This window comes from Rhodanobacter sp. B05, from assembly GCF_002001085.1.
Classification (GTDB): domain Bacteria; phylum Pseudomonadota; class Gammaproteobacteria; order Xanthomonadales; family Rhodanobacteraceae; genus Rhodanobacter.
In genome coordinates, this window is sequence record NZ_MUNU01000004.1 from 56,483 (window position 1) to 112,739 (window position 56,257).

General features: G+C 66.5%; 51 protein-coding genes (2 of these 51 cut by a window edge). 28 read left to right on the forward strand and 23 right to left on the reverse strand.

All coding sequences use genetic code 11. From position 1 onward, the window contains the following. The 3 genes in view from B0E47_RS00970 to hda are tightly spaced (each overlapping or abutting the next) and all read left to right on the forward strand, a layout consistent with a single transcriptional unit that may run on beyond the window. Positions 1-77 carry the end of a DUF2066 domain-containing protein gene (locus B0E47_RS00970; protein WP_077511583.1) on the forward strand. Its footprint begins 919 nt before the window's first position, so 77 of the gene's 996 nt are visible here — the last part of the coding sequence; the start codon falls outside the window, past its left edge; its stop codon occupies positions 75-77. Next, the gene (locus B0E47_RS00975; protein ID WP_077511585.1) at positions 74-1,243 is read left to right on the forward strand and encodes an AI-2E family transporter; all 1,170 of its coding nucleotides are present in this window, start codon (positions 74-76) and stop codon (positions 1,241-1,243) included. The genes B0E47_RS00970 and B0E47_RS00975 overlap by 4 nt, the downstream gene beginning before the upstream one ends. Further along, positions 1,240-1,947 (forward strand): DnaA regulatory inactivator Hda, encoded by a 708-nt coding sequence (hda, locus tag B0E47_RS00980; protein ID WP_077511587.1) that lies wholly within the window; start codon positions 1,240-1,242, stop codon positions 1,945-1,947. The genes B0E47_RS00975 and hda overlap by 4 nt, the downstream gene beginning before the upstream one ends. Positions 1,948-1,985: 38 nt before the next feature. On the opposite strand, the gene B0E47_RS00985 is transcribed toward hda, so the two are convergent. Continuing rightward, the gene (locus B0E47_RS00985) at positions 1,986-2,693 is read right to left on the reverse strand and encodes an RNA polymerase sigma factor (protein WP_077511589.1); all 708 of its coding nucleotides are present in this window, start codon (positions 2,691-2,693) and stop codon (positions 1,986-1,988) included. Between the two features lie 55 nt (positions 2,694-2,748). After that, a complete protein-coding gene (folE, locus tag B0E47_RS00990; RefSeq protein WP_077511717.1) occupies positions 2,749-3,375 on the reverse strand; it encodes a GTP cyclohydrolase I FolE in 627 nt (208 codons plus the stop codon). 149 nt (positions 3,376-3,524) lie between these two features. On the opposite strand from folE, the gene B0E47_RS00995 reads away from it, so the two are divergent. After that, entirely contained in the window at positions 3,525-4,061 is a 537-nt protein-coding gene (locus tag B0E47_RS00995; RefSeq protein WP_077511591.1) for a DUF4142 domain-containing protein, read from the forward strand. 10 nt (positions 4,062-4,071) lie between these two features. Beyond that, complete coding sequence (locus B0E47_RS01000) at positions 4,072-4,404, forward strand: cupredoxin domain-containing protein (protein WP_077511593.1); 333 nt, start codon at positions 4,072-4,074, stop codon at positions 4,402-4,404. A gap of 156 nt (positions 4,405-4,560) precedes the next feature. Here the strand turns inward: B0E47_RS01000 and B0E47_RS01005 are convergent, their stop codons facing one another. Continuing rightward, positions 4,561-5,364, reverse strand: a complete 804-nt coding sequence (locus tag B0E47_RS01005; protein ID WP_077511595.1) for an inositol monophosphatase family protein — start codon at positions 5,362-5,364, stop codon at positions 4,561-4,563. A gap of 113 nt (positions 5,365-5,477) precedes the next feature. On the opposite strand from B0E47_RS01005, the gene B0E47_RS01010 reads away from it, so the two are divergent. Then, positions 5,478-6,239 (forward strand): RNA methyltransferase, encoded by a 762-nt coding sequence (locus B0E47_RS01010; RefSeq protein ID WP_077511597.1) that lies wholly within the window; start codon positions 5,478-5,480, stop codon positions 6,237-6,239. Positions 6,240-6,329: 90 nt separating this feature from the next. Here B0E47_RS01010 and B0E47_RS01015 read toward each other — a convergent pair whose 3' ends face one another. Further along, positions 6,330-7,658, reverse strand: a complete 1,329-nt coding sequence (locus tag B0E47_RS01015) for a hemolysin family protein (protein ID WP_077511599.1) — start codon at positions 7,656-7,658, stop codon at positions 6,330-6,332. A gap of 136 nt (positions 7,659-7,794) precedes the next feature. On the opposite strand from B0E47_RS01015, the gene B0E47_RS01020 reads away from it, so the two are divergent. Both B0E47_RS01020 and B0E47_RS01025 read left to right on the forward strand, forming a co-directional pair. Then, positions 7,795-8,424: a pit accessory protein gene (locus B0E47_RS01020; protein ID WP_077511601.1), complete on the forward strand. Its 630-nt coding sequence runs from the start codon at positions 7,795-7,797 to the stop codon at positions 8,422-8,424. 87 nt (positions 8,425-8,511) lie between these two features. Next, positions 8,512-9,624, forward strand: coding sequence for an inorganic phosphate transporter (locus B0E47_RS01025; protein WP_077511603.1), 1,113 nt, complete (start codon positions 8,512-8,514; stop codon positions 9,622-9,624). 27 nt (positions 9,625-9,651) lie between these two features. Here B0E47_RS01025 and B0E47_RS01030 read toward each other — a convergent pair whose 3' ends face one another. Then, positions 9,652-10,056, reverse strand: a complete 405-nt coding sequence (locus B0E47_RS01030) for a hypothetical protein (protein WP_077511605.1) — start codon at positions 10,054-10,056, stop codon at positions 9,652-9,654. Positions 10,057-10,131: 75 nt separating this feature from the next. Here B0E47_RS01030 and B0E47_RS01035 point away from each other — a divergent pair, with 75 nt between their 5' ends. Then, the gene (locus tag B0E47_RS01035; protein ID WP_077511607.1) at positions 10,132-10,473 is read left to right on the forward strand and encodes an MGMT family protein; all 342 of its coding nucleotides are present in this window, start codon (positions 10,132-10,134) and stop codon (positions 10,471-10,473) included. Between the two features lie 9 nt (positions 10,474-10,482). On the opposite strand, the gene phaZ is transcribed toward B0E47_RS01035, so the two are convergent. The 3 genes from phaZ to B0E47_RS01050 all read right to left on the reverse strand — a co-directional run bounded on the left by phaZ (position 10,483) and on the right by B0E47_RS01050 (position 13,374). Beyond that, a complete protein-coding gene (gene phaZ / locus B0E47_RS01040) occupies positions 10,483-11,781 on the reverse strand; it encodes a polyhydroxyalkanoate depolymerase (RefSeq protein WP_077511609.1) in 1,299 nt (432 codons plus the stop codon). A 295-nt stretch (positions 11,782-12,076) separates the two neighbouring features. Beyond that, positions 12,077-12,826 carry a methyltransferase domain-containing protein gene (locus B0E47_RS01045; protein WP_077511611.1) on the reverse strand — a complete coding sequence of 250 codons (750 nt, stop codon included), beginning with the start codon at positions 12,824-12,826 and terminating at the stop codon, positions 12,077-12,079. A 41-nt stretch (positions 12,827-12,867) separates the two neighbouring features. Continuing rightward, the gene (locus B0E47_RS01050; protein ID WP_077511721.1) at positions 12,868-13,374 is read right to left on the reverse strand and encodes an RDD family protein; all 507 of its coding nucleotides are present in this window, start codon (positions 13,372-13,374) and stop codon (positions 12,868-12,870) included. A 32-nt stretch (positions 13,375-13,406) separates the two neighbouring features. Between B0E47_RS01050 and xerD the strand changes: the two genes are divergently transcribed. The 3 genes from xerD (at position 13,407) to B0E47_RS01065 (ending at position 15,662) form a co-directional block, all read left to right on the forward strand. Continuing rightward, on the forward strand, positions 13,407-14,342 hold the full coding sequence (xerD, locus tag B0E47_RS01055; RefSeq protein ID WP_139351290.1) for a site-specific tyrosine recombinase XerD: 936 nt from the start codon (positions 13,407-13,409) through the stop codon (positions 14,340-14,342). Between the two features lie 193 nt (positions 14,343-14,535). Beyond that, positions 14,536-14,955 (forward strand): VOC family protein, encoded by a 420-nt coding sequence (locus B0E47_RS01060; RefSeq protein WP_077511613.1) that lies wholly within the window; start codon positions 14,536-14,538, stop codon positions 14,953-14,955. Between the two features lie 59 nt (positions 14,956-15,014). Further along, positions 15,015-15,662 carry a YceI family protein gene (locus B0E47_RS01065; RefSeq protein WP_077511615.1) on the forward strand — a complete coding sequence of 216 codons (648 nt, stop codon included), beginning with the start codon at positions 15,015-15,017 and terminating at the stop codon, positions 15,660-15,662. A gap of 34 nt (positions 15,663-15,696) precedes the next feature. On the opposite strand, the gene B0E47_RS01070 is transcribed toward B0E47_RS01065, so the two are convergent. The 5 genes from B0E47_RS01070 to B0E47_RS01090 form a co-directional block, all read right to left on the reverse strand. Continuing rightward, complete coding sequence (locus B0E47_RS01070) at positions 15,697-16,299, reverse strand: hypothetical protein (RefSeq protein WP_077511617.1); 603 nt, start codon at positions 16,297-16,299, stop codon at positions 15,697-15,699. A gap of 54 nt (positions 16,300-16,353) precedes the next feature. After that, positions 16,354-16,935, reverse strand: coding sequence for a DUF3501 family protein (locus B0E47_RS01075; protein WP_077511619.1), 582 nt, complete (start codon positions 16,933-16,935; stop codon positions 16,354-16,356). Between the two features lie 159 nt (positions 16,936-17,094). After that, on the reverse strand, positions 17,095-18,489 hold the full coding sequence (locus B0E47_RS01080) for a heterodisulfide reductase-related iron-sulfur binding cluster (RefSeq protein WP_254422758.1): 1,395 nt from the start codon (positions 18,487-18,489) through the stop codon (positions 17,095-17,097). A gap of 136 nt (positions 18,490-18,625) precedes the next feature. Next, positions 18,626-19,045, reverse strand: coding sequence for a rubrerythrin family protein (locus B0E47_RS01085; protein ID WP_077511623.1), 420 nt, complete (start codon positions 19,043-19,045; stop codon positions 18,626-18,628). Between the two features lie 131 nt (positions 19,046-19,176). Further along, positions 19,177-20,145 (reverse strand): LysR substrate-binding domain-containing protein, encoded by a 969-nt coding sequence (locus tag B0E47_RS01090; RefSeq protein WP_077511625.1) that lies wholly within the window; start codon positions 20,143-20,145, stop codon positions 19,177-19,179. A gap of 299 nt (positions 20,146-20,444) precedes the next feature. On the opposite strand from B0E47_RS01090, the gene B0E47_RS01095 reads away from it, so the two are divergent. The 4 genes from B0E47_RS01095 to prmC all read left to right on the forward strand — a co-directional run bounded on the left by B0E47_RS01095 (position 20,445) and on the right by prmC (position 28,541). Next, positions 20,445-23,147 (forward strand): M1 family metallopeptidase, encoded by a 2,703-nt coding sequence (locus B0E47_RS01095; RefSeq protein WP_077511627.1) that lies wholly within the window; start codon positions 20,445-20,447, stop codon positions 23,145-23,147. A 64-nt stretch (positions 23,148-23,211) separates the two neighbouring features. After that, entirely contained in the window at positions 23,212-23,400 is a 189-nt protein-coding gene (locus B0E47_RS16960) for a hypothetical protein (RefSeq protein ID WP_168170986.1), read from the forward strand. Positions 23,401-23,626: 226 nt separating this feature from the next. Next, positions 23,627-27,721, forward strand: coding sequence for a hypothetical protein (locus tag B0E47_RS01100; protein ID WP_077511723.1), 4,095 nt, complete (start codon positions 23,627-23,629; stop codon positions 27,719-27,721). After that, positions 27,714-28,541, forward strand: coding sequence for a peptide chain release factor N(5)-glutamine methyltransferase (gene prmC / locus B0E47_RS01105; protein WP_077511629.1), 828 nt, complete (start codon positions 27,714-27,716; stop codon positions 28,539-28,541). The genes B0E47_RS01100 and prmC overlap by 8 nt, the downstream gene beginning before the upstream one ends. Positions 28,542-28,654: 113 nt before the next feature. Here the strand turns inward: prmC and B0E47_RS01110 are convergent, their stop codons facing one another. Then, positions 28,655-30,256 carry an electron transfer flavoprotein-ubiquinone oxidoreductase gene (locus tag B0E47_RS01110; protein WP_077511632.1) on the reverse strand — a complete coding sequence of 534 codons (1,602 nt, stop codon included), beginning with the start codon at positions 30,254-30,256 and terminating at the stop codon, positions 28,655-28,657. A 172-nt stretch (positions 30,257-30,428) separates the two neighbouring features. Here B0E47_RS01110 and B0E47_RS01115 point away from each other — a divergent pair, with 172 nt between their 5' ends. The 7 genes from B0E47_RS01115 (at position 30,429) to B0E47_RS01150 (ending at position 39,029) form a co-directional block, all read left to right on the forward strand. Then, positions 30,429-31,829 carry an amidase gene (locus B0E47_RS01115; RefSeq protein WP_077511634.1) on the forward strand — a complete coding sequence of 467 codons (1,401 nt, stop codon included), beginning with the start codon at positions 30,429-30,431 and terminating at the stop codon, positions 31,827-31,829. Positions 31,830-32,028: 199 nt separating this feature from the next. Then, the gene (cysD, locus tag B0E47_RS01120) at positions 32,029-32,946 is read left to right on the forward strand and encodes a sulfate adenylyltransferase subunit CysD (protein WP_077511636.1); all 918 of its coding nucleotides are present in this window, start codon (positions 32,029-32,031) and stop codon (positions 32,944-32,946) included. Then, positions 32,946-34,838 (forward strand): sulfate adenylyltransferase subunit CysN, encoded by a 1,893-nt coding sequence (gene cysN, locus B0E47_RS01125; RefSeq protein WP_077511638.1) that lies wholly within the window; start codon positions 32,946-32,948, stop codon positions 34,836-34,838. Before cysD ends, cysN begins: the two co-directional genes overlap by 1 nt. A 78-nt stretch (positions 34,839-34,916) precedes the next feature. After that, positions 34,917-36,017, forward strand: a complete 1,101-nt coding sequence (gene gcvT / locus B0E47_RS01130) for a glycine cleavage system aminomethyltransferase GcvT (protein ID WP_077511640.1) — start codon at positions 34,917-34,919, stop codon at positions 36,015-36,017. Between the two features lie 86 nt (positions 36,018-36,103). After that, positions 36,104-36,499: a glycine cleavage system protein GcvH gene (gene gcvH, locus B0E47_RS01135; protein ID WP_077511642.1), complete on the forward strand. Its 396-nt coding sequence runs from the start codon at positions 36,104-36,106 to the stop codon at positions 36,497-36,499. Positions 36,500-37,149: 650 nt separating this feature from the next. Then, positions 37,150-37,671, forward strand: coding sequence for a met regulon transcriptional regulator MetJ (metJ, locus tag B0E47_RS17320; RefSeq protein ID WP_077511646.1), 522 nt, complete (start codon positions 37,150-37,152; stop codon positions 37,669-37,671). A gap of 329 nt (positions 37,672-38,000) precedes the next feature. Continuing rightward, on the forward strand, positions 38,001-39,029 hold the full coding sequence (locus B0E47_RS01150; protein ID WP_077511648.1) for an energy transducer TonB: 1,029 nt from the start codon (positions 38,001-38,003) through the stop codon (positions 39,027-39,029). A gap of 88 nt (positions 39,030-39,117) precedes the next feature. On the opposite strand, the gene B0E47_RS01155 is transcribed toward B0E47_RS01150, so the two are convergent. Beyond that, positions 39,118-40,404 (reverse strand): serine hydrolase domain-containing protein, encoded by a 1,287-nt coding sequence (locus tag B0E47_RS01155; RefSeq protein ID WP_077511650.1) that lies wholly within the window; start codon positions 40,402-40,404, stop codon positions 39,118-39,120. Between the two features lie 55 nt (positions 40,405-40,459). On the opposite strand from B0E47_RS01155, the gene B0E47_RS01160 reads away from it, so the two are divergent. Both B0E47_RS01160 and B0E47_RS01165 read left to right on the forward strand, forming a co-directional pair. Beyond that, positions 40,460-41,047, forward strand: coding sequence for a LemA family protein (locus B0E47_RS01160; RefSeq protein ID WP_077511725.1), 588 nt, complete (start codon positions 40,460-40,462; stop codon positions 41,045-41,047). 55 nt (positions 41,048-41,102) lie between these two features. Further along, positions 41,103-43,019, forward strand: a complete 1,917-nt coding sequence (locus B0E47_RS01165; protein ID WP_077511652.1) for a M48 family metallopeptidase — start codon at positions 41,103-41,105, stop codon at positions 43,017-43,019. 77 nt (positions 43,020-43,096) lie between these two features. On the opposite strand, the gene B0E47_RS01170 is transcribed toward B0E47_RS01165, so the two are convergent. Further along, entirely contained in the window at positions 43,097-44,692 is a 1,596-nt protein-coding gene (locus B0E47_RS01170; protein ID WP_077511727.1) for a choline dehydrogenase, read from the reverse strand. Between the two features lie 70 nt (positions 44,693-44,762). Here B0E47_RS01170 and B0E47_RS01175 point away from each other — a divergent pair, with 70 nt between their 5' ends. Beyond that, a complete protein-coding gene (locus B0E47_RS01175; protein ID WP_256363527.1) occupies positions 44,763-46,073 on the forward strand; it encodes an MFS transporter in 1,311 nt (436 codons plus the stop codon). Between the two features lie 27 nt (positions 46,074-46,100). On the opposite strand, the gene B0E47_RS01180 is transcribed toward B0E47_RS01175, so the two are convergent. Then, the gene (locus tag B0E47_RS01180; protein ID WP_077511655.1) at positions 46,101-46,529 is read right to left on the reverse strand and encodes a CBS domain-containing protein; all 429 of its coding nucleotides are present in this window, start codon (positions 46,527-46,529) and stop codon (positions 46,101-46,103) included. A gap of 171 nt (positions 46,530-46,700) precedes the next feature. Further along, on the reverse strand, positions 46,701-47,441 hold the full coding sequence (mtgA, locus tag B0E47_RS01185) for a monofunctional biosynthetic peptidoglycan transglycosylase (RefSeq protein WP_077511731.1): 741 nt from the start codon (positions 47,439-47,441) through the stop codon (positions 46,701-46,703). 96 nt (positions 47,442-47,537) lie between these two features. On the opposite strand from mtgA, the gene B0E47_RS01190 reads away from it, so the two are divergent. Then, positions 47,538-48,437 (forward strand): Hsp33 family molecular chaperone HslO, encoded by a 900-nt coding sequence (locus B0E47_RS01190; RefSeq protein ID WP_077511657.1) that lies wholly within the window; start codon positions 47,538-47,540, stop codon positions 48,435-48,437. 6 nt (positions 48,438-48,443) lie between these two features. On the opposite strand, the gene B0E47_RS01195 is transcribed toward B0E47_RS01190, so the two are convergent. Beyond that, positions 48,444-51,347: an EAL domain-containing protein gene (locus B0E47_RS01195; protein ID WP_077511658.1), complete on the reverse strand. Its 2,904-nt coding sequence runs from the start codon at positions 51,345-51,347 to the stop codon at positions 48,444-48,446. 245 nt (positions 51,348-51,592) lie between these two features. Here B0E47_RS01195 and B0E47_RS01200 point away from each other — a divergent pair, with 245 nt between their 5' ends. Beyond that, on the forward strand, positions 51,593-52,504 hold the full coding sequence (locus B0E47_RS01200; RefSeq protein ID WP_077511660.1) for a hypothetical protein: 912 nt from the start codon (positions 51,593-51,595) through the stop codon (positions 52,502-52,504). Positions 52,505-52,599: 95 nt separating this feature from the next. Here the strand turns inward: B0E47_RS01200 and B0E47_RS01205 are convergent, their stop codons facing one another. From B0E47_RS01205 to B0E47_RS01220, 4 genes are all read right to left on the reverse strand, one after another. Beyond that, complete coding sequence (locus B0E47_RS01205) at positions 52,600-53,502, reverse strand: DUF4097 family beta strand repeat-containing protein (protein ID WP_077511662.1); 903 nt, start codon at positions 53,500-53,502, stop codon at positions 52,600-52,602. A gap of 19 nt (positions 53,503-53,521) precedes the next feature. Further along, the gene (locus B0E47_RS01210; RefSeq protein ID WP_077511665.1) at positions 53,522-53,956 is read right to left on the reverse strand and encodes a hypothetical protein; all 435 of its coding nucleotides are present in this window, start codon (positions 53,954-53,956) and stop codon (positions 53,522-53,524) included. Then, on the reverse strand, positions 53,953-54,498 hold the full coding sequence (locus B0E47_RS01215; protein WP_077511667.1) for a sigma-70 family RNA polymerase sigma factor: 546 nt from the start codon (positions 54,496-54,498) through the stop codon (positions 53,953-53,955). The genes B0E47_RS01210 and B0E47_RS01215 overlap by 4 nt, the downstream gene beginning before the upstream one ends. Positions 54,499-54,628: 130 nt before the next feature. Next, positions 54,629-56,257 carry the 3' portion of a phosphoenolpyruvate carboxykinase (GTP) gene (locus B0E47_RS01220; protein ID WP_077511669.1) on the reverse strand. It continues 159 nt past the right edge of the window, so 1,629 of the gene's 1,788 nt are visible here — the last part of the coding sequence; the start codon falls outside the window, past its right edge; it ends in the stop codon at positions 54,629-54,631.

Below are 56,257 nucleotides of genomic sequence, written 5' to 3' on the forward strand. Positions count from 1 at the left end.
GCCGCCTGCTGTTGCAGGGCGAGCCGCATGCCGGCGCCGACGCCAACCTGCGCTGGTTGCACGGAAGTTCGCCATGAACCCGACCCGCGACGCGTCGCGTCGCTGGCAACTGCTGGCGATCGCGGCGGTCATCGTCTACCTGATCTGGCTGCTGGCGCCGGTCCTGATGCCGTTCGCGGTCGCCGCCATGCTGGCCTATCTCGGCGATCCGCTGGCCGACCGGCTGGAGCGGCTGGGACTGAGCCGGACGTGGGCGGCCACGATCGTCTTCGTGGTGCTGCTGGTCGTCGTGGTCGGCGTGCTGCTGCTGCTGATACCGCTGATCGCGCGCCAGGTCGAGAACCTGGTCAACAACCTGCCGCGTTACGGCGACTGGGCGCAGAACGTGGCCTGGCCCTGGCTGCAGGCGCGGTTGCATCTGGACCCGCACACCTTCGACAGCGATCGCCTGTTGCAGCTGATCAAGACCCACATCGGCTCGATCGGCGACGTCGCCACCACGGTGCTGGGCAAGGTGTCGCGCTCCGGCGTGGGCATTGCCGTGTGGCTGACCAACCTGGTGCTGATCCCGGTGGTGGCGTTCTACCTGCTGCGCGACTGGGACCGGCTGGTAGCCACCATCGACGGCATGCTGCCGCGCTCGCTGCAGCCGACCATCGCGCACCTGGCGCGCGAGTCGGACAAGATCCTCGGCGCCTTCGTGCGTGGCCAGTTGCTGGTGATGCTGGCGCTGGGCGTGTTCTACGCCGCCGGCCTGGGGCTGACCGGACTCTCGGTCGGGCTGCTGATCGGCATGGTCGCCGGCCTGCTCAGTTTCGTGCCGTACCTGGGTTTCATCATCGGCTTCGTGGCGGCGATGATCGCCGTGCTGGTGCAGTTCGGTGACTGGACCCATGTGCTGCTGGTCTGCGGCGTGTTCGCGGTGGGCCAGCTGCTGGAAGGATATGTGCTGGTGCCCAAGCTGGTCGGCGACAAGATCGGTCTGCATCCGGTGGCGGTGATTTTCGCGGTGCTGGCCGGCGGTTATCTGTTCGGCTTCCTCGGCGTGCTGCTGGCGCTGCCGGCGGCCTCGGTGATCGTGGTGCTGTTGCGTTATCTGATCGAGCGCTATCGCATGAGCGAGCTGTACAACGAAAGCGGACCGGACGACCCGGTGATTGCCGAAGTCGAGGTCGACGTGCACAGGGACGGCGAGGTCGAGACTTCGGTCGAGCCCGCACCGGACGACCGCGCCGCCCCATGATCCCGCAACTGCCGCTCGCACTGCGCTGGCCGCGTCGCCAGCGTTTCGAACATTTCCATGCCGGCGCCAACGCCGCCGCACTCGCCGCCGTGCAGGCGCTTGCCAGCGAACGCGGCGCGCCATGGGTGTACCTGCACGGTGCCGGCGGCAGCGGCCGCAGCCATCTGCTGCTGGCGGCCTGCCAGGCGGCCAGCGCGGTCGGTCGGCGCGCGCAATACCTGCCGCTGGCCACGATGAGCGATCACGTGGCCGCGTTGCGTGGCGTCGCCGGCAGCGAACTGCTGGCGCTGGACGATCTCGGCGCCATCGCCGGTAACCGCGAGGCCGAACACGCGCTGTTCGACCTCTACAACCGCACCAGGGCGGACGGCAACGCGCTGCTGTTCGCGGCCGATGTCACGCCCGCGCAACTGGGCATCGAATTGCCCGACCTGCGCTCGCGGCTCGGCGCCTGCACGCAGTTCGCACTGAAACCGCTGGATGACGACGAGCGCCGTGCGGTGCTGAAGGCGCAGGCGGCATCGCGTGGCATCGAGCTGGACGACAGCGTGCTGGACTGGCTGTTCGCGCGCCATGCGCGCGATCTCGGCGCCTTGCTGGATCTGCTGGAGCGGCTGGATCAGGCGTCGCTGGCGGCGCAGCGACGGATCACGATCCCCTTCCTGCGTGGTGTGCTGCGGGAGGATGGGCAGGAGAGTCCGTGAGCGGATGAATGCCGCGCCCGTGGCGGGAACCCGTGATGTCAGGCGTCGGTCGCCTCGGCCTCCAGTCGCGCCATCACTGCTTCGGTGACGCGGGCGCAGCGCTGGCCCATGAACGGGAATGCCTCGCCCATGGTGCCGGCCAGTCGGTCATGCAGCGATGAACGCAACAGGCGGCGCGCGCGGTGCAGGCGGGTCTTCACCGTTTCCGGCTTGATGCCGAGCTGGCTGGCGGTCTCTTCCACGCTGCATTCTTCGACCTCGCGCAGCATGTAGACGACGCGGAAGCCCGGCGGCAATTCGTCGATGGCGTGTTCGAGCAGGTGGCGGATCTGCGTGCGCGCGGCGAAGGCGGCGGGATCCTCGCTGCCGAATTTCGAAGGGAAGCGGATGATCTGGTGCGTGTCGTCAGGTGCCACGTCGACCTGCTCCAGCCCGACCATGGTGTGGCGCTTGCGCAAGCGGCCGCGGGCCTCGTTCAGCACGATGGTGGTCAGCCAGGTCGACAGGCTCGAATCGCCGCGGAATGAATCCAGCTTGTCATAGGCACGCATATACGACTCCTGCAACACGTCTTCCGCCTCGGAGTCCTCGCCGATCACGGCGCGCGCGACCCGGAACAGGCGCTGGTTGCAGCGTTGCATGATGTGGCGGAACGCCTCGCGCTCGCCGCTGCGAACGAGCGCCACCAGCGCGTGGTCGTCCAGCGCGGTGTAGTCGACGGATGCAACATGGGCATGGCCTTGCATGATTTTCTCCTTTTACACCCGATACGATGCATCTGCATGCCCGGAGGTTCCCGGCTCAACCCGCGAGAGTGGCCAGGATTTCCGCCCGGCGTGGTTCCTGCGCGAATTCGCCCAGCAGGCGCCGGGTCTGCATGGACACGCCATGCAGGCGCACCCCGCGTGACGACAGGCACTCGTGGCTGGCCTGCACGATCACCGCCACGCCGCGCGGTTGCAACACCTGGGCCAGAGTGTCGGCGATCTCCGTGGTCAGCCGCTCCTGGATCTGCAGGCGTCGACCGAATGCCTCGACCAGCCGCGCCAGCTTGGAAATGCCGACCACGCGCCGGCGCGGCAGGTAGGCGATGTGCACCAGGCCGCGGATCGGCGCCATGTGGTGCTCGCATGTCGATTGCAGCGGGATGTCACGCAGGATCACGGCGTCGTCATAGCCGCCGACTTCGCCGAACGTGCGCTTGAGCAGGCTGGCCGGATCCTGCCGATACCCGCCAAACCACTCCTCGTAGGCACGCACCACGCGCGCCGGCGTGGCCAGCAGGCCCTCGCGTGCGGGGTCGTCGCCGGCCCAGCGGATCAGCGTGCGCACGGCGGCTTCCGCTTCGGCGCGGGAGGGCTGGGGATTCTCACGGGTGACCACGGGCGCGGTCGGCGTGAGGTCGAGGGTCTGGTCGGATTCGAGCATGGGCGTGGCTTCGTGGGTGGTGACAGCCATGCGATGCAGACACCGTCGCCGCGGTTCCCGTGACCGGGCGGGAACCTGCGTGCCGGTACTGCATCAGATGGGTACCGGCGCCTGTCGTGCGCCTTCCTCCACGCAAGGAAACCTCCATCATGAACAAGCCGCTGTTTGCCCTCGCCCTCGGTCTTGCCTTCGTCGCAGCCTCGGTGACCGGCGCCAACGCCGCCACGCCGGCGCCCGCCATCAACGACGCGCAGATCGCGCATATTGCCTACACCGCCGGCGCCATCGACGTCACCGCCGCAAAGCAGGCGCTGCAGAAATCGCACAACCCGCAGGTGCGCGCGTTCGCCGAGGAAATGGCACGCGATCATGCCGCGGTGAACGACCAGGCGCTGGCGCTGGTGAAGAAGCTGGGCGTGACGCCGCAGGACAACCCGACCAGCCAGTCGCTGGCGAGCGCCGCCGCCGCCGAGCAGACGAAACTCGCCGCGCTCAGTGGCGCGGCGTACGACAAGGCCTATGCGGCGAACGAAGTCGCCTTTCACAAGACCGTCAATGGTGCGTTGAGCGGCACGCTGATTCCGGCGGCGCAGAACCCGGAGCTGAAGTCGCTGCTGGAAACCGGCCTGAAGCTGTTCCAGTCGCACCAGATGCATGCCGAGCATCTTGCGCAAGGCCTGAAGTAAGGAGCACGCCATGTTGCGCATCATGATCATGCTCGCCGGCCTCCTGCTGCTGTTCGCCGGGGCGATGCCCGCCACGGCGACCGGCACCGCGCAGGCGCCGCGCGTGCATGTGATCGTGGTCGACAAGATGGCATTCGGTCCGATGCCTGCCGGTGTTCGCGCCGGCGACATCATCGAATGGGTCAACCACGACATCTTCGAACACAGCGCCACCGCCCGCGACGGCAGCTTCGACGTCGACCTCAAGCCCGGCGCCAGCGTGCGCACCACGGCAAAGCCCGGCACCGTCGCGTTCTTCTGCAAGTTCCACCCCACGATGCAGGCGACCCTGGTGGTGAAGTAGCAGATTCGCCGTACGCACATGCGGTAGCGATCCAGCCTGCACTTGGTGCAGGTTGGATCGCGATTGGTGGGTGGAGTGGGCCGGTTGGAGAGGCGTGTTCGTGGGGCAGCGAAGGTGATTACGGGCACCCTCGTTGGTCTCAGCTGGTCAGGTCGCTCAAGCTTTGAGCAACCCCGGCGTCGCCTGCTGTCCGATCGCGTCCACCATCGCCTTGGCCACGTTGAGGTTGCCGGCGACGATGTTGCCGCTGGCGGGGATGCCGTCGCGGCCGGCGAAGTCGCAGTAGCGGCCGCCGGCTTCGTGCACCAGCAACACGCCGGCGGCCATGTCCCACGGTTTCAGGCCGATCTCGAAGTAGCCGTCGTAGCGGCCGGCGGCGACGTAGGCCAGATCCAGCGCGGCGGAGCCGGAGCGGCGGATGTCTTCGGCCTGGCCGAGGATGGCTCGAGTCATGTCGAGCTGGGCGGTGAGGTGTTCGCGCTGGCGGAACGGGAAACCGGTGGCGATCATCGCGCCGCCGAGGTTCTCGCGCTTGCCCACGCGCATGCGGCGGTCGTTGATATAGGCGCCGTCGCCCTTGCTGGCGGTGTATAGCTCGTCGCGCAGCGGGTCGAACACCACCGCGTGGATCGGCACGCCCTTGTCCAGCAGCGCGATCGACACGCTGAAGTGCGGGATGCCGCGCAGGTAGTTGTGGGTACCGTCGAGCGGGTCGATCACCCAGGTCAGCGGGCCCTTGCCGGTCTGGCCGCTTTCCTCGGCGAGGATCGCGTGGTCGGGGTAGGCGCGGCGCAGTTCCTTGATGATTTCCGCCTCGGCCAGCTTGTCGACCTCGGAGACGAAGTCCATCTGCTGCTTCTCGACGACGTGCAGGCCGTCGATTCGGTTCATGTAGCGCAGGATCACATTGCCTGCGGAACGCGCGGCGCGCGCCGCGATCGTGACGTGTGGTCTGGCCATGGTTTCGACTTTGGAAGAGAGCGGGGTTGCGGCCGGCGATTCTAGCAGAGGCGGACCCGGACCGCCCCGCGTCCGTTATTCTTGTGCGCTCCGCCCGCCATGCCACAGCACGAATGACCGACTTTCAGGACCTCGCCGCGCGCTTCCGTTTCGTGCTGGCGCGCACCTCCCATCCGGGCAATATCGGCAGTGCCGCGCGGGCGATCCGCACGATGGGTTTCAATCGGCTGGAGCTGGTGCTGCCCGCGCGGTTTCCCGACCGCGAGGCGAATGCGCTGGCCGCCGGCGCCGACGAGGTGCTGGTCAATGCCGGCGTGCATGCCGAACTGGTCGACGGCCTGGCGGGTTGCAACTTCGTGCTGGGCCTGTCGGCGCGTCGGCGCGGCGTGACCCTGCCGGAGTTGAGTCCGCGCGAGGCGGCGCGGCAGGCACTGGCCGCGGCGGCCCGCGGCGAGCAGGTGGCGCTGCTGTTCGGCAACGAGCGCAGCGGTCTGGAAAACGAGGAGCTGGCGCGCTGCCACGCGATGGTGCGGATTCCCAGCGTGGACGATTTCAGTTCGCTCAACCTGTCGCAGGCGGTGCAGGTGATGGCCTACGAGTTGCGCATGGCCATGCTCGGCGACGAGCTGCCGGCAGCGCCGCCCGAACACGACGAGCCGCCTGCCGACGCAACGCAGATGGAGCAGTTCTACCGACACCTGGCGCAGGCGCTGGACGACATCGAGTTCCACAAGGGGCGCGAGCCGACCACGATCATGCTGCGCCTGCGCAAGCTGTTCCAGCGCGCCCAGCCGGACGAACGCGAGCTGCGCGTGCTGCACGGCATCCTGGCCGATGCGCAGCGCATGGCGGGGTTGGCGAAGAGCGAGAAGTGAGTGGAGAGGAATGAGGAGTGAGGAGTGAGAGAAGGCCGATGCCGGGCCGGTTGTTGCTTTCTCTCACTCCTCTCCACTCACTCCTGTTCCTCAGCCCGTTTCCTCGTCGCCGGTGGTGTCGTTCGCCGATGGCGCGGGAGTGACCAGCAGCTTGTCGATGCGTGCGCCGTCGAGGTCCACCACCTCGAAACGGATGCCGCGCCAGGCGAACACCTCGCCGGTCTGCGGCACGTGGCCAAGCGCGGTCATCACCATGCCGGCGGCGGTGCGGTATTCGTGTTCGTCCTCGCCGGGCAGTTCGCCGACCTGCAGCAGTTCGCGCAGGTCGTCGGTGGGCAGGCTGCCGTCGATCAGCCAGCTGCCATCGGCGCGCTGCAGGATCGGACCCTCCTCGTTGCCGCCGTGGCCGATCTGGCTGGCGCCGACCACCGCCGCCAGCAGGTCGTTGACGGTGACCACGCCCTCGATGTCGCCGTATTCGTCGACCACCAGGGCCAGCGGCGTCTCGGCATCGCGAAACTCCTCCAGCAGATCCAGCGCGCGCGCCGCGGCCGGCACGAACAGCGGCTTGGAGAGGTGGCCGAACAGCTCGGGACTGCCGGCAGCAAAGCTGTGCAGCATCAGCTTGACTTCGACCACGCCGACCACATCGCTCTCGTCGCCGCGATAGACCGGATAGCGCGAATACGGCGTCTGCCGCATCACCTCGATGTTTTCCTCGCGCGGTGCGGCCATGTCCAGCCACGCGATGCGCATGCGCGGGGTCATCACGCTGTCGACGGTGCGGTCGCCCAGGCGCAGCACGCGGTTGACCATGTTGTGCTCGTCCTGGTCGAGCACGCCCTGTTCGGCGCTTTCGGCCACCAGCAGGCGGATCTCGTCCTCGGTGACCACGCCACGACCTTGCGGGTTGATCCGCAACAGCCGCAGCAGCAGGTTGCTGGACATGTTCAGCAGCCACACGAACGGCGCGGCGAGCCGCGACAGCAGCAGCATCGGGATCGCCACATAGGAGGACAACTTCTCCGGCGCCGACAGTGCCAGCCGCTTGGGCACCAGCTCGCCGATCACCACCTGCAGGAACGAGATCAGGATGAAGCCGAGCACGATGCCGATGATTCGCGCGTAGGGCAGCAGCCAGGCCAGCTGTTCGCCTTGCAGGGCCTCGGCGATGTGGCCGCCCAGCGCGTCTCCGGCCACGGCGCCGGTGATCAGCATCACCATGGTGATGCCGACCTGCACGGTGGACAGGAAATACTCGGGCGCTTCGGCATGGCGCAGCGCCAGCGCAGCCTTGCGGCTGGTCCTGGCCATCTGCTTGAGCCGGCTCTTGCGCGAAACCACCAGCGCCATCTCCGACAGCGCAAAGAAGCCGTTGCACAACGAAAGCACGAGGACGAGCGCGATTTCGGTCAGCATCGCGGCGATGATGGCGGAGGGTGCATGGCCACAGTGTAAGGGCAGTCGGGCCCGCACTTCACCCCGGGCCGGGTGCGGCTGGGTACGGCCGTCCTGTAACATTCCGGTCATCCCGTTCACTCAGGCATGCCGAACCATGTTTTCCCTGCAGACGATTTTCGGCAAAGGCGACAAGTTCTACGGCCTGCTGGAACAGAGCGCCGCCACCGCCTGCGAGAGCGCCCAGGCGCTGCACGACCTGCTGACCAAGCCGGACCAGGGCGCGGTGATGGCCTCCTTCGCGGCAACCCGGGCGCGCGAGAAGGAGCTGGCCGCGCAGATCAGCGAGGGCCTGGTGAATACCTTCGTCACCGCGCTCGACCGCGAGGATATCGAGGCGCTCAATTCCTCGCTGTACAAGATTCCCAAGACCATCGAGAAGTTCGCCGAGCGCTACGAGATCGTCGCCTCGCGCCTGCTCGGCGTGGACTTCGCCCAGCGCGCCCTGGTGCTGCAGCGTTCCAGCGAAGTGGTCGCCGAGATGATCGGCGAGCTGCGCCGCGGCCTGCGCATCGATCCGGTCAAGAAACTGCAGGATCGGCTGCAGGCGCTGGAATCGGAAGGCGACCGCATGCTGCTGGCGCCTTACCGCACCTTGTACGTCGAGGGCAACGACGCGATGCGCGCGATGCTGGCCAAGGACCTGTTCGAGCTGATCGAGAAGGCCATCGACAAGTGCCGCGACGTCGGCAACATCGTCTATTCGATCGTGCTGAAAAACTCCTGAGGGCGTCACCGTGACCGAGCGCAATCCGCTTCGCGAAGTGCCGCCGATGTCGCCTTGCAGCAATCGCGTTCCCGTGGGGAGCGCCGCATGAGCGTGGTCATCGCGGTGGTGGTGATCGCGCTGCTGTTCACCTACATCAACGGCTTCCACGACACCGCCAACTCGATCGCCACCGTGGTGGCGACGAAGGTGCTCACGCCCGGGCAGGCCGTGTTGATGGCCGCCGGCACCAACCTCATCGGTGCCTTCCTCGGTACCGCGGTGGCGGCCACCATCGCTTCCGGGCTGATCAATGCCGGGGTGGTCGAGATGAGCTCCCAGCTGCTGATCTGCGCCCTGCTGGCGGCGATCGTGTGGAACCTGATCACCTGGTGGCTGGGCCTGCCGTCGAGCTCCAGTCACGCCCTGGTCGGCTCGCTGGTGGGAGCGGCGATTGCCGCCTCGGGCAACGATTTCGGCTCGGTGATCTGGGAGCAGGGCAGCTGGCTCAAGGGCCATGGCGTGATTCCCAAGGTGGTCGTTCCGATGGTGCTGTCGCCGCTGGCCGGGTTCATCATCAGCTTCATCCTGATGGGCTCGCTGTATGCGCTGCTGGCCTGGTTCGCGAACCGGCAAGGCTGGTCGCGCCGGTTCGGGCGCACGCCGTTCGTCAACTTCTTCTTCGGCAAGGCGCAGATCATCTCGGCCAGCGCGATGGGCGTGGCGCACGGCATGAACGACGCGCAGAAGAGCATGGGCATCATCGCGCTGGCGCTGGCCGGCGCCACCGCGGCGCACCAGTTCGATCACCTGCCGGCGGTCTTCGGTTTCCTGCGCATCGACGAGAACCCGGCCGGCGGCTTCGTCATCCCGGTATGGGTCAAGGTGGTATCGGCGCTGACCATGGCGGCCGGCACCGCCGGTGGCGGCTGGCGCATCATCAAGACGCTGGGCCACAAGATGGTCAAGCTGCATCCGATCAACGGGTTCGCCGCCGAAACGAGTTCCGCGCTGGTGATCCTCACCGCCTCGGTATTCGGCATCCCGGTGTCGACCACCCACAACGTGTCGGCTTCGATCATGGGCGTGGGTGCGGCCAAGCGCTTCAACGCGATCCGCTGGTCGGTGGTCGAGCGCATGGTGTGGGCATGGATCCTGACCCTGCCGGTCACCGCCTTGCTGGCCTACGGGTTCGTGGTGGGGTTCCGGCTGCTTTTCTGAGACTGGCGCCGTTCGGGTTCCGTGGCGCTACAGCGAGTCGTCGCCGCTGGCGATCACCTGTTCCAGCTGGTCGCCCAGCGAGCCCAGCTCGTGGATCACCCGTTCCAGCTCCGGCGCATCGAGGAATTCGTACAGGCGGTTTTCGCACAGGTGCAGGTAGGGCGAGCCGTCGAGGTCGGCCACCGCCAGGAAGCCGGTGCGCTGCTGCCAGTTGAAGCGCAGGCAGCGTTGTGGATCGGTACCGGCGAGCGGGCCGATCGGGGTGGACACGCGCAGGTAGCGGCGCCCGGCGTCGCCTTCCAGCTCGGCCAGGTAGATGCCCTGGTGACGATCCTGCCCGAGCTTCAGGTCGAAGCTGATCAGGTAGGGATCGTTGTGATGCAGCTGGTGCCGGCTGCCGATGTGGGAGCGCACGGCTTCGAAGTGGCGCATGGTGCCGTTTCCGTTGGGAGAACCCGAGGTTACTCTGTCACGGATGACATTCCGAGTCGCCCCGCCGGAGTACCCATGAAGGATCGCAACGCCCGCATCTACGCCGCCATCGCCGCGATCCCGCCGGGTCGTGTGGCCAGTTACGGCGCCATCGCCGCCCGCGCGGGCCTGCCCGGCCGGGCGCGGCTGGTGGGGCGTCTGCTCGGCGAGGTGCCGGACGGGATGGTGCTGCCGTGGTTCCGCGTGCTGCGCGCCAGCGGCTACATCGCGATGCCGCCGGGCAGCCGCGGCTTTCGCGAACAGTGCCGGCGGCTGCGTGCCGAAGGCGTCGAGGTACGCAACGGCCGGGTGCCGCTGTCGCGGTTCGGCCTGGACGGCAACCTCGACCACGCGCTGTGGGGACTGCCGGATCGGTAAGACGCCGGCTCAGGCCACCGCCGGCGCATCCCCGGCTCTGCGCACCAGCGTCGCGGCCTTGGCCGGCTGGTCGAACTGGCGGATGAAGTCGCGCACCTGCGGATAAACCGTTTCGCGCCAGCGTCGACCGCTGAAGATGCCGTAATGGCCGGCCCCCTCGATCACCCGGTGCGCGCGTCGTTTCGCCGGGATGCTGCTGCACAGGTCGTGCGCCGCCTCGGTCTGGCCAAGGCCGGAGATGTCGTCCAGTTCGCCTTCGATGGTCAGCAGGGCGCTGCGCCGGATCGCGCCCGGGTCCACCCGTTCGCCGGCCACGTCCCACAGCCCGCGGGGCAACAGGAACTGCTGGAACACCTTCTCGATCGTGTCCAGGTAGAACCGCGCCGGCATGTCCAGCACGGCGTTGTATTCGTCGTAGAACTTGCGGTGCGCCTCGGCGTCTTCCTGGTCGCCGCGCAGCAGGTCCTGGTAGAAGTCCCAGTGCGAACTCATGTGCCGGCCCGGGTTCATCGCGATGAACCCGGCGTGCTGCAGGAAACCGGGATAGACCTCGCGCCCGCGGCCCGGGTAGTTCGGCGGCACCGTGTGGATCACGTTGCCCTTGAACCAGGACAGCGGCTGCTGGGTGGCCAGGTTGTCGACGCTGGTGGGGCTGCGGCGCGGATCGATCGGGCCGCCCATCATGGTCAGACTGCGCGGCGTGGGCTCGCCGCGCGCGGCCATCAGCGACACCGCGGCCAGCACCGGCACGGTGGGCTGGCATACCGAGATGACGTGCAGCGACTCGGCGCCGATGTGCCGGATGAAGTCCTCCACGTAGGCGACGTAGTCATCCAGGCCGAACGTGCCTTCCGACGCCGGCACCATGCGCGCGTCGACCCAGTCGGTGATGTACACCTTGTGGTCGCGCAGCAGGGTGCGCACGGTGTCGCGCAGCAAGGTGGCGTGGTGGCCGGACAACGGCGCCACCAGCAGCACGACCGGGTCGTTCTTCATCTTTTCGATGGTGGCCGGGTCGTCGCTGAAGCGCTTGAACCGCTTCAGCTGGCAGAACGGCCTGGCCATCGCCACGCGTTCGATCACCGCGATCTCCTGATCGTGGGCGCTGGCCACGTGGATGCCGAATTCCGGCTTCTCGTACTCCTTGCCCAGGCGGTAAATCAGTTCGTTGCCGGCGGCCAGCCTTGGCACGCCGGGAAACTGGGCGAACGGGTTGCCGGGAGCGCTCAGCATGCGGGCGTTGGCTTCGGCGAAATAGCTCAACGGACCGAGCAGCGAGCGCTGCCACTCATGGATTTGATAAAGCATCGAGGAGGGTGACCCCTGGGACGGAAACGTTTGCATCTTAGCGGGTTTGCCGCTGTCGTGTTGCGATGCCGCAGAGACAGGCTGAGAGGCTGTGAAACGAACAGCCTCTCAGCCCGGCCATGGCGAGGGCATGGATGCCCGAGTTGAGGCAATGCAGGAGCAGTTGCCCGATGGCCGGACGCGAAGTCAGGCATGCGAGTGCCTGACTTCGCGGGAGCGAGTACGGACATGTGCCGGACTCGTGACTGAAAGAAACCACAGGACGTGGTTTCTTTCACAGGCTCTGCGCCGTTTCTCAGCCTGCGTAACGGCAGCGCAGCAGCAATTCGTCGACACCGCGGGTGTCACCGAGTCCTTCGCGCCAGCGCAAGGGTTTCTGGAAGCACAGGCCCAGCGGCATGAACACGCGGTTGTACCACCACATGGCGCGCTCGCGCCGATGGGTGAGATACCACTGGCCGAGGTCGAGCAGGCGCGAGGACTTCGGCTGCATGCCGTAGACCGCGCTGTGCTCGAGGCGAAAGCCGTGTCGTTCCAGCAAGGCGGGAATGCCTGCCGGGTCGTAACGGCGACAATGCCCCACGAACTCGTCGAAGGCCGTCCACGCCTCCGGGTGCAGCGGCACCGACAGCAGCACGCTGGCGCCGGGGGCGGCGACCCGTGCCAGCTCGGCCAGGGCGGCATGGTCGTCGGCCACATGTTCGAGGATGTCCAGCGCACAGATCAGGTCGAAGCAGGCATTGCCGCAGGGCAGCGCACCGATCAAGCCGTGAACCGCGTCGGCGCCGTTCGAGCGCAGCCGGCGCAAGGCGGCCCGGCTGAGGTCGACGAAGCAGGTGCCTTGCAGCGGCAGCCGCGGACGCAGGCCGGGCGCCACTTCCAGCCGGCGTGGGGCGCGCTGCGCCAGTTCATGCAGCAGCGGCCAGGTGTTGAAGCGCGCCGGATCGATCAGCCTCGCCTGCGCCCACAGCGATTCGTAGAAGCCGCGGTTGCTGCGGATCAGTTCGGCGTCGCTGCGGTTTTCGGTGGAGCGCGCTGGCGGCATCGCCGGATTGAACCGTGCCGGCCCTGAGCGCCATGTGAAGTTCAGCCCAGCCGGCGCAGCTCGGTCGCGGCGACGATGTCGTGCAGCGCGCGTCGGCGCGGATCGACCAGGGCCACCGCAAACCACGCGGCCCACGCCGCCAGCGAGGTCCACAGCGTGCTGCGCAATCCCAGCGCCGGCGCCAGCATCAGCAGCAGCATCGGCGTCGCCGCCACCAGCAGCCGCAGCACGGCCTGCTGCAGGGTCGGGCTGCCACCGTCGCGGCCGGTCAGCCGGATATGCCATGGCCGCATGCCCACGGTCTGTCCCCCGCGCAGCCAGGAGCTGACGAAATACGCCGACACCACCAGCCCCTGCAATGGCCGGTACCAGACGGGAATCACCGCGTGCCCGTCGGTGCGGATCAGCTGGCCGCCGGTCGCCAGCTGGCACAGCAGGCCCACCACCATCACGATCGCCAGCACGATCAGCAGGTCGTAGAGCAGGGCCAGCAGGCGGCGCCACAACGGGCAGGGCGCGGAGGAAACGGCATCGGGAAGGGTCGGCATCGGCATCGAATCGCTTGCGTGGAGCGCGCGCGATGGTCAGCATCGTGCGCATGAAGAATGGAGAAAACCCTGCCAGTATCGCCGAAGCCGACCGGCGCAGCATCGCCACGTTCCTGGAGCGAGTGTGGTCCGAGGATGGCCTGGCCGAGCGCACGCTGGAGGCGTACCGGCGCGATCTGGAGGCCTTGGCGCGGTGGCTGGCCGCGCGCCGTTGCGATCTGCATGCCGCCACGCGCGAGCAGATTTCCGCCTACCACGGCGCGCAGCGGGGCGCCGTCCGATCGATGGCGCGGCGCCAATCGGCGTTTCGCCGTTACTACGCATTTGTCGCACGCGACGAGCCGGGTTTTGTCGATCCGACCCTGCTGATCGAGCGGCCGAAAATGCCGCGCAGTCTGCCCAAGGCACTGGCCGAGCGCGAGATCGAAGGCCTGTTGCAGGCGCCGGACCTCGGTACTCCGCTGGGCCTGCGCGATCGCGCCATGCTCGAGCTGATGTACGCCTCCGGCCTGCGCGTTTCCGAACTGGTCGAACTGCCGCTGGCCGCGCTGAACACGCGCCAGGGCGTGCTGCGGGTCACCGGCAAGGGCGGCAAGGATCGGCTGGTGCCGGTCGGCGAGCTGGCGCTCGAACATATCGGTACCTATCTGGCTGCGGCGCGCCCCGCGCTGGCCCGGGGTCGGCAGCCAGCGGCGCTGTTCCTCAGTAATCGCGGTGAAGGCATGAGCCGGCAGATGTTCTGGACCCTGGTGAAACGCCACGCACTGCAGGCCGGCATCCACGCGAAACGCATCTCGCCCCATGTATTGCGGCATTCCTTCGCCACCCACCTGCTCAACCACGGCGCCGACCTGCGCGCGTTGCAGATGCTGCTCGGCCACAGCTCGCTCAGCACCACGCAGATCTATACGCTGGTGGCGAAGGAAGGCCTGAAGCGGTTGCATGCGCAGCATCATCCGCGCGGGTGATGCGAAGGGGCCTTGCGTTGACCTCGGCCATTGCCGATCCCCGGCGAGCCGGGTCGCATGGCATGTCGATTTTCGCCAACGCCGTTCGTCGCCCGATCGAATACCGCGCAAAACGGAGCACCCTGATCGCGCAGGTCGCGTGATGCAGGCCGTCATTACTCCATCCATCCATTCCCCACCAGAGGAAACCGACATGCAACTCGTCAACTATCTGTTTTTCAGGAACCAGGCCGCGGAAGCGTTCGATTTCTACGCGCGTTGCCTCGGCGGCAAGATCGTGATGAAGGTGACGCTTGGCGAGATGCCCGATGGCGGGAACGCCTTGCCGGAGACACGCGACCTGATCGCCCATGTACGCCTGGCAGTCGGCGATGCCGTGCTGATGGGCTCGGACTGGTGCACGCCGACCGGCGAGCCCTATCCGGGCATCCACGGCAATGCGGTATCGCTGAGCGTGGATCAGCCCGGTGAGGTGGAGCGGCTGTTTGCCGCCCTGAGCGAAGGCGCCAACGTGAGCATGCCGATGGCGGAGACCTCGTGGGCACTGCGCTTCGGCATGCTGACCGACCGCTACGGTGCGATGTGGATGGTCAACTGCAACCGACCGGCATGATTCTCGCGGTGAAACCAGGTACCGACCTGCCGTTTACTCCTTTCCGACCCGGACATCCCATGAAACCGACATATCGCCGGACACCATCCTTGTCCTTGCTGGCCTTGCCCTGGCTGGCACTGCCGTTGCTCCTCGCTGCCATGACGGCCGCGGCGCAACCCGTCGCCTACACCATCGACCCCGCGCACACCTATCCGAGTTTCGCCGCCGATCACATGGGTCTCTCGACCTGGCGCGGCAAGTTCGATCACAGCGCCGGCACGATCACGCTGGATCGCGCCGCGCGCACGGGCACGGTGCATGTCGTGACCGAAACGGCCAGCGTCAACTTCGGCCTCGCCGAACTCGACAAGATGGTGCTGCGCGCGGCGCTGCCCGCATCACTGTGCAAGACGCAATGTGCCTTCTTCGATGCGGCGACCTTTCCGCAAGCGGTTTACGACGGCAGGCTCACGGATTTCGTCCATGGCGCACCGACGCGCGTGATCGGCAAGCTGACCCTGCACGGCGTGACGCGCCCGCTGGATCTCCAGATCGGGCACTTCAAGTGCGTGCCCGACTTCATGCTCAAGCCGCGCGAGCGCTGCGGCGCCGAAGCCTCGGCGAGTTTCGACCGCGCCACGTTCGGCGTCGACGCCGGCCAGTCGTTCGGCCTGGATACGAAGGTGACGCTGCAGATCCAGGTCGAGGCCGTGCAGGACAAGTGAGGCTGGGACGGCAAGGTGTCGCCCAGTCCGGGCTTCACGGCTCCGGCACGACATCCACGCTCTCGACATAGATCAACTCGCACGCTCCCGCACCGGTATCGTTGCGGGTCATCGAGGTGTTCCAGTGCCAGCCGCCGGGGCGGCTGGCGTCGACCAGGAAGCCTTCGAGGTGGATGATCTGGCCGGTGCGCACACTTTCCAGCTGGCTTTTCACGCCGGGATCGGCGGGAATCATGTGCATGTTGGCGCTGGAGGTCTCGATCTCGCGGCGCGGGATCGGGAACTCCTTCACGTGCCAATAGTAGAAGCGTCCGGACTGGCTGATGTCGATGTGCGCCAGCACGGCGCTGTCCGACATGCGGCCCCAGCCGAGGGCGAGGTCCAGCGGCACCAGGTCGGAGCCTTCGCCCCAGGAATAGTCCTTGCGCGAGAGCACGCGGGCGGTGATGTCGAAGTGTGCGCGGGTGGTGAGGGTGGTGTCGCCTTTCTGCAACCGGGCGCCGTGATCGAGGTCGACCTGGACCGGCGCCTCGGCGGCGAGCACGCCGGGCCCTGGCTGCACGGCGCCGTGCTGGTGGTGCTTGAGCACACCAAGGACTAGCAGCAGCGCGGCGGCAAGGATCAGGAGTTTGCGCATTCGGACTGCAGCGGTGGGAATGCGCGCAGTGTAAGTCAGGCCATGGTATCCGGCTCAGCTGAAGTCGGCCGCCAGCATGTCGCGTTGCGCGCTGGTCAGGGTGGCCTTTACCGGCATCGCGGGCAGGGTGGAGGCCAGCGTGACGGGTTTGCCGTCGTGCCAGTCCCTGATCATCGCGGAATCCAGTTCGAAGCGCAGGAAATGCACGGCGGCGGTCTTTTCGTCGTTGCTGCGATCCATGTCTTCGTCGGCGATCGCAACGACAGCTGCGTGGCCTTCCACCGTCAGTTCGATGGCATGCTCGATTTTCCGCAATCGCACCAGTTCGACGCGGCGCTGTTCCTCGTCGGGAAACTCGACCATCAGCGTGGCCTTGAGGTTGTGGCCGTCCGGGATCAGCGGGTTGTAGGCATCGAGTTCTTCCTGGATGCCTGCGGCCTCGAAGATCCGTTCGATGCGCAGCATCTCCTGCACCTGGTACTGCACGGTGAGGCGATCCTCGAAGATCAGGGTAAGGTGCTCGCCCAGATGCACCGTGCGCTGCTTCTTGTGCGCCAGCACGCGGGCGCGGAACTCGCCGCGCTGCTGGGCGTAGGCTTCGAGGGAGAGTAGGTCGGCGCGGGTGAGTTTGGTCATGAGGCGAAGAGCGAGGAGTGAGTGGAGAGGAGTGAGAAGTGAGCGAGGAGCGAGGAGCGAAGAGCGAAGAGCGAGGAGTGAGTGGAGATGAGTGAGTAGTGAGAGAGGAGCGAAGAGCGACGTGATGACCGGTGGTGGCTTTCTCTCACTACTCACTCCTCATATCCCGTAGGCCTTGCGTAGCAGGCTCAGCGGATGTTCCGCCGCGGGTTTGTCGTCGAGCCCGTGGGCGATGTGGCCGCCGGCCATCGGGCAGTCGCTGGTGAAGTGATCGGGGGCCGCTTCGGCGACGCGCTTCTCCACCGGTCTGGCCAGCTTGCGCGACAGTGCGTAGGTCTTGTGCTTGACGCCGTAGGTGCCGTCGTGGCCGGAGCAGCGCTCGATCGTGGTGACTTCGGTGTTCGGCACCAGTTGCAGGATGTCGCGGGTTTTCGGTCCGATCTTCTGCACGCGCTGGTGGCAGGGCACCTGCCAGGCGACCTTGCCCAGTGAAGTCTTGAAGTCCGTCTTGAGCAAGTCTGCCTTGTGCCGTTCGGCCAGGTATTCGAACGGGTCGAAGAAGTGATCGTGCACCAGCGCAACCTCCGTGTCGTCCGGAAACATCAGCGGCAGCTCCTGCTTGAACATCAGCACGCAGGAGGGAATCGCGGCGATGAAATCCCAGCCTTCGCGGGCCATCTTCGCCAGCACCGGGATGTTGCGCTCCTTGTACTTCTTCACGGTCTTGAGGTCGCCCAGCTCCAGCTTCGGCATGCCGCAGCAGGCTTCCTGTTCGACCAGCCGGGTCGGGATCTCGTTGTACTGGAGGATGGCGGCGAGGTCCTCGACCACGCCGGGTTCGGAATGGTCGCAGTAGCAGGTAGCGAACAGCGCAACCTTGCCGCGCGTGCGTCCCGCCGCGATCGCCTCGCCGCTGCCGTCCAGGTCACGCAAACGCTTGCGTGCGGTAGGCGAGTGGTATTCGGGCACGCGCGCCTTCGCGTCGACGCCCATGGTTTTTTCCAGCAGCTTGCGTGCGCCCGGGTTGCGGTTCGCCGCATTGATCACCTGCACCACCACCGGGATCGACGCCAGCTTGCCGACCGCGCGCGTGCTGGACAGGATTTTTGCCGACAATGGCGCGCCATCACGCTCGAACGCCACCGCCTTGGCGCGCAGCATCAGGTGCGGAAAATCCACGTTCCACGGATGCGGCGGGGTGTACGGACACTTGACCTGATAGCACAGGTCGCACAGATAGCACTGCTCGGTGACCTTGGGGTAGTCGGCCTTGTCGACGCCGTCGATCTCCATCGTCTTCGACTCGTCGATCAGGTCGAACAAGGTGGGGAAGGCGTGGCACAGGCTGACGCAGCGGCGGCAGCCGTGGCAGATGTTGAACACCCGCTCCATTTCGGCGTCCAGTGCCTGCTGATCCATAAATTCCGGATTGAGCCAGTCCAGCGGGTGCCGGGTCGGCGCCTGCAGGTTGCCTTCGCCCTTCTCGTGGATCAGGTCCATCGGTGGCCTCCGGTAGTTGGCGAGCACGATCCACGGTGGGGTGGAAGGGGACACTCTGACCCCGATCCGCTGTAGCCGTTCGCCCTGAGCGTAGGTCCGCAGGACCGAAGTCGAAGGGCAGCCCTTCGACTTCGCTGCGCTACGCTCAGGGCGAACGGTTACTGAAGTACGACGCTGATCGTGATTTCGTTCAGCCCAGGTCGCCGAGCGCCTTGGTGAAGCGGTTCGCGTGCGAGCGCTCCGCCTTGGCCAGGGTCTCGAACCAGTCGGCGATTTCCTCGAAGCCTTCCTCGCGCGCGGCTTTCATCATTCCCGGATACATGTCGGTGTACTCGTGGGTTTCGCCGGCAATGGCGCTTTTCAGATTCAGGTGGGTTTCGCCAAACGGCAATCCGGTGGCGGGGTCGCCGACCGCTTCCAGGTATTCGAGATGGCCGTGCGCATGGCCGGTCTCGCCCTCGGCGGTGGAACGGAACACGGCCGAAACATCGTTGTAGCCTTCGACGTCGGCCTTGCCGGCGAAGTAGAGGTAGCGCCGGTTGGCCATCGATTCGCCGGCAAAGGCGTCCTTCAGGTTCTGCTCGGTTTTGGATCCTTTCAACTTGCTCATGACATCACCTCGTGGCGTGTGGCTGGGAGGGAAAAGTCTGCGCGGCCTTGCGGTCGTCTCAGCCGGAGCCTAGCCCGCGCTGGCCGAATGATGAAATTGACTGTTTCGATGGAGTACATAGCCTCCGGCTATCAGTGCACGCGTGCGTGCTTCGTCGGAATGCTCTTCGCTGCCGGCATCGGGGTGGCCGCGGGGTGTGCGTCGAGCAGTTCGGGCGGCAGTTGCCGCAGCACCCCGGCCAGGCGCTTCAGGAACTCGTCCATCGCCGAGCTCTTGCGCCAGACCATGGCGATGCGCCGGCTCGGCGGATGGCCCTTGAATTCGATCAGGTGCAGGCCGTCCACGGGCGCTACCGGCGGCTTCACCGCCATCACCGGCAGCAGGGTGATGCCGACGTTCGCGGCCACCATCTGGCGCAGCGTCTCCAGGCTGGTCGCGCGGAAGCCGCCGTGTTCGCCGGCGCCCGACAGGTGGCAGACCTCCAGCGCCTGGTCGCGCAGGCAGTGGCCATCCTCCAGCAGCAGCAGGTTCTGGTTGGACAGGTCGCGCAGCTTGAGCAGGCCCTGCTTGTGCGCCAGCGGATGTACGTCGGAAACGGCAAGCAGGAACGGTTCCTCGAACAGGAACTCGCTGTGCATGCTGTCCTCGTGCAGGGGCAGGGCGAGGATGCCGGCATCAAGCCGGCCTTCGCGCAGCAGGCGCAGGAGCGCTTCGGTTTTCTCCTCGACCAGCAGCAGTTCAAGCTTCGGAAACGCGGCCCGCACCAGTGGCAACGCATGCGGCAGCAAATAGGGCCCCAGGGTCGGGAAGATGCCCAGCCGCACCGTGCCGGATTCCGGGTCCAGCGTGCGCCGGGCCACCGCGCGGATCTGCTCGACGCCGCCGAGCACGTCGCGTGCGCGGATCGCGATGTCGCGGCCCACCTCGGTCAGCAGCACTTTGCGCGGCGTGCGTTCGACCAGCGGCACGCCGAGTTCCTCCTCCAGCTTCTTGATCTGGGTGGACAAGGTCGGCTGGCTGACGAAGCAGGCTTCGGCTGCGCGGCCGAAATGCCGGTGCTCAGCCAGGGCCACCAGATATTGGAGATCGCGCAGGTTCATCGGCGAGTCCGTCCAGGCAATAGTCAAAAACTATGGTGCTGATGCCAACAATCAATTGGAACAATACACCGGCGCGCCCTATCGTGCACCGCGTATCCCCGTGATACCCCGCGCGTCGGAGCCCCTCCCTCTCCCCCGCAGACGCGCGGGTTGCACCCCACCGGCGCGAGCCTGTCCTCGTCGCCGGTTTTTTTTGCGCGCGGCCACATCCCTGGCAAGCCGGCCGTGCCTTCTGGCACTGTGTCGAAAGTCATGCGGATCCTACGGTGGTGCTCTTTGGATCGCCTGGGGGTCTCCTGATGCATCGTCTTGTCCGTCCGCTCCTGTTCACTGCGCTGGCCAGTTGCTGCGCCGCTGCGTTTGGTAATGCCACCGACCACGCGCCGCAGGGTCGCCTGCCCGGCTGGGCGGTACCGCAGTCGTACCGGATCGCGTTCAAGGTCGATCCCGCCCGGCAGGATTTTTCCGGCACCACCACGATCAAGGTCAAGCTGACCAAGGCTTCCGATCACCTCTGGCTGGACGGCAAGGAGCTGAAGGTGTCGAAGGTGACGATCACCGACGCCGCCGGCAAGCTGCATGACGGCGAATACGTCGACGTCGACCCCGCGGCCGGCGTGGTGCGGGTGGATTTCGGCAGTACGCTCCAGCCGCAGGAATTGAGCCTGAAGTTCGAATACAGCGCACCGCTGAATGCGCAGTTGCAGGGCCTGTACAAGGTCAGCGCCAGGGGCCAGCCGTATGCGATGACGCAGATGGAGCCGATCAGTGCGCGCTATGCGTTCCCCGGCTTCGACGAGCCCGGCTTCAAGACCCCGTTCGACATCAGCCTGACCATTCCGAGCAGCGAGGTCGGCATCGCCAATACCAGCCAGGTGAGCGACACGCCTGCCGGCCAGGGCTGGAAGACGCTGACCTTCGCGCAAACCTTGCCGCTGCCGACCTACCTGGTCGCCTTCGGCGTCGGTCCGTGGAGCATCGCCAACGCGCCGGACATCGCGCCGGATGCCTATCGTTCGAAACCGCTGCCGCTGCGCGGCGTGGCACCCGCCGGCCAGGCCCATCGCATGCAGCATGTGCTGAGCGAGACGCCGAGCATCATTCATGCGCTGGAGAACTACTACGGGTTCGGCTATCCGTGGGACAAGCTCGATCTGCTCGCCGCGCCGGATTTCTCCGCCGGCGCGATGGAGAACGCCGGCCTGGTCACGTTCCGCGACTGGCTGCTGCTGCTCGACAAGGATTCCCCCGCGCGCAACGTGCGCGGATCGTTCAACGTCACAGCGCATGAGTTGGCGCATCAGTGGACCGGCGACACGGTGACGCTCGAATGGTGGAACGACATCTGGCTCAACGAGGCGTTCGCCACCTGGATGCAGCAGAAGGTCACCATGGAAGTGCATCCCGAATACCGCGCCGACCTTGATCGCGTGCGCGGTTCGGAAGGGGCGATGAACAGCGATGGGCTGGTCAGCGCGCGCAGCATCCGCCAGCCGATCACTGGCAACGGCGACATCCTCACCGCGTTCGACGGCATCACCTACCAGAAGGGTGCCGGCGTGATCGCGATGTTCGAGAACTATGTCGGCGACAAGACCTTCCAGAAGGGCATGCGTGCCTATATCCAGGCGCACAAGTTCGGCAACGCCACCGCCAGCGACCTGGTCGGTGCGATCGCCACCGCGGCGGGCAAGGGCGAGGCGTTCAAGCATGCCTTCAACAGCTTCCTCGACCAGAGCGGCGTGCCGTATGTGCAGACGAAGCTGGTGCAGAAAGACGGCAAGACCGTGCTGCAGCTGAGCCAGAGCCGTTACCTGCCGCTGGGCAGCAAGGGCGATGCAAAACGCAGCTGGGGTGTGCCGGTGTGCGTGCGCTACGGCACGACCGCCAACGGCAAAGACAAAGCACAGTACAGCAAGGTCGCCTGCGAGATGCTCGACAAGGCCAGCGGCTCGATGGTGCTGGCCGGCGCCAGCACGCCGACCTGGATCATGCCCAACGCGAATGCCAGCGGCTATTACCGCTTCAGCCTGGACAAGCCGCAACTGGTCCGGCTCACCGCCGAGGTCGGCAAGCTCGGCGACGCCGAACAACTGGCCTATGCCGACGCCGTCGGTGCCAGCTTCCGTCGCGGCGATCTCGATGCCGGCGATGTGCTCGCCGCCTTCAAGCCGCTGACCGCGTCGAAGGTTCGCGACGTGGCCACCGCGCCACTGGGCCAGCTGGAATGGATCCATCAGCACGAGGCGCGCACCGATGCGCAGCGTGCCCGCCTCACTGCGTGGGTGAAGGATGCCTACCTGCCGCGCCTGCAACAGCTCGGCTACCAGCGCAAGGCTGGCGAATCCGAGGACGACTCGCTGTTGCGCAGCACCCTGGCCAGTGCGCTCGCCTTCGATTTCAAGGTGCCCGAAGTACGCGCTGCCCTGCTCGAACAGGGTGAGGCGGTACTCAAGCCCACCGCCGATGGCAGCCTCGACTTCGCCGCTGCCGATCCCGACCTGCTCGGCGATGCGCTGGGCGTGGCGGTGCAGACGCAGGGAAAGCCCGCGGTCGATGCGTTGATCGGCGCGTTGCCGAAGACCACGGATGCGGCCTTGCGCAATGGCATCCTCGGCGGACTCGCCCGCGTGGAAGTTCCGACGCTGGCCACGCAGGTGCGCGACTTCGCGCTGGACAAGCAGGTCAAGGTCGGCGAGATGGGTTCGCTGCTGATGGGCGGTCGCGAGACCCGGGCGAGTCGTGATGCGATGTGGCAGTGGTTCACCGGCCACTACAAGGAAGTGCTCGGCCGTACCGGCAGCTTCGCGGGTGGTTATCTGCCGCGCCTGGCCGCTGGCGGCGGTTGCTCCACACCCGAAGTCGAGCGGCTGCAGGCGTTCTTCAAGCCGCGCATGAACGATGCGGCAGGCATCGCGCGCGGACTCGCGCAGACGGGTGAATCAATCCAGCTGTGCGCGGCCTTGAAAGGGGCGCAGGATCCCGCAGCCATCCTGAAATAAGCGCTGCCGCATCGGCGGGGTGCATATGGCGTGTCAGTCGTCCGGCTGGCGCGCCATATTTTCCTTGATCATCGCCGATCCTGTTCCGGGGCCTTCCTCGCAGGCGCCTGATGAACGTCACCGCATCATCGAGCACCGGCGCCTTGCCGCGGAACGGTCGCGACATGGCCAGCAGGATCGCGGCGTGGCCGATGTCCGGATACATTTTCACTTCGACCGGCTCGCCCATGCGCTGCATCGTGGCGGCGAGTGAGCGGAGGTGGGCTTCGGGGTTGCGAACATGCGCTCTCCTGGCGGGGCGACTGAAGGTGATGTGCGGGCCTTGACCCCATTCCGCCGCGTGCTGCGTTGAATGGGGAGTGCAGCATGCGCATCGATAGATACGTGTTACAGCCGCCAGAAAATGCAGGCCGCTTCGTGTGCCTGACGTGTTCCACTTACACTGCGCCGGCCGACCGGCATACATGGGGGAGAGCGGCATGCTTCGTCGATGGTGCACCTTGCTGGGCCTGGGACTGTTGCTGGCCGCGCCGCTGCTGGCGCAGGACATACCGCCGCCGCTGCGCGACTGGCAGGGCTGGGTGCTGCACGACGTGCCGCGGCATGCTTGCCCGTTCCTGGCCAACCAGGCGCCGGGTTCGGACAGCTACCGTTGCGCCTGGCCCGGCCGGCTCGTGCTCGATGCGGACAAGGACGGCGGCCGCTTCAGTCTGGACGTGCATGTGGATGCGCCGAGCTGGGTGGCCTTGCCGGGCGACAATCGCCATTGGCCGCAGCAGGTGAGCCTGGGCAAGCAGCCGGCCACGGTGCTGCTGCATGACGACGCGCCGATGCTGTGGCTGGCCGCGGGTGACTACCAGATTCACGGCCAGCTGCCGTGGACATCCCGTCCCGCCGATCTGCGCGTGCCGGACACGATCGGTCTGGTGAAGCTCAGTGTCGACGGCGTCGCGGTCACGCGGATCGAGCGTGACGGCCAGCAACTCACGTTGGGCGAGGCCGCCAGCGCGCAACGCGCGGCGGATGCACTCTCGCTGCGTGTCTATCGTCGCCTGGGCGATGGCCTGCCGGCCACGCTGGAGACGCAGCTTCAGTTCAATGTCACCGGCAGCGCACGCGAACAGCTGCTGGGTCCTGCCTTGCCGAAGGGTTTCGTGGCGACCGCGCTGAGCGGCGATCTGCCGGCGCGGCTGGAGAACGATGGCCATTTGCGCGTGCAACTGTGCCCGGGCCGCTGGACGCTCACCCTGCTGGCGCGCAGCGTCGCGCCGCTGCAGAAGGTCGGCGTGAGTTTGCCGCCCGCGCCGTGGCCGAAGCAGGAAGTGTGGAGCTATGCCGACGACAACGCGCTGCGTGGCACGCGCATCGAAGGCAACGCCGTCGACGCCGCGCAGGCCGGGGTGCCGGACGACTGGGCCAGCTTGCCGGCCTATGTGCTGGACGACCGTAGCGGACTGCGCGTGGAGCAGGGCAATCGCGGCAACGAGGGCGGCCAGGGCGACGCGCTGCATCTGCGGCGGGAGATGTGGCTGGACTTCGACGGTCGCAGCTTCAGTGTTTCCGATCAGCTGAGCGGCGAGCTGCGCCATCACCAGCGGCTCGATGTTGGCGCACCGTGGCAGTTGCAGCGCGCCTCGGAAAACGGCGATCCGCTGCTGGTCACCCGGGATGCCAAGGGTCAGGCGGGGGTCGAGCTGCGTGACCGCCGCATCGATGTCTCCGCCGGCCTGCGACTGCCGGCACATGCCGGTGCGGTGGCCAGTTCCGGCTGGCAACTGCCGCTGGACGGCATCGAGGCCACCGTGCACCTGCCGCACGGTTATCGCCTGCTGGGGGCGATCGGCGCGGATCGTTCGAACGATACCTGGGCAGCGCAATGGAGCCTGCTCGACCTGTTCGTGGTGGCGCTGATCGCGCTGCTGGCCGGACGGCTGCTGGGCTGGCCGTGGGCACTGCTGGCGGCCGGCTATCTGGCGCTGGCCCAGCACGAGGCGATGGCGCCACTGTGGACGCTGGCACTCGCGCTGGCGTTCGCCTTGCTGCTGCGCGCCTTGCCCGAGGGTCGCCTGCGCACGTTCGCACGCGGTGGCGCGCTGGCACTGTTCGCCCTGGCAGCGCTGTGGGCGCTGCCGTTCACCGCCGCGCAATTGCAGTACGCGTTGCATCCGCAACTGGAGCAGGGTTCGACGGCGCGTGCTGTTTCCGTGGCCTTCGTGCCGCCAGGGCAGGACATGGACAAGGCCCGGGCAGGCATGCCGGCACCGCCGCCGCCACCCTCGCCGCCGGCTCCCATACAGGAGATGAGCGCCAATGCCGTTTCCACGGGCGCTGGCGTCTTGCAGAGCGTGGTGGTTACCGGTTCCACCATCTCGGTCAGTCAGCTGGTCGGCGAAGATCAGGACAATCGCGCCGTGATCCAGGCCGGTGCCGGCAAGCCGCATTGGAACGAGGGCAACAACTATCGACTCGGCTGGTCCGGGCCGGTGACACCGCAGCAGACGACCCGACTGGTGATCGCGCCGGTCTGGCTGGTGCGAATGATGCGGGTGTTGATGGTCGGTCTGCTGGTGATCGTGCTGGGCCGGCTGGCGATGAATCTGGTGCGGCCGCTGCGCGGGCGCTGGATGCCCACGCGTGGTGCCGGCGTGGTCGGGGCTGCCTTGCTGGCGATCGCCCTGATGCCTGCGGGCGTACGTGCCCAGGCGCTGCCCGACGCGCAGATGCTCAACCAGCTGCGCAACCGCCTCACCGAGGCACCGAAATGTGCGCCGCAATGCGCCGAGGTGGCGCAGGCGCAACTGCGGGTCAGCGGTGCGGTGCTCGACGTGGAGCTGGAAACGCATGCCGGCGCCGCGGTCGCCTTGCCCTTGCCGGCGCCCGACGAGGCGATGCCACTGATCGACGTCAGCCTCGATGGCCAGGCCAGCCCCGCACTGCTGCGCAGCGACGATCGACTTTTGCTGCGCGTCGATCGCGGCGTGCACCGGGTCAGCCTGCATTACCGCCTGGACGCCGTGGAAAGCGCGGCACTTCATTTCGCCTTGCCGCCTCAACGCATCGACTTCAGCGGTTCGGGCTGGTCGCTCGAAGGTGTCGATGGCGATCGGCTGCTCGGCGACAGCGTGACCCTGCGCCGCGTGCAGACGGCGGCCGACGGGAAACAGTTGCCGACCGTGCAGAGTTTTCCGCCGTATGTGCGCCTCACCCGCAGCATCGGTTTCGGGCTGGACTGGATCGTGCTGAACCGGGTCGAGCGCATCGCGCCGCAGACCGGGGGATTCAGCATCAGCCTGCCCTTGCTGCCGGGCGAGCATCCGAAGGGCGAGGGCGTGCTGGTCAAGGACGGCCGGATCAACGTCACCTTCAAGGCCGGTGAATCGGTGGTCACATGGAGCAGCCAGCTCGATCGTTCCGCGCAGATCATCTTGCAGGCGCCGCCCTTGAACGAACGTGCCGAGGTGTGGGAAGTGGGCGCCGCACCGATGTGGCATGTCGATGCCACCGGTGTACCGACAAGCGCCAGCGATGACGGTTTGCGTTTCGATCCGTTGCCGGGCGAAAAGCTGCAGCTGGCGATCACGCGGCCGGTGGCGATTGCCGGCGACAGCCTGGCCATCGACAGCGTGCGGCTGGACAGCGGCATCGGCGAGCGCGCCGGCGATCTGCAGCTGAACGTGCATGCACGCAGCACACGCGGCGGCGAGCATGCCATCGACGTGCCGCCCGGCAGCGAGTTGCTCGATGCCAAGCGCGACAACCAGGCGATCAACCTGGCCATACGCGATGGCAGGATCAGCCTGCCGTTGCTGCCCGGCGAACACGACTACGCCCTGCATCTGCGCGAGCCGCAGGGCGTGGCCGCGCGCGTGCGCACGCCAGCGCTGGACCTGCATGCACCGGTGGCGAACATCGACCTCGCCGTGCACCTGCCACAGGATCGCTGGGTGCTGTGGACCTGGGGGCCGACCGACGGCCCGGCCGTGCTGTACTGGTCGCAACTGCTGGTACTGCTGTTCGCCGCGTGGCTGCTGGCGCGGTACGCACCCACGCCGCTGCGTTTGCGTCACTGGTTGCTGCTCGGGCTGGGGTTCTCCGCGTTTGCATGGACGGCGTATGCGCTGGTGGTGATGTGGTTGATCGCGCTGGGCCTGCGTGCGCGCATGCGTGCGCCCGAGCAGATGCCAGGCGTGCGTTTCGACCTGCTGCAGCTGGGACTGGTGGCGTTGACCGTGCTGGCGCTGGGTGTGCTGATCGGCGCCATCCCGCAGGGTTTGCTCGGGCTGCCGGACATGCATGTGGCAGGCAACGGATCGAGTGCTGGCACCCTCCGCTGGTTCTCCGACCGCAGCAGCGGCGCGCTGCCGTCGGCCGGCGTGCTGAGCCTGCCGCTGTGGGTGTACAAGGTCGCCATGCTGGCGTGGGCGCTGTGGCTGGCGAATGCCCTGATCGGCTGGCTGCGCTGGGCCTTCGATGCCTGGACGCACGGCGGCTACTGGCGCAAGCGTCAGCCGAAGGTGGGCGTGGCGCCGCCGCAGCTGCCGCCCTCGGCAAACGGGTCGGGCGCCGATGTCTGATGTGCGTGATGCGCTGGCGGCGGCGACGCGACGGCTCGGTGAGCGCGCCGATGCCGAGCTGTTGCTGCTGCACGTGCTGCACAAGCCGCGCAGCTGGCTGTTCACGCATGCGGACGACACGCTGGACGTGGATGCCGAGTCGGCCTACGACGCCTTGCTGGATCGTCGCGAGGCGGGCGAACCGGTTGCCTATATCACCGGTCGCCGTGGCTTCTGGACGCTGGAGCTGGAGGTGACCCCGGCCACGCTGATCCCGCGCCCGGAGACCGAACTGCTGGTCGAACTGGTGCTGCAACGCCTGCCACCCGACTTCAGCGGCAGGGTGGCCGATCTGGGCACGGGCAGCGGCGCGATCGCGCTGGCCATCGCGCGCGAGCGGCCGCGTGCGCAGGTGGTCGCCACCGACGCCAGCATCGCGGCACTCGAAGTCGCCAAGCGCAATGCGCAGCGTCATGCGATCGGCAACGTCGATTTCGTGCACGGCGACTGGCTGCTGCCGCTGGCCGGAAAGCGCTTCGAGCTGATCGCCTCCAACCCGCCGTATATCGAAGCGGCCGACCCGCATCTGGCGCGCGGGGACCTGCGCTTCGAGCCGGCCTCCGCACTGGCTTCCGGCAGCGACGGTCTGGACGATATCCGTCGCATCGTCGACGGTGCACGCCGTCACCTCGATCCTTCCGGCTGGCTGCTGCTCGAGCACGGCTGGAACCAGGGCGCGGCGGTGCGTGCCTTGCTGCTGCACGCCGGCTACATGCAGATATTCACGGTGCAGGATATCGAGCGACGCGATCGCGTCAGCGGAGGCCGCGTGGCCGGTTGATGGCCGAGCAGACTGTGGACCGGGTCCGTGGCGCATAAACGACGTGATGTACCGCAACGTCCGATCGCAAATTGCCGGGACCGTTGTCCGAACAACCCGGCGAGGGTGATGTCCTACAGGTTCTGGTAATTCGGCCCGGAGCCACCCTCGGGCGTGACCCAGGTGATGATCTCGTACGGGTCCTTGATGTCGCAGGTCTTGCAGTGCACGCAGTTGGCGGCATTGATCTGCAGGCGTTTGCCGGCGCCATCGTCGACGATCTCGTAGACGTTGGCGGGGCAGAAGCGGGTGCACGGGTTGCCGTATTCGGTGGTGCACTGGTCGATGCAGATGCTGGTGTCGGCCACGTGCAGATGGATCGGCTGGTCCTCGTCGTGTTCGGTGGCGGCGAAGTAGACGCCGGCGAGGCGGTCGCGCGGCGGCAGCGTGCGCTGCACGTAGTCGCGCTTCGGTTCCTCGCATTCGCTCAGCTTGTGCAGACTCGACCAGTCGGCCTTGTTCTTCAGCGTCCATGGCGACAGGCCGGCCGTGACGGTTTCCCAGGCGGCGTTGAACAGGCCGAACCACAGTCCCTTCTTGAAGGCGGGCTTGATGTTGCGCACCTTCTTCAGCTCGGCCATCACGTCCGAGCCGCGCAGCTTCGCATCGAAGCCGGCCGGGTCCAGCGCATTCGCCGTCAGGTGCTCGGCGGCAAGCATGCCGCTCTTGATCGCCTGGTGGGTGCCCTTGACCTTGGGCACGTTGAGCAGGCCGGCGGTGTCGCCGATCAGCAGCGCACCGGGCATCTCGCACTTCGGCAACGACTGGTAGCCGCCGGTGACGATCGCGCGTGCACCGGCCGAGAGGATCGTGCCGTCCTCCAGCAGCGGCTTGACCATCGGATGGTTCTTCCATTGCTGGAAGGCCTCCCACGGCTTGTAGTCGGGATCGCTGTAGTCGAGCCCGCTGATATAGCCGAGCGCGATGCGATCGCCATCCAGGTGGTACATGAAGCTGCCGCCATAAGTATGCGTATCGGCTGGCCAGCCGAAGCTGTGCACGATCCGGCCCGGCGTGACCCGGCCGGGCGGCAGTTGCCACAGTTCCTTGATGCCGATCGAATAGCCCTGCGGATCGCAGTCGGCATCGAGCTTGAAGCGTTTGACCAATTGCTTGGTCAGGCTGCCGCGCGCGCCTTCGGCGAGCACGGTGACCTTCGCCTTGATGTCGATGCCTTCGGTATAGCCGGGTTTGTGCGAGCCGTCCTTCGCCACGCCCATGTCGCCGATGCGCACGCCGGCGACCGAGCCATCCTCGTTGTGGATGGTGTCGGCGGCGGCGAAGCCGGGGAACACGTCCACGCCCAGCGCTTCGGCCTGCGGCGCCATCCAGGCGCACATCGCGCCCAGCGAGACGATGAAATTGCCGTGGTTCTTCATCCCTGGCGGCACCGGCAGCTTGCGCCCGCCGGTCTTGTTGAGCAGCCAGAATTCATCCTCGCCCGCGGGCACGCAGATCGGCGGTGGCGCGTCGCGCCAGCCCGGCAGCAGGGCGTCCAGCGGTTGCGGTTCGATCACCGCACCGGACAGGATCTGTGCGCCGATCGTCGAGGCCTTCTCGATGACGCACACGCTGACGTCCGGCTTGAGCTGCTTCAGGCGGATCGCGAACGACAGGCCGGATGGGCCGGCGCCGACCACGACGACATCGTATTCCATGGTTTCGCGTTCGCTCATGGCGGCCTTCCTCGGGTGGTACGGTGAACGGCATGCTCGGCGCGTAATCGACGCACGATACCCTGCCGCATTGTCCGGGTTCGCGCCGCGCGGGGCAACGCGTGCTGCGTCACGGCTTGCAATCGTTGCCGGTGGCGCGGCGATAATCGAAGCCGATTTGCAAGGAGATTTCATGAATTCGATGCCGCCGATCGCCGATATCGACCTGCGCCGCGCCTCGCTGTGCCAGCTGCTGCACTGGCTGGCGGCAGGCAGGGTGCAGCCGGAGGCATTGGCCGACGTTTACCAGGAGGCGATCGAGCGGCTCGATCCGCAGCTCAACTGCTATGTCGACCAGCGCTCCGGCCTGATGCAGGAACAGGCGCACATGGCCGACCGGCGTCGCCGCGACGGCGTGATCGGGCGGCTGGACGGCATCCCGCTGGCGCTCAAGGACAATTTCGACATGGCCGGGTGGCCGACCCGGGCCGGCCTGCCCGGGCGACGCAAGCCGGCGGAGAACGATGCGCACGTGGTGGCGCGCCTGCGCGCGTCGGGTGCGGTGGTGATCGGCAAGACCAACATGGACGAAGGGGCGCTGGGGGCGGCGACGGACAATCCGCATTTCGGCGCGACCCACAATCCGCATCGACATGGCTACAGCGCCGGTGGATCCTCCGGCGGCGCGGCGGCCGCGGTGGCGGCTGGCCTGGCCGTGGCGGCGGTCGGCTCTGACAGCCTGGGTTCGATCCGCATCCCGGCCAGCTATTGCGGTGTGTATGCATTGAAGCCCACGCATGGCGAGATTTCCGCGCGCGGTCTGGTGCCGGCGGCGCGGCGACTGGATGCGGTGGGTCTGCTCGCGCGCAGCGTCGAAGACCTGACCGTGCTGCTGCAGGTGCTGGCCGGCTACGACGCCGACGATGCCCGCTCGCGCCGGCGCCGGGTGGCGTTCGCGCTGCCGGACTGGGACCCGGGCCACCTGCGTGCGGGCCTGTTGCCGGACCTGGCGGCGGTCGGCGTGGAGGCCGAGGTGATCGAGGTATTCGAGCGCGCCATGGCCCGATTGCCGCATGCGCTGGGCGACCGTCGCACGGTCGACTTCACCGACTGGGATTTCGCGCGTACTCGCCGCGCTGGCCTGCTCCTGATGGAAGCGGAAATGCTGGGCACGTTTGCCGACGATCTTGCCGACACCTCGCAGCACCCGGTGTCGGATCGCTTCCGCCGCATGCTGGGCTATGCCGCCGGCAAGGGCGCCGCCGACTACGCGATGGCCGACCGCGTGCTCGATGCAGCCACTCTGAAGATGCGCCGACTGTTTTCCCAGGTCGACGTGCTGGTGCTGCCGACCACGCCGCAAGCCGCGTTTGCGCTGGATGGCCCGGTGCCGGATTCGGTCGCCGACCTCACCAGTTTCGCCAGCCTGGCAGGGTGTCCGGCGGTGAGCCTGCCGATGGGCCACCTGTCCAGCGGACTGCCGGTGGGGCTGCAACTGGTCGGTCCACGCGGGTCGGATCTGCGTCTGCTGGAACTGGCCGCGGCATGTGCGTCGACGCTGGACGTCGAGCCGACCTACCCGGTGCTGGAATGACGTCGTGGCGGCGTTGAGCTGCCGCCGGCCCCGTGTCCGTCGTGCAAGGTATGGTGCGCAGGCATGTCGATATGAAAAGTCGTTTGGACGTCCATTCGGTGGGGAGGTCCGATGCGGCCTATAATCCACGTCTTCGGGACGCCGCCAGATCCGTTGTCGATGCCGTTCCCCACGTAACAGCCACCGAGTTCGCCACGTCATGACGGCCACCGCCCTCAAGCTGCATTCCCATCTCGACGACCTCGAGGCCGAGAGCATCCACATCTTTCGCGAGGTGCAGGCGGCCTTTCGCCATCCGGTGATGCTGTATTCGATCGGCAAGGACTCGTCGGTGCTGTTGCACCTGCTGCGCAAGGCGTTCCATCCGGCGAAACCGGCGATGCCGATGCTGCACGTCGACACCACCTGGAAGTTCCGCGAGATGATCGCGTTTCGCGACCAGGTCGCGGCGGCGGGCGATGTGGAGGTGCTGGTGCACATCAACCAGGACGGCGTGCGCCAGGGCATCTCGCCGCTGACCCACGGCGCCACCATGCACACCGACGTGATGAAGACCCAGGCGCTGAAGCAGGCGCTGGACCAGCACGGCTTCGACGCCGCGATCGGCGGCGCGCGCCGCGACGAGGAGAAATCGCGTGCGAAGGAGCGCATCTTCTCGTTCCGCAATGCGCAGCACCGCTGGGATCCGAAGAGCCAGCGCCCCGAGCTGTGGCACAACTACAACACCTTCATCCGCAAGGGCGAGAGCGTGCGCGTGTTCCCGCTGTCCAACTGGACCGAGATGGACGTGTGGCTGTACATCCAGCGCGAGAACATCCCGGTGGTGCCGCTGTATTTCGCCAAGCCGCGTCCGGTGGTGGAGCGCGACGGCGCCCTGATCATGGTCGACGACGATCGTTTCACCCTGCGCGAGGGCGAAACCATCCGGATGCGCGAAGTGCGCTTCCGTACGCTGGGCTGCTATCCGCTGACCGGTGCGGTGGAGTCCACGGCCGATACCTTGCAGAAGGTGATCGACGAGATGGCCGCCTCGCGTACCTCCGAGCGCCAGGGGCGGGTGATCGACCAGGACCCCACGGCATCGATGGAACGCAAGAAGCAGGAGGGGTACTTCTGATGGGCGCGCAGACACAGGACGCGCCCGCTGCGCAGGACAAGGGGCTGCTGCGCTTCATCACCTGCGGAAGCGTGGACGACGGCAAGAGCACCCTGCTCGGGCGCCTGCTGTACGACGCCGGCATGCTGTCCGACGACCAGCTGGCGACGCTGGCACGCGAGAGTCGCCGCCAGCACGCCGATGCCGGCGAGGACGTGCTCGACTTCGCCCTGCTCACCGATGGCCTGGATGCGGAACGCGAGCAGGGCATCACCATCGACGTGGCCTACCGCTATTTCCATACCGCGCGGCGCAGCTTCATCGTGGCCGATTGCCCGGGCCACGAGCAGTACACCCGCAACATGGCCACCGGCGCCTCCAACGCGGAGCTGGCCGTGGTGCTGGTCGATGCGCGCAAGGGCCTGCTGCCGCAGACGCGCCGGCATACCTATATCTGTGGTTTGCTCGGCATCCGTCACGTGGTGCTGGCGGTCAACAAGATGGACCTGGTCGGCTATGACCAGGGCACCTATGCAGCGATTGCCACGCAATACCGCGAGCTCGCACAAACCCTGGGCATCCATCACGTGCAGTGCCTGCCGGTGTCGGCACTGACCGGCGACAACGTGGGCAGTCGCTCGTCGAACATGCCCTGGCACGACGGCGGCAGCCTGCTCGACGCCCTGGAGACGGCGGATGTGGCGCGCTTCCGCGCCGCCGACTTCCGCATGCCGGTGCAATGGGTGAACCGCCCGGATCAATCGTTCCGCGGCTACGCCGGCACCATCTGCGGCGGCAGCGTGGCCCGCGGCGACGAGATCGTGGTGCAACCGGGCGTGCAGCGCGCGCGCATCGAGCGCATCGTCACGTTCGACGGCGATCTGGAGCGCGCCAGCGAAGGGCAGGCGGTGACCCTCTGCTTCGACCGCGAGCTCGATGCCAGCCGCGGCGACGTGGTCGCCGACGCCCTGCGCCCGGCGCCGGTGGCCGACCAGTTCACCTGCCACCTGCTGTGGATGGGCGACAACGCGCTGCTGCCCAACCGCACCTACCGCCTGAAGATCGGCACCCGCACCGTGAACGCGCGGGTGATGTCGATCAAGCACAAGGTGGACGTCAACAACCAGGCCAAGCTGGCGGCCCGCCATCTCGAACTCAACGAGGTGGGCTACTGCACGATGGGCCTGGACGATGCGATCGCGTTCGAGGCCTATGCGGCCAACCGCAGCCTGGGCGGATTCATCCTGATCGATCGCCAGAGCAATGCCACGGTGGCCTGCGGCATGCTCGACTTCGCGCTGGGCCGATCCAGCAACGTGCACTGGCAGCATGTCGACATCGACAAGCGCGTGCGTGGCGGCAGCAAGGGCCAGCGACCGTTGTGCCTGTGGTTCACCGGCCTGTCCGGCGCGGGCAAGTCGACCATCGCCAACCTGGTCGAACGCAAGCTGCATGCGCTCGGCTTCCACACCTACCTGCTCGATGGCGACAACGTGCGCCACGGCATCAACAAGGATCTCGGCTTCACGCCCGAGGATCGCGTCGAGAACATCCGCCGCATCGCCGAGGTGGCGCACCTGATGGTCGACGCGGGGCTGATCGTGCTGGTCAGCGCCATTTCGCCCTACCGCAGCGAGCGGCGTTCGGCACGCGAGCTGTTCGATGCGGGCGAGTTCCTGGAGGTTTTCGTCGACGCCCCGCTGGAGGAATGCGAGCGGCGCGATCCCAAGGGCCTGTATCGCAAGGCGCGGGCGGGCGAGATCCGCAACTTCACCGGTATCGACGCGCCTTATGAACGGCCCGAGGCGCCGGATATCCACCTGCTCAGCGGCGGCCATCGCGCCGAGCAGCTGGCCGAACAGCTCACCGCGCAACTGCTGGCCAGCATCGAGCAGGATGGCGCCGGCGACTGAGCGGGTTGTTGCGGCGTGGCTTGGATTGCCGCTGGCCGGCGGCGATAATGGGCGCTCACCCTGCCAGGCGCCGCCGCGATGACCGAAAAGACCGTACTCAACGCCACCCACCGCGCGCTTGGCGCGCGGATGGTCGATTTCGGTGGTTGGGACATGCCGATCAACTACGGTTCGCAGATCGAGGAGCATCACGCGGTGCGTCGCGATGTCGGCATGTTCGATGTCTCGCACATGACCGTGGTCGACCTGCATGGCGCGCGGGCGCGAGACTTCCTGCGGCACCTGCTGGCCAACAATGTCGACAAGCTCAAGGTGCACGGCAAGGCGCTGTATTCGTGCATGCTGAACGAGCGCGGTGGCGTGATCGACGACCTGATCGTGTATTTCCTCGGCGAGGAACACTTTCGGCTGGTGGTCAATGCCGGCACCCGCGCCAAGGACCTGGCCTGGATCGAGAAACAGGCCGCCCCGTTCGAGGTGCAGGTGAAGGAGCGCCCCGAGTTCGCGATGATCGCGGTGCAGGGGCCGCACGCGCGGGCGAAGGTGCTCGACCTGCTGCGCGAGGTGGATCGCCCCCGCATCGAGAAACTGGGCAAATTTGCCGCGGCGGCCGCACAGGGTCCGCATGGCATGCCGCTGTTCGTGGCCCGCACCGGCTATACCGGCGAGGACGGCTTCGAGATCATCGTGCCGCAGGAGCATGCCGTCGCCCTGTGGGAAGCGCTGCATGCCGCCGGCGTGGCACCGGCCGGGCTGGGGGCACGCGACACCTTGCGGCTGGAAGCCGGCATGAATCTCTACGGCCAGGACATGGATGAGAGCGTGACGCCGTGGGAAGCCAATCTAGGCTGGACGGTGTCGCTGGACGAGGGGCGCGCCTTCATCGGCCGCGCCGCACTCGAACAGCAGAAGGCCGCCGGCGTGCCACGGGTGATGGTCGGCCTGGTGCTGGACGGCAAGGGCGTGCTGCGCCACGGCCAGAAAGTGCTGGCGGCGAACGGCGAGGGCGAGATCCTCTCCGGCAGCTTTGCTCCCACCCTCGACAAGGCGATCGCCTTCGCGCGCATTCCCGCCGGCGAGGCGGGCGACCTGCGCGTCGACATTCGTGGCCGCGAAGTCCCGGTGCGTCAGGTGAAGTATCCGTTCGTGCGCGACGGCAAGGCCTGCGACGGGATCTGAGCCGGCATCTTGCGCTTTCCCTCACGGCGGATGCGGCTAGAATCTGCGCCTGTACCCAAGACCCACCCCAACGACTGGACCCGATCATGAGCGAGATTCCCGGCGATCTGAAATTCCTCAAGTCCCACGAATGGGCCCGCGTCGAAGACGATGGCCTGGTTCGGGTGGGCATATCCGACCACGCACAGGGCCAGCTCGGCGACCTGGTCTATGTCGAGCTGCCCGAGATCGGCGCGGCCATCCAGGCCGGCAACGGCGTCGCCGTGGTGGAGTCGGTCAAGGCCGCCTCGGACATCTACGCACCGGTCTCCGGCGAGATCGTCGAGGTCAACGAGCTGCTCAACGACAAGCCCGAGACGATCAACGAGGATGCCTTCGGCGCTGGCTGGATCTACCTTGTACGCCCCAGCGATCGCGCCGAGCTCGACGAACTGCTTGATGCCAAAGACTACGAAGAGTTGATCGAAAGCGACGATCACTGAATCATTCTCCGTGGGGAAATGCAGCCGGCCGCCGTGAGCGGCCGGTTGCATTTCCGGCCTGCCGGCGTTCGATGCGTGGGTGCGATCGCCTGACGAAATCCGCGCGTGCTGCACCGATCGTCGCGGCGTTTCCGCGAATCGAAATGATGGTTTTCGCACATCGATCGATGATCGCCAGACCGGTTTTCACCATCGCCTTCGTGGGCTGTCCGGTCGCTGCGCCGGAATGGTCCGGGTCCTGTTCGAGTGGCGCATCACTCCCGATATCCCGGATATCCGACGCCGGTCGGGGGTCGGCTCAATTCCTCCCGGTCGTGTCCCGTTCATTTGCCGAAGCACCCGCGCGGCCATCAAAAATCGCGGCTGCGCTTGAAGCCTGTTCAAATAGGTATCAGGAACACATTTCGACAATGGCTTCGACAAAAGCGCGGTTTTCAAGGTGTTTTGTGCGAATTTCGATCAAGGCGATGAAATGGTTGTAGACGTATAGACGTCCATGCATAAGCTCCCTTATGGAGCCCGGAGTCGCGTGGCTGCTGGGCTCCGACCGGTTGGGGGTGATCGGGGCGGTCGAATTTGATTGTTGAAATCAATTGACAGCCGAAATCTTCGGGGATAGCTTTCGCAGCAGATCACGGGGAATGCGTTTTATGGCGACAGCAAAATTCATCAAACCCTATGTCGAGCACGGTGAGAAAGCCAATGCAGTTCGCAAGATCACCGTCTCGATTCCACTTCATGTTCTGCGACGTCTTTCCGATCTGCGCACCCACCGCCAGGTGAACAATCTTCGGCACGCTACGAACAGCGATTTGCTGGTTGAAGCGTTCCTGCATGCTTTTACTGGGCAACCACTGCCAACTGATGAGGAGCTGAGACGAACTATGGCCACTGCCAAGAAATCCGCTGCAAAGAAACCGGCCGCCAAGAAGGCTGCTGCCAAGAAATCCGCTGCCAAGAAGCCCGCCGCCAGGAAGCCGGCGGCGAAGAAGGCCGCCGTGAAGAAAGTCGCCAAGAAGCCGGCGGCAAAGAAAGCTGCCGCCAAGAAGCCGGCTGCTGCCAAGAAAGCTGCCGTGAAGAAAGTCGCCAAGAAGCCGGCGAAGAAAGCCGCAGCGGCCAAGGTGGTGAAGGCCACCAAGACCGCGAAGGCCAAGACCAAGGCCAAGAAGTAAGCAACAGGCAACATGCGTTACCACCAATAAGATACGTTATCGACTTCTCTCCCCGCGGTGCCCAGCGCGGGGAGAGCACTTCGAAAAATTCGTCCCGGCCTGGCCGGGACGCTTCGTTTCCGGGGACGCAAAAGCCGTTCTCGAGCGGCTCCACCCGACTCGTCACGGATTCTGCCGGCGCTTCGTCGCGAGCGCCCGCGTGGCCCGCCATTGCCGTGATGCGCCAATGGAGTTACCTTTCGCACATCCGCGCCGCGGTGCATCCGGGGGGTGCGCCGCTCCTACAGGGGGAAAAAGCGCGGGTATCTGTCGACACTCAGCGAGAGACCATGGATACCCGATTCTTACTAGATACGCGTCGGCGTGCGCGTGGGGCGATCAAGCCCACCTTCATCGCCATCATTGCCGTGTTCGTCCTGCTTGCCCTGGGCGCATGGTTCCTCATCATCAAGCCGCACCAGGAACTGCTCATGGCCGACTCCGGTGGCCATCCGTCCACCCCGGTCACCACCGCGACGCGAGCAGTTGCGCCGCCCGTCAACGTGGCGGGCATGGACGTCAACCAGCTGGTCAGCGAGGCGCGGTCCGCGATGGGCTCGCAGCGTTATCTGGCACCGGCCGGCAACAACGCGTTCGAGTTCTACCTGCGGGTGCTGGAGAAGGACCCCGGCAACAAGGTGGCCTCCGATGCCTTGCGCGAGACATTTCCGTTTGCGGCCAACCAGGCGGAGCAGGCGATCAACTCGCGCGACTTCGGCGAAGCCCAGCGCGAGATCGACCTGCTGGCCAAGGCCGATCCGACCAACTTCACGCTGACCATCCTCCGCTCCAAGCTGGACGCCCAGCGCAAGACGCTGGACCAACAGCAGCAGAAGGCGCTGGACGACCAGAAGGCCGCGGCACTGGCGGCACAGAAAGCTGTCACCGAGAAGGCCGCCGCGGACCAGTTGGCACTGCAGGAGCAGGTCACCGCGAAGCAGAAGGCGACGCAGGAAGCCGCCGCAACCCAGACCCACAAACCGGCAGCAGCCAATCCGGCCGAGCCGGCCAACGCTGCGCCCGACAACACCGCCGCCGCGACCACCGGACCGACCACCGAGGCGGTGCTGACCAAGGCGGCGGCACCGAGTTATCCGTCGTCGGCGGTGCGTTCGCACCAGCAGGGCTGGGTGATACTGTCGTTCAAGGTCGATGCGGACGGTCGAACCAGCGACATCAAGGTGGTCGATTCACAACCTCGCCGGGTCTTTGATCGGGCCGCGATGGATGCGGTGGAACGCTATCAATTCACTCCGGCGATGAAGGATGGCGTGGCCGTCGCCAGTACAAGGCAGCAGCGGATCGAGTTCAAGCTCTGATAGCTGGCAATTCGCGATGTCCCGACGGCGCATGGATTCCATGCGCCGTCTTTCTTTGCATCGAGGCGCACAGCGGTATTTCCTGATCTCAGGGGTGCCGTTTCGAGCGGGTCTTGCGCTGTTTCCGGCGCGGCGCCGCCGCCTTCTTTGCATCGCTTTCGATCCGTGCCCAGTCCACATGCGGCAGGCCGAGCAGGTCATCGAAGACCATCGGCATCAATCCGCTTGGCGTTGGCCCGCTGGAATTCCACAGGGTCACTACTCCGGCGTGGTACTTCGGAAAGAAGCCGATCATGGTGCGATAACCCGCCACGGCGCCGGCGTGGTAGACCAGCGTTTCGCCGGCGTATTCGTAGACCCGCCAGCCCAGGGCGTAGTGTGCGTCGGTCAGACGTGCGCGGCGCCATGGCGTGGCGCGCAATTCACTGGGCGTGACGATGCCGGGGGCGTGCAGGACGTCAAGCAGCGAGGTCGGCAGCACGTCCTGACGGCCGCCCATCTGCGCGATCAGCCAGTTTTCCATGTCGCGCAGGCTGGCGTTCACCCCGGCAGCGGGAGCGACCCGGTAATAGGCTTCGCTCGGTTCGAACGGCACCCAGCCATGTCTCGACGCATGATGTGGGTGCGCCCAACTCTCGCTCGACTCCAGCGCGGCGCGGCCGTAGCTGGCCGTGCTCATGCCCAGCGGATAGAACAGGCGCTTGTCGACCTGGTGGTAGAAGAAGTCGCCGGTGCGCGCGAGCACCACGTCGCCGATCATGCTGAAGGCGACATTCTGATAGCCGTAGCATTGGCCAACGCCGCAGGTCATGTCGACTTCGTCGAGCTTTCGCACCAGCTCCTGGTACGGGATGTCTCCCTCCAGCATCTTGTCGTAGGTGTTGCGTGGCAGGCCGAGCTTCTGGCCCAGGATATCGCTGACCGTGGCCTGATCGGACGCCTGCATGTCCTTGAGCTTGAAATAGGGCAGCACGTCGATCAGCCTGGTGTCCCAGCTCAGCCTGCCGTCGTCCACCAGCAGGCCGGCGAGGGCCGTGGCAAATGCCTTGGACAGCGACGCCAGCCGGAACACCGTGGTTGGAGTCACCGGTTCCTTGGTGGCGGCATCGGCATAGCCGATGGTTCCTTCGAAAACCACCTTGTCGTCGATCACCACGGCGGTGGCCAGGCCAGCCACCGCGTCGCGCTGCTCAACGAGGTCCAACCATCGTTTGTAGTCGGCGAGGGTCTTCTCGATGCGAGCTGCAGGCAGCGGCGTCGTCACGGAAACGACGGCCGATGGCGGACTCGTGGCTGTTGGGGGGCTGGCGCAGACGGACGTGCAGGCAAGGCCGAGCACGCCTGCGGACAGCAGGAAAATCTTGCGAAACGGCATGGTATTCTGGCGACATTCCGGCGTGGGGATACGCCTTTGGGTGGAGAGCGTGGCGATGGGTCTGATCATCTTTCTGGTTATCGTCGTTCTGATTGTCTTGTACTTCGTGGCGATCTACAACGGACTGGTCACGTCACGCAACAGCTACAGAAACGCTTTTGCGCAGATCGACGTGCAACTGACCCGACGGCACGACCTGATCCCGAATCTGGTCGAGACGGCCAAGGGTTACCTCGCGCATGAACGCGGCACCCTCGAGGCCGTGGTGCAGGCGCGCAACGCGGCGGTCAGCGGACTGGCCGGCGCCAAGGCCAACCCGGGCGATCCGGCCGCGATGCAGCAGCTCGGTGCCAGCGAAAACGCCTTGACCCAGACGCTGGGCCATCTGTTCGCGCTGCAGGAAGCTTATCCCGATCTGAAGGCCAACCAGACCATGATGCAGCTCTCCGAGGAGCTGACCTCGACCGAGAATCGCGTGGCATTTGCGCGGCAGGCCTATAACGACTCGGTGTTGACCTACAACAACAAGCGCGAGGTCTTCCCGGCTTCGTTCGTGGCCAACAGCTTCGGTTTCGTTTCCGCGGAGCCCCTCAAGATCGAGGATCCGGCCGTGCGCGACGTGCCGAAGGTCTCCTTCAGCTGACTGCGCGGCATTGCGGCCGCGGCCGCAATGCCGATGATCGGTCGCCGGAGCCCGCATGGATTTCTTTGCCCAACAGGCGCGCGTGCGCGGCAGCAGTCGGCGGCTGGTTGCGCTGTTCGTGCTGGCGGTGGTCGCGATCGTGGCGACGATCGACGCGGTCGTGTGGCTGACGATGGGGCACCGTCCGGTCGATGGGGAACCGGTGGCGTCGAACCTGCCATTACTGTTCGCCAGCAGCCTGATCGTGCTGGCCGGGATCGGGTTCAGTTCGCTGTTTCGCATCATGAGCCTGTCCGGCGGCGGCAAGAGCGTGGCCGAGAGCGTCGGTGCGGTCCCGGTGCCGCCGGATACTTCCGACCCGGCCCTGCGCCAGTTGCGCAACGTGATCGAGGAGGTGGCGATCGCCGCCGGCGTGCCGGTGCCGGACATCTACCTGATGGCCGACGAACCCGGCATCAATGCGTTCGCCGCGGGCTACTCGGCGTCGGACGCGGCGGTATGCGTGACCCAGGGCTGTCTCGACAACCTCAGTCGGGACGAACTGCAGGGCGTGATCGCGCATGAGTTCAGCCACGTGCTCAACGGCGACATGCGGCTCAACATCCGCCTGATGGGCCTGCTGTTCGGCATCCTGGTGCTGGCGATCGTGGGGCGCCGGGTGATCTGGTTCGGCGGCGGCCGCAGCAGCCGCCGCGACGGCGGCGGTGGCCAGGTCTGGATGATCGGACTGGCGCTGATCGTGGTCGGTTACATCGGCTATTTCTTCGGACGTCTGATCCAGGCGGCGGTGGCGCGCTCGCGCGAATCGCTGGCCGACGCCTCGGCGGTGCAGTTCACCCGCCAGACCGACGGCATCGCCGGCGCGCTGAAGAAGATCGCCATCCTCAGCGAAGGCTCGCAATTGCAGGCTGCCAACAAGCAGGAAGTGGCGCACATGCTGTTCGGCGAAGCCGGCAGTTACAGCGCGCTGTTCGCGACCCATCCGCCGTTGCTGCAGCGAATCCAGGCGCTGGAGCCGGGCTTCCGCGAACAGGATCTGGTCCAGTTGGCCGCGTCGATGCAGCGTGCTGCCGAGACGTCACCTGCGGCCCCATCCCCGACCCCGCCGACCAGTCAGTTGGGAGTGCCTGGCGTGCGGCTGCCACCGGTGTTGCCCGCCGTGCTGGCCGGGGCGGCAGCTGTCGGCAACAGCGCGGGTTCGCCGGCCTTCCAGCACGCCGCGGCAGTGCAGCAGGCGATCCCGGCCACGTTGACGGCTGCCGTGCAGCAGCCCGAATCGGCACTCTGCGTGATGCTGGCATTGGCGCTGTCGCTGGAAGCGGAACTGCAGCCGGCACAGCGGCGCATCGTCGCCGACGCGTTCGGCGATGATGTGCAGCGGGCCGTGCAGGCGCAGACCGTCGAGTTGGCGACCCTGCCGCCGATCGCGCGCCTGCCGCTGGTCGCGCTCGCCTTTCCCGCGCTGAAACAACTGCCGGATGGACGTCAGCAAACCCTGCTGGGTGCGCTCGATGGTCTGGTCAAGGTGGATGGCCGGGTCGATCTCAACGAGTATTGCCTGGCGCGGTTGCTGCGTATCCAGTTGCAGGAGGCGCGCCAGCCCCGTCGCGCGCCGGTCGATGGCCTCAAGAAACTTCCCGCATGTCGGGACAGCATGATCCTGGTATGCACCGTGGTGGCGTCGGCGGGTTGTTCGGACGAGGCGAGCGCCCGGCGCGCTTGGCTGCTCGCGATGCAGCAGGCATTCCCGGGGGAGGCGATCGAGTGGTCGCCACCGCCGTCGGCGTGGCAGGCCTCGTTCGAGCGCGCGCTGGACGATCTTGACGGGTTGAGCCCGGTGGCGAAGGAACTGGTGATCCAGAGCCTGCTGCGTGCCATCCAGGCCGACGGCATGGTCAGCGTGGAGGAGGCCGAACTGCTGCGGGTGATTTGCGCCAGCCTGCATTGCCCGGTGCCGGCAGTCTCCGCGTAGGAGCCCGTTCGCGGGCGATGCGGTTGCTCTATCTTCTATCGTGCATCAGAGCAAGAGCATCGCCCGCGAGCGGGCTCCTACGGCTTGCCAGCCAGGATCAATGCGCTGACCCGCTCGGCAATCATGATCGTCGGTGCGTTGGTGTTGCCGGTGGGCAGGCACGGCATGATCGAGGCATCGACCACGCGTAGTCCCTCGACACCGCGCACGCGCAGTTCGCTGTCGACCACCGCGCGATCGTCACGGCCCATGCGGCACGAGCCGACCGGGTGATAGACCGTTTCCGCCTTGCGCCGGATGAACTCGATGTATTCGGCGTCGGTATCCAGCTCGCGCTCGGGAAACACGGGGACACCCCGGCAATGATCGAACGCTCCCTGGGCGAGGATCTCGCGCGACAGCCGCGCCGCTTCGATCATCCGCTTGAGGTCATGGCCTTCGGCATCGCCGAGGTAGTTGGCGTGGATCGCCACGGGCTGCGCCGGGTCGGCCGAACGCAGGCGCAGGCGCCCGCGGCTGCGCGGATGCAGATGGCACGCATGCACGGTGTAGCCGTCGCCGGGCAGGCGGTGGCGGCCATGGTCGTCCAGCTGCGCCGGCACGAAATGGAACTGGATGTCGCAACGTTCGTCGTCGGCCAACGCGCTGCGCACGAAACCGCCGGACTCGGCGATATTCGAGGTGCCCGGTCCGTCACGATGACGCCACCAGCGGATCGCCGTGCCGAGTTGGTTGAGATGATCGTAGGTGAGGTGTTTCCGGCGACTGCCCACCACGGTGCAGATGTCCAGGTGATCCTGCAGCTCGCCGCCGACATCGGGCAGGTCTGCCACGACCGCGATTCCGTGTTCGCGCAGGTGGTCGGCCGGGCCCAGGCCCGAGAGCATCAGCAATTGGGGCGAGTTGATGGCGCCGCCGCAGACCAGCACTTCGCCCGCCTCGATGCGCTCGCTGCCATGCCGTCCCCGGCGCAACTGCACGCCCACCGCGCGCCCGTGTTCGAGCCATACCCGCTCGACCAGCGAGCCTGTGCGCACGGTCAGGTTGCCGCGATCGCGCACCGGCTTCAGAAAGCCGGCCGCGGTCGAACACCGCGCCCCGCCGCGCTGGGTCACCTGATACAGGCCGAAGCCGGCCTGCTGCGCGCCGTTGAAGTCGTCGTTGCGTGCATGGCCGGCGCTGGTCGCCGCCTCGATGAAGTCGTCCGAGAGCGGGTTGTGATAGCGCAGGTCGGAGACGCCGAGCGGGCCGCTGACGCCGTGCATGGCGCTGGCGCCGCGGCTGTTGTCCTCGCTGTGCAGGAACCATGGCAAGACCTGTTGCCACGACCAGCGTGGATCGCCGCTGGCGTCGGCCCAGCTGTCGTAGTCGGCCGGCACGCCGCGCACGTAGCACATCGCATTGATCGAGCTGGAGCCGCCCAGCGTCTTGCCGCGCGGCCACCACAGGCGGCGTCGGTCCAGCGCCGGCTCCGGCTCGGTTTCATAGCACCAGTTCATCGTGCGCTTCCTGGCCAGCTGCGCCAGGCCCGCCGGCATGTGGATCAGCGGATTCCAGTCGCTCGGGCCTGCTTCGAGTAGCAATACACGGGTGGCCGGATTCGCGCTGAGCCGGTTGGCCAGCACGCAGCCGGCGGAGCCGGCACCGACGATCACATAGTCGTAGTTGTCCAAGCAGGATTCCCCGGTGCGGCCGAGCGATGCCGGCATGTTAGTCTTTTTGCGTTTCCCACTGGATGCACCCTTGAGTCCGCCCCGTCCCGCCGTCGAGGAACAAGCCAGCGCGCCGTGGTTGTCCGCGCTGGCGTTTTTCTTCGTGATGACCTCGTACTACATCGTGCGGCCGGTGATGAACCAGCTCGGTGGTGCGGTGGGCTCGCAGTCGCTGCCGCTTTTCTACGGCGCGGTATTCGTGGTGATGCTTCTGCTGACGCCGGTCTTCGGCATGCTGGTGGCGCGCGTCCCGCGTCGCCGGCTGGTGGGCTGGAGCTACAGCTTTTTCATCCTGTGTCTGCTGGTCTTCGTGCCGGCCTTTCTCGCGCAGGACCGCATCGGTGCGCGCGCCTTGGGGGTGGTGTTCTTCGTGTGGGTCAGCGTGTTCAACCTGTTCGTGGTGTCGCTGTTCTGGAGCTTCATGGCCGACATCTTTTCCAGCGGCGAGGCGCGCAAGGCATTTTCGCTGATCGCGCTGGGCGGCATGGCCGGAGCCATCTTCGGCCCATTGGTGACCAAATTCCTGGTGCAGCTGATCGGGGTGGCTCCGCTGCTGCTCGTTTCGGCACTCGCATTGAGCGCGGCGATGGTATTGCTGCTGCGATTGTCCACGCAACACGATCGGCAACCCGGCAGTCGCGGCGGCGAGGCGATCGGCGGTTCGTTGTGGGCCGGCGTCAAGGAGCTGTGGTCGCGTCCGTTCCTGCGCTACATGGCCTTGCTGATGCTGTTCGGCGACGGCATCGGCACGCTGGCCTACGCGCTGGTGGCCGATTATGCCAAGGCGCACTTCACCGGCGAGGTGGCCCGCACGCAGTTCTACAACGACCTTGACCTGGCCACCAACCTGCTTGGCGCGGTGTTGCAGCTGAGTGTGACGCGCTGGCTGTTGGTCCGACACGGTGCCGGCTGGGGACTCGTGGTGCCATCGTTGGTGAATGTGGCGCTGCTGGTGGCGGTAGTAGCAGTCGGCGCAAGCAGCAGCCTGATCCTGTTCGGTGCGAGCGTGCCGTTGCTGGCCTTGATGATGATCGTGACGCGCGGCTTCGCATACGGCATGACCAAGCCGGCCACGGATGCTCTATACACGCGGGTGCCGCGCGAGACGCGCTACAAGGGCAAGAACTTCGTCGAGACTGCCGTATGGCGGTTCGGCGATGTGGTGGTGACCAGTGCGGTGAGCGGCCTGCGCATGCTGGGCTGGAGCGTCGGTGGCATGGCCCTGATCGGAGCCGGTGTCGCCACCCTGGCCACCGTGGTGGCTCGCCGTGCCGGCTGGTCGCCCGATTTGCTGCCGGACGAACGCTCGCTCGTCGGTGACGCGAGAACCTCACGTACTTGAATCCGGCAGGTTCCCCGTTGCCCAGCCTCAGCTGGTGATGTATCGCTGCAGATGCTCGATCTGTTCGGCCTGCGCGTCGATCACCGCCTTGACCAGGTCGCCGATCGAGATGACCCCGATCACCGCCCCGTCCACCACCACGGGCAGATGGCGGATGCGTCTGTCGGTGCATAGGCGCATGCAGTCGAATACATCCGTGTCCGGGCCCACGGTGAGCGGACTGCCGGTCATGATGTCGGATACTGCCGTTTGCGACGAGGATTTTCCCTGCAGGATGACCTTGCGCGCGTAATCGCGTTCGGACATCACGCCGACCAGTTCGGTACCGCGCATCACCAGCAGCGCGCCGATCCGGTGTTCGGCCATCTGCTTGATCGCCTCGAGTACGGGTGCGTCCGGCGTGACGCTGAAGATCGCGCTGCCCTTGCTTTGCAGCAGATGTTTGACCTGGCTCATGCTTGGGTCTCCCAGCGGCCCGGGCGGCGGGCCGTCTGGGACGAGTCTAGCGCCGGTGCCGACCCCACGTGTAGCGAAGTTGTGAAGCGGCCTGGCCGGTGCGCCGAACCCGGTGCGATGCGCGTTGCGCCTTGAGGGAATGCGGCAGTCGCCGCTCACCTTCGGTCCGATTCAATGCTTCGGTCTTGGCGGGGCGCGACCTTCGACATAGCCGGGACCACCCAGCTGTCCCATCTGCTGCTGGATCCAGTTGGCGCGGCGCATCACGTACGCGCTGGGTCGATCCGCGTGCAATCGGCGCGGGCTCGGCAGCACCGCGGCCAGGCGCGCGGCCTGGGCCGGGCCGAGCTGCGCCGGCGCTGCATGGAAATACGCTTCGCTGGCCGCCCCCACGCCATAGATGCCATTGCCGAATTCGGCGATGTTCACGTAGACCTCCAGGATGCGCCGCTTCGGCCAGGTCAGCTCGATCAGCACCGTGAAATACGCTTCCAGCCCCTTGCGCACGAAGCTGCGGCCGTTCCACAGAAACAGGTTCTTGGCGGTCTGCTGGCTGATCGTGCTGGCGCCACGCAGGCGTTTGCCATCGTCGGCGGCGTCGATCGCCTTGTCGATGGAATCAAAATCGAAACCGTGATGGTAGGGAAACTTCTGATCCTCGCCGGCTACCATCGCCAGCGGCACCCAGGGCGATATGTTTTTCCACGACACCCAGTGCTGGTGCAGCCGGAAATCCCTGTCGCCGTGAATCCACGCACTGAACTGGCGCTCGACCATGACGGCCGAGGTCCACGGCGGCACGAAGCGCAGCACCAGTACCACCAACCAGGTCGACGCCAGCCAGGCCAGTGCAAGGATGCCCAGCCAGCGCGGCAGTTTGCGCCATCGGATTTGGCGGAACGGAGAAGCCATGGGGTGCACCAGCAAGGACAGCACAGTATAAGAGGCGTTGTACGGCCACCGCCGCGCCCCCATCTGATGTGGCCGCTCCCAACGAGAACCCCGATCGTGCAAAGCCAGCCTCATGATGATGTCCTGCACCGCTTTCTGCTGCCGCGCGCCGGTGTGCGCGGCGCCCTGGTGCGGCTGGGTTCGTGCTGGCGCGAGGTGGCCGGACGGGCCGAGTATCCACCGACGTTGCGCACCTGCCTGGGCGAGGCGTTGGCGGCCAGCGCCTTGCTGACGGGCAATATCAAGCTCGATGGTTCACTATCGATCGAACTGAAGAGTTCGTCGGCCTTGCGCCTGCTGTTTGCCGAATGCAGCGATCAGGGCCATCTGCGCGGATTGGCGCGCTGGAACGAACCGTTGCCCGAGCCGCTGGCACTCGATGCGCTCGCCGATGCCGTGCTGGCGATCACCTTGGGCAATGTCGAACGCGGACAGCGTTATCAGGGCCTGGTCGAGTTGCGCCATGCTGGTCTGGCCGAGTCGCTGGAGAATTATTTCGTCCAGTCCGAGCAGTTGCCGGCGCGAATCCTGCTCGCCGCGAACGCGGAACATGCAGTCGGTCTCATGCTGCAGAAAATGCCCGATGAGGGAGGCCATGCCGCCGCTGCGGACGACGATGCGTGGAACCGTGTGGTGCACCTGACCGCCACGCTGGGCCCGGAGGAACTCATTGCCACACCGGCGGACGCCTTGCTGTATCGGCTCTACCACGAGGAGTCGGCGCGCCTTATCGATACGCGGTCACTGGCCTTCGGCTGCAGTTGCAGTCGCGAGCGGGTCACCTCGATGTTGCGTTCGCTCGGTCGCGACGAGGTGGAGGCGGCGCTGGCCGCACGTGGCGATGAAATCGAGGTGGTCTGCGAGTTCTGTGCACAGCGCTACGCGTTCGACCGGATCGACGCCGAGCACTTGCTCAGCGAAGGCGCGGTGCCCGGCGCGCCGGACACCGCCCAGTAAACCTGCTCAGGCGAGCAGCAAGGGCTTGTCCGCACTGAGCCATGTGCTGGCCGGCTGCGGCGTGGCGAACAGGAAGCCCTGTCCGTAGCGGCAACCCACGCGCCGCAGGGCCTGGCGCTGGGAATCCTGCTCGATGCCCTCCGCGATCACCTTCATGTGCAGCGAATCGGCCAGCACCTGGATCGCGCGAACCAGCGCCAAGCCCTGGGTTTCGCCGTCATCCAGCGGAAGCTCGGTGATGAACGAGCGGTCGATTTTCAGGCTCTCGAACGGATACTGGTGCAGGTAGCTGAGCGAGGAATAGCCGGTGCCGAAATCGTCCAGCGAGATACCGACGCCCTTGTTGCGCAGGTTCTGCAGCATCTGCTTGACCTGGGTTGGGTTCTCCAGCAGCGCGTGTTCGGTGACTTCGATGTGGATGCAATGGGTGGGTACGGCGTATTGATCCAGCAAGGCGAGCAGGCGCTGATCGAGATCGACCGATCGGAAGTGCCGGCCGGATACGTTGATGCTGATGAATCCCTCGGTGCCGATCAGGCGCACCGCCTGGATGCACACTTGTTCGAAGATCTGCCAGTCGATCGCCTCGGCGCAGCCGCATTCCTCCGCGATCAGCAGGAAATCATGCGGTGACAGCAGCCCGCGCTCGGGATGGTGCCAGCGCAACAGCGCCTCGTAGCCGATCACGCGACCATCGGCCAGCTCGACGATCGGCTGGTAATACGGCTCGAATTCGTTGCGACTGAGTGCGTGGCGAAGATCGCTCTCCATGTCCAGCAGCGACAGCGCTTCGCGGCGCAGGCGATCGTCGAACATCGCCGCGCGATGGCGACCGCCGTCCTTGGCGTTGTACATCGCCGCATCGGCGTCGCGCAGCAACTCCTCCGGCTGGCGGTAGTGCGGCGCCGACAGCGCAATGCCGATCGAGGCGGAAGTGAATATCTCCTTGGTGCCGAGCCGGAACGGCGTTTGCAGTTCGCTGATGATGCGTTCGGCGATCAGCGAGGCCTTGCCGGTATTGGCGATGCCTTCCAGCAGCACCGCAAATTCGTCGCCGCCCAGGCGCGCCACCACATCCCGGGTCTTCAGGCAGGCGCGGATGCGGCCGCCGACCTGGAACAGCAGGTCGTCGCCGACCAGGTGGCCGACCGAATCGTTGATGACCTTGAAACGATCGAGGTCGATGAACAGCACGGCGAACTGCTCGTTCGGATTGGCGCCGTAGCGCTGCATCGCCTGTTCCAGCCGCTGCAGGAGCAGGGTGCGATTGGGCAATCCGGTGAGCGAATCGTGCAGGGTCTCGTACTTCAGCCGACGCTCCACCCGCTCGCGTTCGGCGATCTGTTCGCGCAGGTCGCGGTTGGCCAGCGCCAGCGCGCGGGTGCGTTCGGTGACGCGGCGCTCCAGGCTGGCGTTGGCCTGCTTGAGCGAGGTGGCGGTCTGCTTGCGCTGCAACGCGTTGGCGATGTGGTAGCTGACGAAGGTCAGCAGTTCCTGGTCGCGCTCGTTGTAGGTGTGTTCCGGCGAGTAGCTTTGCAGGGCAAGCACGCCCATCGCCTTGCCACCCCAGATCAGCGGCACGCCGAGCCAGCACACCGAGCGCGTGCCGAAATGGGTGATTTCGCCCAGGGCATGCAGCTTTTCGATGTCCGCCGGCGTCGCCAGCAAGGGCTTGGCGTGGCGCAACACGTATTCGGTGGCGCCACGGCCATGCACGCGCGCCGGCCGCACGCTGTCGACTTCGTCCACCGAGTAGGGAAAGCTCAGCTGGTCGGTTTCCTCGTCGACCAGTGCGATGTAGAAATTGCGCGAGTACAACAGGCCGCTGATCACCTGGTGCACGGCGGCGTAGAACTTGTCCAGGCTGTCGGAGGTGCTGGCCAGTTCGGCAATCCGGAACAACGCCGCCTGCAGGCGTTCGCCGCGCTGGCGTTGCAGCACCTGCTGGCGCAGCACCCGATTGGCTTCGCGCAGCGCCGCGGTGCGATCGGTCACACGGCGTCCCAGCTCCAGATGCGCCTCACGCCGTTCCAGCGCGGTCTGCACATGCTGCGCCACGTAGTTGAGCAGCTCCAGGTCGTGCCGGGAGTAATGCGTGTCGGCGCGGTAACTCTGCACGATGATGCCGCCGACCACGCGCCCGTCACGCAACATGGGTACGCCCAGCCAGTCTTCGCACGGCGGGCCGAGCAGGACAAAACGGTCACCGAGCTGTCGCTTCAATTCGTCGATCGACCCCATCAGGGGTCGACCCTCCCGCAACAGATTCCAGGTCAGGCCATGCAGCATGTCCTGCAGCGGCAGCGTCTCGTCTCGTGGCGGCAGGTCGGTGTCCAGGACATCGACGCAATAGGGGAAACGGACGCGGTCGGTGGCCGCGTCGTACAGCACGATGTAGAAGTTTTCCGCATACATCAGGCTGCTTACGATCGCATGCAGCGAACGCATCATCTGCGGCATGTCGTGTTCGGCGCTGGCCTGGTCGGCAATCGCGTACAGCGCTCGCTGCAGGCGTTCGGCCAGGGCCAGGCGCGAGATCGCTTCGTACAGGCGACTGGTCTCGGCCAACTGGGCCAGACGGATGCCGGCCAGACGACTCACCCATTGCAGCGATTCATGCGCCGAACCCGACAAGGGCAGGTCGGTCAGTTCGAGCGACAAGGTTCGGCTGGACAGCGGATCTTCGGCCAGGTCGTGCCAATGTTCGGCCGGATTGACCGCGGTGTCATCGCGAAGTCGCCAGCGCAGCCGGCCGTGCGCGCTCAAATGGCCCAGCATGAACTCGCAGATTTCCATCACGCTGGCGGCATCGGCGGCTTCGAACAATCGCTCGACGGCGCCGTCAAGGCCCGCAAGATCCCGCACCAGCCGCGGCGGCTGGGATGAGCGGATCGTCGGCGTGGCGTTCATGGGCGGCGGTCAGTTCCGGAACAATTCCGACGGGATCAGGGTCAAACCGCTTTTATACAGGGTAAGGCGGCGCCCTTGCCAGCCGGATCATAACGGGAACCAGGCCGTCTCGAACGAGTCAGAACGTGAAACAGGCCCGCATGAATTTGTGCGTTGGGGCGGGTTTTTGGCTGTTAGCAAAACGTAAAATGAAGTACACTCGGCCTCGACAAGTCCCACCCTATCGTGTGATCGCTGAAACCCTCATGCGCCGTCCGTATGCCCTGCTGTTGATTGCCCTGTTGCCGTTTGCCGCGGCGGGTCAGTCCGTGGGCGGCGACAGCGCACAGGCGGAGCACCTGCTGGCGCAGCCGCAGGCGGTATCGGCCGCGACGGATGCCGGCATCAGTGTGCCGTTGTGGCGTGGCAAGGGCAATCGCATGCTGCTGCTCAAGGCGGACAGTGGCGATGCGGGCGACCCGATGTCGGCCCTGAAAACACCGTTGGCCATGCATCCGGGCGATGCGGGCAGCGTGGTTCGGACGGGCCTGCAGTACGGCGTGGGTCCGCTCACGGCGCACGCCGAGGTCAGCGAGCATTCATGGCTGAACCAGAACTCCAGGATGCTCGGCAGTGAAGTGGGCGCCACCTACGATGCCGGCGATTACAGCGTCGGGCTGAGTGTCGGCACCACCAGCACGCCACATCGCGATGTGGTTTTGCCACGCGTGCTGCCGGGTGTCGTCACCGGGGTTGATGGCCTGTCCGCTTTTGACAGCAGCAGTCAACTCAATGCGCGCGGTCGGCTGGCGCTTGGCAACAAGAGCGGCATCGACCTTGGTGCCAGCGTCGGTCGCGTCTATCTGTTGCCGGGCAACCTGCTGGGCGTCAACGCGCTTGACCAGAAGGCCTTGAGCTTCGGCGTCGACCACGGCCCCCTGAGCGGCGTGGTGACGGGTCGAACCATGCAGCCCGAAGCTGGCATCCCGGGTGGTCTGTATGCCGACAAGCGCTGGAACAGCATCGACCTGGGTGTGACCTGGCGCCTGCCGTGGCGGGGCTCGCTCAGCGTGGGCGCGCAGAACCTGTGGTCGTCCGGCACGCCGGCGAATACACCGGTCGGTCCGGAGCCGGATCAGTCGCGCACGCCTTACGTGCAGTACCACCAGGATCTCTGAGGCCGCCAGCTCGGCCGCCGTGCCCTTGACGCCACCGCCAGCGCGGTGGCGTTTTCGCATCCGTTCCCGCTGCCGGGATGGATGTTTCGCTTGGCTCAGTCCTGTTTGCGCAAGCGCAGGTCGCCGCTGAAGGTCTCGATGCGGATCTTGCCGTTGCCGGCGCCGAGGTGCGCGTCCAGCGAACTGCCGGGACCATGTTCGGGCTTCGTCGGCGTGCCGAAATCACTGCGCAAGTCACCGCTGAAACTGCTGGCATGCAGGTTGGCGGAGGTGTCTGCAGGCAGTCTCAGTTGAACGTCGCCACTCATGCTGTCGACGTCAACGGTGCCGCCCGCGGTCAATCCGCCGGCCAGTTGCACGTTGCCCGACACCGTACTCAACGAGAACTTCTGCCAGGGACCACCGCTCGCCTGGACGCGGCCGGAAATGGTTTGCAGCCTGGCTTGGCCGCCCAACGCCGGGGCCAGGATCTCGCCGCTCACGGTTTGCAGCGAAGCCTGCTCGGCGTGGCCGGAAAACTCGATGCCGCCGCTGACACTGTCCACGTCCAGCGAAGGCGTGCGCGCGTTGATGCGGGCGTTGCCGCTGACGGTATTGATCTTGATGCGGCCACCGGCAAGGCCGTCGATCACCAGCGGCGCGCTGATCACGTTGACGTCCATTGACGAGGCCCGTGGCACGTGCAGTTCCAGCGTGGTCGGCGCCATTCGGCTGTCGCCGCCGAAGTTGAACCAGCCGGAACCGCCGTTCGGCTCGACCTTGATCACCAGGTGGTCGTTGTCGCCGGTGATCGCCAGCGGCTTGGCGCCTTCGCCCAGCTCACCGCCGACCTGCACTTCGTTGCGATCCCACGCGATCACGTTGACCGAGCCGGCGATGTTGCTGACGCTGATCCGGGCGGCGGCGCTGGCGGCATGCTGCAGCTGGATCGGCGTACCGGCCAGCGCATCGCTCATGCACAGGCAAAGCAGCAGGGGCAGATAGCGGGTGGTCTTCATGGTCACTCCTCATGCTTGATCAGCTGGCGCGATCGGCCAGTTGGCGCAGTTGCGCCTGTTGTTGTTCGGTGCGGCGAAGCAGGCGCTGCAGCCCGGCCGAGTCCGGTGCCTGCCGGATCGCCAGCTCCAGTTCCATGCGCGCGGCGTCCAGTTCGATGGCGGCGCCGGCGAGGCGCGGGTCGGCGGGCTTCCAGTTCGATGTTGCTGTCGCGCCTGCGTTGCCGGGCGGCGCCTGCAGCAGTCGCCAACCCACGCCGCCGGCCACGCACAGGGAAGCGGCGAGGCCGGCGCCAAGCAGCCAGCGCTGCCGACGGGACGGCTGTGTCCGGGTGGCGGGTGTGCCTGCCTGTGCCGCGCGGTCCAGTGCGGAATCGATGGCCGGCCACAGGTCGTGGTCCGGTGCGCGCGGCTGGCGCAATGCGCGCAATTGTCGACGCCATTCGAATTCGTTCATGAGCGTTCTCCGAGTGCCTTGCGCAGCAGGCTGCGCGCACGATGCAGTTGTGCCTTCGACGTACCCACGGCCATGCCCAGCTCGTCACCGATGTCCTCGTGCCGCCAGCCTTCGATGTCGTGCAGCACCAGTACGGCGCGGGCACGGGGCGGCAGTTGGCCGATCGCCTGCTCGAGTTCCTCGCGTTCGGCGGCGCAGAATGGCGTTTCGCCGGGATCCGGCAACAGTTCGTGGTCGCGCACGCTGACCGGGTCGGCGCCGCGCGCACGGATGTCCATCAGGGCCACGTTGACCGCCAGCCGGTACAACCAGGTGCCGAACGCACTTTCGTGGCGAAACCCCGGCAACTTCTGCCAGGCGCGGATGAATGCCTCCTGGGTGAGGTCTTCGGCGCGGGCGTGGTCGTAGCCGGCGAGGCGCTGCAGCGCGCCATACACGCGGCCCACGTGCAGCGTGTACAGCCGCTGGAACGCGTGGCGATCGCCGGCGGCCGCGGCGCGTACATCGTCGCTGTCATGCGCGGCTGTCGGGACAGGCGGCATCGGACTTCCGGAGGCGGGGCAGGCAGCAATCATCTTGCCAGCTTGGATGCGGCGTTGCGCGAAAGGGTTTGAAGCGGAGGGTGCCGTGGCATCACGGGCAGGTTCGACGTACCTGCCCGTGATGCGTGCCTCAGGAGGCGGTGGCGGCGCGAGGCGATGACCGTGCGTCGTCTTTCCGCAACGCCTGGACCACGCGCTGCTGTTCGCGGCGCAGGCGTTCGGGCAGGCGCGGAGCGAAGCTTTCGAGATAGTCGCCGATGGCATTCAGCTCGGCCTGCCAGCCTGCATGGTCGACGTCGAGCAACTCGTCGAGGCGGGCGCGATCGAGCTTGAGTCCGTCCAGCTTCAGCTCACCTTCTGCGGGCAGGATGCCGATCGGCGTTTCCACGCCGCCGACGCGGCCCTCGGCGCGGTCGATCATCCACTCCAGCACGCGCAGGTTTTCGCCGAAGCCGGGCCACAGGAACTTGCCATCGGCGCCCTTGCGGAACCAGTTGACGTGGAAGATCTTCGGCAGCTTCGCGCCGGGCTGGTCGAACGACAGCCAGTGCGCGAAGTAGTCGCCGTAGTGATAGCCGCAGAACGGCTTCATCGCCATCGAGTCGCGGCGCAGCACGCCAACCGCACCGGTGGCGGCGGCGGTGGTTTCCGAACCCATCGCGGCGCCCATCAGCACGCCGTGGCTCCAGTCGCGCGCCTCCATCACCAGCGGCAGCAGGGAGGGGCGGCGGCCGCCGAACACGATCGCGCTGATCGGCACGCCTTGCGCGGCCTCGGCCATTTCCGACCAGGTCGGGCATTGCTTCGCGCTGACCGTGAAGCGCGAGTTGGGATGCGCCGCCGGGCCGTTCGCCGGATCGTACGGACGTCCCTGCCAGTCGGTGACCGGCGTGCCGGGCAGACCTTCCCACCACGGCTGGTTGTCGGCGGTGACGGCGACGTTGGTGAAGATGGTGTCGTGCGAGATGCTCTTCAGCGCGTTCGGGTTGGTGTTGTCGCTGGTGCCCGGTGCCACGCCGAAGAAGCCGGCCTCCGGGTTGATCGCGTACAGCCGTCCATCCGCGCCGGGGCGCATCCAGCAGATGTCGTCGCCGACCGTCCATACCTTCCAGCCATCGCGGCGATAACCTTCGGGCGGGATCAGCATCGCCAGGTTGGTCTTGCCGCAGGCGGACGGGAAGGCGGCGGCGATGTAATGCGTCTCGCCTCGCGGATCCTCGATGCCCACGATCAGCATGTGCTCGGCCAGCCAGCCTTCGTCGCGGGCCTGGTTGCTGGCGATGCGCAGCGCGTGGCATTTCTTGCCCAGCAGTGCGTTGCCGCCGTAGCCGGAGCCGTAGGACTTGATCGACAGCTCGGCCGGGAAGTGCATGATCCAGCGACGCTCCGGATCGAGTTCCCCCTTGGAATGCAGGCCCTTCACGAAGCTGCCTTCGCGTTCGATCCGCGCCTGTGCGGCGGCGCCCATGCGGGTCATGATCTTCATGTTGGCCACGACGTACGGGCTGTCGGTGATCTCCACCCCGCAGCGCGACAGCGGCGAGTCGATCGGGCCCATGCAATACGGGATGACATACATGGTGCGGCCTTCCATGCAACCGTCGAACAGCGCATCGATCTTCGCGTGCGCCTCGGCCGGGTCCGTCCAGTGGTTGTTCGGACCGGCGTCGTCCTCGTCCGGATGACAGACCAGGGTGAGCTGCTCGACCCGGGCCACGTCCTTCGGATCGGAGCGGTGCAGGTAGCAGCCGGGGTGGGT

Excerpts from the sequence above, each read along its gene's own strand:
- B0E47_RS01095 (WP_077511627.1), top strand. The coding sequence starts at position 20,445 with ATGCATCGTCTTGTCCGTCCGCTCCTGTTCACTGCGCTGGCCAGTTGC.
- B0E47_RS01090 (WP_077511625.1), bottom strand. The coding sequence starts at position 20,145 with ATGAACCTGCGCGATCTCCAATATCTGGTGGCCCTGGCTGAGCACCGG.
- B0E47_RS01160 (WP_077511725.1), top strand. The coding sequence starts at position 40,460 with ATGGGTCTGATCATCTTTCTGGTTATCGTCGTTCTGATTGTCTTGTAC.
- B0E47_RS01200 (WP_077511660.1), top strand. The coding sequence starts at position 51,593 with ATGCGCCGTCCGTATGCCCTGCTGTTGATTGCCCTGTTGCCGTTTGCC.
- B0E47_RS01005 (WP_077511595.1), bottom strand. The coding sequence starts at position 5,364 with ATGGCCAGACCACACGTCACGATCGCGGCGCGCGCCGCGCGTTCCGCA.
- prmC (WP_077511629.1), top strand. The coding sequence starts at position 27,714 with ATGTCTGATGTGCGTGATGCGCTGGCGGCGGCGACGCGACGGCTCGGT.
- B0E47_RS01110 (WP_077511632.1), bottom strand. The coding sequence starts at position 30,256 with ATGAGCGAACGCGAAACCATGGAATACGATGTCGTCGTGGTCGGCGCC.
- B0E47_RS01085 (WP_077511623.1), bottom strand. The coding sequence starts at position 19,045 with ATGAGCAAGTTGAAAGGATCCAAAACCGAGCAGAACCTGAAGGACGCC.
- B0E47_RS01070 (WP_077511617.1), bottom strand. The coding sequence starts at position 16,299 with ATGCGCAAACTCCTGATCCTTGCCGCCGCGCTGCTGCTAGTCCTTGGT.
- B0E47_RS01035 (WP_077511607.1), top strand. The coding sequence starts at position 10,132 with ATGAAGGATCGCAACGCCCGCATCTACGCCGCCATCGCCGCGATCCCG.
- B0E47_RS01045 (WP_077511611.1), bottom strand. The coding sequence starts at position 12,826 with ATGCCGCCAGCGCGCTCCACCGAAAACCGCAGCGACGCCGAACTGATC.
- B0E47_RS01000 (WP_077511593.1), top strand. The coding sequence starts at position 4,072 with ATGTTGCGCATCATGATCATGCTCGCCGGCCTCCTGCTGCTGTTCGCC.
- B0E47_RS01215 (WP_077511667.1), bottom strand. The coding sequence starts at position 54,498 with ATGCCGCCTGTCCCGACAGCCGCGCATGACAGCGACGATGTACGCGCC.
- B0E47_RS01180 (WP_077511655.1), bottom strand. The coding sequence starts at position 46,529 with ATGAGCCAGGTCAAACATCTGCTGCAAAGCAAGGGCAGCGCGATCTTC.
- B0E47_RS01100 (WP_077511723.1), top strand. The coding sequence starts at position 23,627 with ATGCTTCGTCGATGGTGCACCTTGCTGGGCCTGGGACTGTTGCTGGCC.
- B0E47_RS00995 (WP_077511591.1), top strand. The coding sequence starts at position 3,525 with ATGAACAAGCCGCTGTTTGCCCTCGCCCTCGGTCTTGCCTTCGTCGCA.
- gcvH (WP_077511642.1), top strand. The coding sequence starts at position 36,104 with ATGAGCGAGATTCCCGGCGATCTGAAATTCCTCAAGTCCCACGAATGG.
- cysD (WP_077511636.1), top strand. The coding sequence starts at position 32,029 with ATGACGGCCACCGCCCTCAAGCTGCATTCCCATCTCGACGACCTCGAG.
- hda (WP_077511587.1), top strand. The coding sequence starts at position 1,240 with ATGATCCCGCAACTGCCGCTCGCACTGCGCTGGCCGCGTCGCCAGCGT.
- B0E47_RS01205 (WP_077511662.1), bottom strand. The coding sequence starts at position 53,502 with ATGAAGACCACCCGCTATCTGCCCCTGCTGCTTTGCCTGTGCATGAGC.
- metJ (WP_077511646.1), top strand. The coding sequence starts at position 37,150 with ATGGCGACAGCAAAATTCATCAAACCCTATGTCGAGCACGGTGAGAAA.
- B0E47_RS01060 (WP_077511613.1), top strand. The coding sequence starts at position 14,536 with ATGCAACTCGTCAACTATCTGTTTTTCAGGAACCAGGCCGCGGAAGCG.
- B0E47_RS01020 (WP_077511601.1), top strand. The coding sequence starts at position 7,795 with ATGTTTTCCCTGCAGACGATTTTCGGCAAAGGCGACAAGTTCTACGGC.
- B0E47_RS00975 (WP_077511585.1), top strand. The coding sequence starts at position 74 with ATGAACCCGACCCGCGACGCGTCGCGTCGCTGGCAACTGCTGGCGATC.
- xerD (WP_139351290.1), top strand. The coding sequence starts at position 13,407 with ATGGTCAGCATCGTGCGCATGAAGAATGGAGAAAACCCTGCCAGTATC.
- B0E47_RS01015 (WP_077511599.1), bottom strand. The coding sequence starts at position 7,658 with ATGCTGACCGAAATCGCGCTCGTCCTCGTGCTTTCGTTGTGCAACGGC.
- cysN (WP_077511638.1), top strand. The coding sequence starts at position 32,946 with ATGGGCGCGCAGACACAGGACGCGCCCGCTGCGCAGGACAAGGGGCTG.
- mtgA (WP_077511731.1), bottom strand. The coding sequence starts at position 47,441 with ATGGCTTCTCCGTTCCGCCAAATCCGATGGCGCAAACTGCCGCGCTGG.
- B0E47_RS01030 (WP_077511605.1), bottom strand. The coding sequence starts at position 10,056 with ATGCGCCACTTCGAAGCCGTGCGCTCCCACATCGGCAGCCGGCACCAG.
- B0E47_RS01115 (WP_077511634.1), top strand. The coding sequence starts at position 30,429 with ATGAATTCGATGCCGCCGATCGCCGATATCGACCTGCGCCGCGCCTCG.
- B0E47_RS01065 (WP_077511615.1), top strand. The coding sequence starts at position 15,015 with ATGAAACCGACATATCGCCGGACACCATCCTTGTCCTTGCTGGCCTTG.
- gcvT (WP_077511640.1), top strand. The coding sequence starts at position 34,917 with ATGACCGAAAAGACCGTACTCAACGCCACCCACCGCGCGCTTGGCGCG.
- B0E47_RS01150 (WP_077511648.1), top strand. The coding sequence starts at position 38,001 with ATGGATACCCGATTCTTACTAGATACGCGTCGGCGTGCGCGTGGGGCG.
- B0E47_RS01165 (WP_077511652.1), top strand. The coding sequence starts at position 41,103 with ATGGATTTCTTTGCCCAACAGGCGCGCGTGCGCGGCAGCAGTCGGCGG.
- B0E47_RS01195 (WP_077511658.1), bottom strand. The coding sequence starts at position 51,347 with ATGAACGCCACGCCGACGATCCGCTCATCCCAGCCGCCGCGGCTGGTG.
- folE (WP_077511717.1), bottom strand. The coding sequence starts at position 3,375 with ATGCTCGAATCCGACCAGACCCTCGACCTCACGCCGACCGCGCCCGTG.
- B0E47_RS01155 (WP_077511650.1), bottom strand. The coding sequence starts at position 40,404 with ATGCCGTTTCGCAAGATTTTCCTGCTGTCCGCAGGCGTGCTCGGCCTT.
- B0E47_RS01050 (WP_077511721.1), bottom strand. The coding sequence starts at position 13,374 with ATGCCGACCCTTCCCGATGCCGTTTCCTCCGCGCCCTGCCCGTTGTGG.
- B0E47_RS00985 (WP_077511589.1), bottom strand. The coding sequence starts at position 2,693 with ATGCAAGGCCATGCCCATGTTGCATCCGTCGACTACACCGCGCTGGAC.
- B0E47_RS01075 (WP_077511619.1), bottom strand. The coding sequence starts at position 16,935 with ATGACCAAACTCACCCGCGCCGACCTACTCTCCCTCGAAGCCTACGCC.
- B0E47_RS01210 (WP_077511665.1), bottom strand. The coding sequence starts at position 53,956 with ATGAACGAATTCGAATGGCGTCGACAATTGCGCGCATTGCGCCAGCCG.
- phaZ (WP_077511609.1), bottom strand. The coding sequence starts at position 11,781 with ATGCTTTATCAAATCCATGAGTGGCAGCGCTCGCTGCTCGGTCCGTTG.
- B0E47_RS01010 (WP_077511597.1), top strand. The coding sequence starts at position 5,478 with ATGACCGACTTTCAGGACCTCGCCGCGCGCTTCCGTTTCGTGCTGGCG.
- B0E47_RS01025 (WP_077511603.1), top strand. The coding sequence starts at position 8,512 with ATGAGCGTGGTCATCGCGGTGGTGGTGATCGCGCTGCTGTTCACCTAC.